The sequence below is a fragment of the Tropicimonas sp. IMCC6043 genome, assembly GCF_004146235.1.
Classification (GTDB): Bacteria; Pseudomonadota; Alphaproteobacteria; order Rhodobacterales; family Rhodobacteraceae; genus Tropicimonas.
On record NZ_SELO01000019.1, the window covers coordinates 1 to 56,446 of the forward strand.

General features: G+C 65.2%; 49 protein-coding genes, 1 tRNA gene, 3 pseudogenes and 1 riboswitch (1 of these 54 cut by a window edge). Of the genes and pseudogenes, 21 read left to right on the top strand and 32 right to left on the bottom strand.

Going from position 1 to position 56,446, the window contains the following annotated elements; genetic code table 11:
- Positions 1-249 precede the first annotated feature (249 nt).
- A complete protein-coding gene (locus tag EU800_RS16245) occupies positions 250-1,401 on the top strand; it encodes a 2-methylaconitate cis-trans isomerase PrpF family protein (RefSeq protein WP_207209926.1) in 1,152 nt (383 codons plus the stop codon).
- Positions 1,402-1,426: 25 nt separating this feature from the next.
- On the opposite strand, the gene EU800_RS16250 is transcribed toward EU800_RS16245, so the two are convergent.
- From EU800_RS16250 to EU800_RS16260, 3 genes are all read right to left on the bottom strand, one after another.
- On the bottom strand, positions 1,427-2,959 hold the full coding sequence (locus EU800_RS16250) for a tripartite tricarboxylate transporter permease (RefSeq protein WP_129634086.1): 1,533 nt from the start codon (positions 2,957-2,959) through the stop codon (positions 1,427-1,429).
- A complete protein-coding gene (locus tag EU800_RS16255) occupies positions 2,959-3,447 on the bottom strand; it encodes a tripartite tricarboxylate transporter TctB family protein (protein ID WP_129634087.1) in 489 nt (162 codons plus the stop codon). Before EU800_RS16255 ends, EU800_RS16250 begins: the two co-directional genes overlap by 1 nt.
- Positions 3,448-3,529: 82 nt before the next feature.
- Positions 3,530-4,495 (bottom strand): tripartite tricarboxylate transporter substrate binding protein, encoded by a 966-nt coding sequence (locus tag EU800_RS16260; RefSeq protein WP_242500607.1) that lies wholly within the window; start codon positions 4,493-4,495, stop codon positions 3,530-3,532.
- Between the two features lie 239 nt (positions 4,496-4,734).
- Between EU800_RS16260 and EU800_RS16265 the strand changes: the two genes are divergently transcribed.
- Positions 4,735-5,604, top strand: a complete 870-nt coding sequence (locus EU800_RS16265) for an oxaloacetate decarboxylase (protein ID WP_129634089.1) — start codon at positions 4,735-4,737, stop codon at positions 5,602-5,604.
- 462 nt (positions 5,605-6,066) lie between these two features.
- On the opposite strand, the gene EU800_RS16270 is transcribed toward EU800_RS16265, so the two are convergent.
- From EU800_RS16270 to EU800_RS16305, 8 genes are all read right to left on the bottom strand, one after another.
- A complete protein-coding gene (locus EU800_RS16270) occupies positions 6,067-7,158 on the bottom strand; it encodes an ABC transporter ATP-binding protein (protein ID WP_129634163.1) in 1,092 nt (363 codons plus the stop codon).
- Positions 7,159-7,163: 5 nt separating this feature from the next.
- Positions 7,164-9,101 carry a glycoside hydrolase family 127 protein gene (locus tag EU800_RS16275; RefSeq protein ID WP_129634090.1) on the bottom strand — a complete coding sequence of 646 codons (1,938 nt, stop codon included), beginning with the start codon at positions 9,099-9,101 and terminating at the stop codon, positions 7,164-7,166.
- 25 nt (positions 9,102-9,126) lie between these two features.
- Complete coding sequence (locus tag EU800_RS16280) at positions 9,127-10,014, bottom strand: carbohydrate ABC transporter permease (RefSeq protein WP_129634091.1); 888 nt, start codon at positions 10,012-10,014, stop codon at positions 9,127-9,129.
- Complete coding sequence (locus tag EU800_RS16285) at positions 10,011-10,946, bottom strand: carbohydrate ABC transporter permease (RefSeq protein WP_129634092.1); 936 nt, start codon at positions 10,944-10,946, stop codon at positions 10,011-10,013. The genes EU800_RS16280 and EU800_RS16285 overlap by 4 nt, the downstream gene beginning before the upstream one ends.
- Positions 10,947-11,035: 89 nt before the next feature.
- Positions 11,036-12,283 carry a sugar ABC transporter substrate-binding protein gene (locus tag EU800_RS16290; protein WP_129634093.1) on the bottom strand — a complete coding sequence of 416 codons (1,248 nt, stop codon included), beginning with the start codon at positions 12,281-12,283 and terminating at the stop codon, positions 11,036-11,038.
- Positions 12,284-12,385: 102 nt separating this feature from the next.
- Complete coding sequence (locus tag EU800_RS16295) at positions 12,386-13,462, bottom strand: LacI family DNA-binding transcriptional regulator (protein ID WP_256369774.1); 1,077 nt, start codon at positions 13,460-13,462, stop codon at positions 12,386-12,388.
- Positions 13,463-13,883: 421 nt separating this feature from the next.
- Positions 13,884-14,309, bottom strand: a complete 426-nt coding sequence (gene cueR / locus EU800_RS16300) for a Cu(I)-responsive transcriptional regulator (RefSeq protein WP_129634094.1) — start codon at positions 14,307-14,309, stop codon at positions 13,884-13,886.
- Between the two features lie 11 nt (positions 14,310-14,320).
- Positions 14,321-16,825 (bottom strand): heavy metal translocating P-type ATPase, encoded by a 2,505-nt coding sequence (locus EU800_RS16305; protein WP_129634095.1) that lies wholly within the window; start codon positions 16,823-16,825, stop codon positions 14,321-14,323.
- Between the two features lie 218 nt (positions 16,826-17,043).
- Between EU800_RS16305 and EU800_RS16310 the strand changes: the two genes are divergently transcribed.
- Complete coding sequence (locus tag EU800_RS16310; RefSeq protein ID WP_129634096.1) at positions 17,044-17,241, top strand: heavy-metal-associated domain-containing protein; 198 nt, start codon at positions 17,044-17,046, stop codon at positions 17,239-17,241.
- 105 nt (positions 17,242-17,346) lie between these two features.
- On the opposite strand, the gene EU800_RS16315 is transcribed toward EU800_RS16310, so the two are convergent.
- The 3 genes from EU800_RS16315 to EU800_RS16325 form a co-directional block, all read right to left on the bottom strand.
- Positions 17,347-17,805, bottom strand: coding sequence for a cytochrome c (locus EU800_RS16315; RefSeq protein ID WP_129634097.1), 459 nt, complete (start codon positions 17,803-17,805; stop codon positions 17,347-17,349).
- A gap of 296 nt (positions 17,806-18,101) precedes the next feature.
- Positions 18,102-18,785, bottom strand: a complete 684-nt coding sequence (locus tag EU800_RS16320; protein ID WP_129634098.1) for a CbtA family protein — start codon at positions 18,783-18,785, stop codon at positions 18,102-18,104.
- Positions 18,786-18,788: 3 nt separating this feature from the next.
- Positions 18,789-18,965 (bottom strand): CbtB domain-containing protein, encoded by a 177-nt coding sequence (locus EU800_RS16325; protein WP_129634099.1) that lies wholly within the window; start codon positions 18,963-18,965, stop codon positions 18,789-18,791.
- Between the two features lie 33 nt (positions 18,966-18,998).
- Positions 18,999-19,220, bottom strand: a riboswitch (cobalamin riboswitch).
- A 204-nt stretch (positions 19,221-19,424) separates the two neighbouring features.
- Between EU800_RS16325 and EU800_RS16330 the strand changes: the two are divergent.
- Positions 19,425-19,724: pseudogene (locus EU800_RS16330) on the top strand (hypothetical protein); the annotation flags it as partial.
- 126 nt (positions 19,725-19,850) lie between these two features.
- Here EU800_RS16330 and EU800_RS16335 read toward each other — a convergent pair.
- Positions 19,851-20,327, bottom strand: a complete 477-nt coding sequence (locus EU800_RS16335) for a DUF4440 domain-containing protein (RefSeq protein ID WP_165354698.1) — start codon at positions 20,325-20,327, stop codon at positions 19,851-19,853.
- Positions 20,328-20,536: 209 nt separating this feature from the next.
- On the opposite strand from EU800_RS16335, the gene EU800_RS16340 reads away from it, so the two are divergent.
- Together EU800_RS16340 and EU800_RS16345 are read left to right on the top strand one after the other, a co-directional pair.
- Positions 20,537-21,073, top strand: coding sequence for a CIA30 family protein (locus EU800_RS16340; protein WP_129634101.1), 537 nt, complete (start codon positions 20,537-20,539; stop codon positions 21,071-21,073).
- A 188-nt stretch (positions 21,074-21,261) separates the two neighbouring features.
- Positions 21,262-22,065: pseudogene (locus tag EU800_RS16345) on the top strand (IS5 family transposase).
- 212 nt (positions 22,066-22,277) lie between these two features.
- Here EU800_RS16345 and EU800_RS16350 read toward each other — a convergent pair.
- From EU800_RS16350 to EU800_RS16375, 6 genes and pseudogenes are all read right to left on the bottom strand, one after another.
- Positions 22,278-23,083 (bottom strand): annotated as a pseudogene (locus tag EU800_RS16350) (transposase).
- Between the two features lie 114 nt (positions 23,084-23,197).
- Positions 23,198-23,272 (bottom strand) — tRNA-Glu (locus EU800_RS16355).
- An 83-nt stretch (positions 23,273-23,355) separates the two neighbouring features.
- Positions 23,356-25,107: a single-stranded-DNA-specific exonuclease RecJ gene (recJ, locus tag EU800_RS16360; protein ID WP_129634103.1), complete on the bottom strand. Its 1,752-nt coding sequence runs from the start codon at positions 25,105-25,107 to the stop codon at positions 23,356-23,358.
- A gap of 16 nt (positions 25,108-25,123) precedes the next feature.
- Positions 25,124-26,089 (bottom strand): class II fructose-bisphosphatase, encoded by a 966-nt coding sequence (gene glpX, locus EU800_RS16365; protein WP_129634104.1) that lies wholly within the window; start codon positions 26,087-26,089, stop codon positions 25,124-25,126.
- Between the two features lie 146 nt (positions 26,090-26,235).
- Positions 26,236-27,522 (bottom strand): homoserine dehydrogenase, encoded by a 1,287-nt coding sequence (locus tag EU800_RS16370; RefSeq protein WP_129634105.1) that lies wholly within the window; start codon positions 27,520-27,522, stop codon positions 26,236-26,238.
- A 70-nt stretch (positions 27,523-27,592) separates the two neighbouring features.
- Positions 27,593-27,922 carry a hypothetical protein gene (locus tag EU800_RS16375; RefSeq protein ID WP_129634106.1) on the bottom strand — a complete coding sequence of 110 codons (330 nt, stop codon included), beginning with the start codon at positions 27,920-27,922 and terminating at the stop codon, positions 27,593-27,595.
- A 107-nt stretch (positions 27,923-28,029) separates the two neighbouring features.
- On the opposite strand from EU800_RS16375, the gene EU800_RS16380 reads away from it, so the two are divergent.
- The gene (locus EU800_RS16380; RefSeq protein ID WP_129634107.1) at positions 28,030-28,620 is read left to right on the top strand and encodes a TetR/AcrR family transcriptional regulator; all 591 of its coding nucleotides are present in this window, start codon (positions 28,030-28,032) and stop codon (positions 28,618-28,620) included.
- Positions 28,621-28,713: 93 nt separating this feature from the next.
- Here EU800_RS16380 and EU800_RS16385 read toward each other — a convergent pair whose 3' ends face one another.
- A complete protein-coding gene (locus EU800_RS16385; RefSeq protein WP_129634108.1) occupies positions 28,714-29,625 on the bottom strand; it encodes a pirin family protein in 912 nt (303 codons plus the stop codon).
- A gap of 147 nt (positions 29,626-29,772) precedes the next feature.
- Here EU800_RS16385 and EU800_RS16390 point away from each other — a divergent pair, with 147 nt between their 5' ends.
- Positions 29,773-30,330: a hypothetical protein gene (locus tag EU800_RS16390; RefSeq protein ID WP_129634109.1), complete on the top strand. Its 558-nt coding sequence runs from the start codon at positions 29,773-29,775 to the stop codon at positions 30,328-30,330.
- A gap of 12 nt (positions 30,331-30,342) precedes the next feature.
- Here the strand turns inward: EU800_RS16390 and EU800_RS16395 are convergent, their stop codons facing one another.
- The 4 genes from EU800_RS16395 to EU800_RS16410 all read right to left on the bottom strand — a co-directional run bounded on the left by EU800_RS16395 (position 30,343) and on the right by EU800_RS16410 (position 35,068).
- The gene (locus EU800_RS16395; protein ID WP_129634110.1) at positions 30,343-30,948 is read right to left on the bottom strand and encodes a TadE/TadG family type IV pilus assembly protein; all 606 of its coding nucleotides are present in this window, start codon (positions 30,946-30,948) and stop codon (positions 30,343-30,345) included.
- A gap of 13 nt (positions 30,949-30,961) precedes the next feature.
- Positions 30,962-31,510 (bottom strand): TadE/TadG family type IV pilus assembly protein, encoded by a 549-nt coding sequence (locus EU800_RS16400; RefSeq protein ID WP_129634111.1) that lies wholly within the window; start codon positions 31,508-31,510, stop codon positions 30,962-30,964.
- 172 nt (positions 31,511-31,682) lie between these two features.
- Positions 31,683-33,206 (bottom strand): pilus assembly protein TadG-related protein, encoded by a 1,524-nt coding sequence (locus tag EU800_RS16405; RefSeq protein WP_165354699.1) that lies wholly within the window; start codon positions 33,204-33,206, stop codon positions 31,683-31,685.
- A gap of 335 nt (positions 33,207-33,541) precedes the next feature.
- Entirely contained in the window at positions 33,542-35,068 is a 1,527-nt protein-coding gene (locus EU800_RS16410; RefSeq protein WP_129634113.1) for a vWA domain-containing protein, read from the bottom strand.
- A 465-nt stretch (positions 35,069-35,533) separates the two neighbouring features.
- Between EU800_RS16410 and EU800_RS16415 the strand changes: the two genes are divergently transcribed.
- Entirely contained in the window at positions 35,534-36,964 is a 1,431-nt protein-coding gene (locus EU800_RS16415; protein ID WP_129634114.1) for a Glu/Leu/Phe/Val dehydrogenase, read from the top strand.
- 128 nt (positions 36,965-37,092) lie between these two features.
- On the opposite strand, the gene EU800_RS16420 is transcribed toward EU800_RS16415, so the two are convergent.
- On the bottom strand, positions 37,093-37,386 hold the full coding sequence (locus tag EU800_RS16420) for an SH3 domain-containing protein (RefSeq protein ID WP_129634115.1): 294 nt from the start codon (positions 37,384-37,386) through the stop codon (positions 37,093-37,095).
- Positions 37,387-37,616: 230 nt separating this feature from the next.
- Between EU800_RS16420 and dnaG the strand changes: the two genes are divergently transcribed.
- From dnaG to ribD, 7 genes are all read left to right on the top strand, one after another.
- Complete coding sequence (gene dnaG / locus EU800_RS16425) at positions 37,617-39,626, top strand: DNA primase (protein WP_129634116.1); 2,010 nt, start codon at positions 37,617-37,619, stop codon at positions 39,624-39,626.
- Positions 39,627-39,756: 130 nt separating this feature from the next.
- Complete coding sequence (gene rpoD, locus EU800_RS16430) at positions 39,757-41,751, top strand: RNA polymerase sigma factor RpoD (protein ID WP_129634117.1); 1,995 nt, start codon at positions 39,757-39,759, stop codon at positions 41,749-41,751.
- Positions 41,752-41,815: 64 nt separating this feature from the next.
- Positions 41,816-42,085 carry an HlyU family transcriptional regulator gene (locus EU800_RS16435; RefSeq protein ID WP_129634118.1) on the top strand — a complete coding sequence of 90 codons (270 nt, stop codon included), beginning with the start codon at positions 41,816-41,818 and terminating at the stop codon, positions 42,083-42,085.
- 185 nt (positions 42,086-42,270) lie between these two features.
- Entirely contained in the window at positions 42,271-42,705 is a 435-nt protein-coding gene (locus EU800_RS16440; protein WP_129634119.1) for a hypothetical protein, read from the top strand.
- 84 nt (positions 42,706-42,789) lie between these two features.
- Positions 42,790-43,218, top strand: a complete 429-nt coding sequence (locus tag EU800_RS16445) for a secondary thiamine-phosphate synthase enzyme YjbQ (RefSeq protein ID WP_242500608.1) — start codon at positions 42,790-42,792, stop codon at positions 43,216-43,218.
- 154 nt (positions 43,219-43,372) lie between these two features.
- Positions 43,373-43,840, top strand: a complete 468-nt coding sequence (gene nrdR / locus EU800_RS16450; protein WP_129634120.1) for a transcriptional regulator NrdR — start codon at positions 43,373-43,375, stop codon at positions 43,838-43,840.
- The gene (gene ribD, locus EU800_RS16455) at positions 43,837-44,946 is read left to right on the top strand and encodes a bifunctional diaminohydroxyphosphoribosylaminopyrimidine deaminase/5-amino-6-(5-phosphoribosylamino)uracil reductase RibD (protein WP_129634121.1); all 1,110 of its coding nucleotides are present in this window, start codon (positions 43,837-43,839) and stop codon (positions 44,944-44,946) included. Before nrdR ends, ribD begins: the two co-directional genes overlap by 4 nt.
- Positions 44,947-44,991: 45 nt before the next feature.
- Here the strand turns inward: ribD and EU800_RS16460 are convergent, their stop codons facing one another.
- Both EU800_RS16460 and EU800_RS16465 read right to left on the bottom strand, forming a co-directional pair.
- Positions 44,992-47,025 (bottom strand): capsular polysaccharide biosynthesis protein, encoded by a 2,034-nt coding sequence (locus EU800_RS16460; protein WP_129634122.1) that lies wholly within the window; start codon positions 47,023-47,025, stop codon positions 44,992-44,994.
- Positions 47,026-47,034: 9 nt separating this feature from the next.
- A complete protein-coding gene (locus EU800_RS16465) occupies positions 47,035-47,310 on the bottom strand; it encodes a hypothetical protein (protein ID WP_129634123.1) in 276 nt (91 codons plus the stop codon).
- Between the two features lie 236 nt (positions 47,311-47,546).
- Here EU800_RS16465 and EU800_RS16470 point away from each other — a divergent pair, with 236 nt between their 5' ends.
- Positions 47,547-48,134 (top strand): riboflavin synthase, encoded by a 588-nt coding sequence (locus EU800_RS16470; protein WP_129634124.1) that lies wholly within the window; start codon positions 47,547-47,549, stop codon positions 48,132-48,134.
- A gap of 261 nt (positions 48,135-48,395) precedes the next feature.
- On the opposite strand, the gene EU800_RS16475 is transcribed toward EU800_RS16470, so the two are convergent.
- Positions 48,396-49,286 (bottom strand): LysR substrate-binding domain-containing protein, encoded by an 891-nt coding sequence (locus tag EU800_RS16475; RefSeq protein WP_129634125.1) that lies wholly within the window; start codon positions 49,284-49,286, stop codon positions 48,396-48,398.
- A gap of 134 nt (positions 49,287-49,420) precedes the next feature.
- On the opposite strand from EU800_RS16475, the gene EU800_RS16480 reads away from it, so the two are divergent.
- From EU800_RS16480 to EU800_RS16490, 3 genes are all read left to right on the top strand, one after another.
- Positions 49,421-49,705 (top strand): DUF1127 domain-containing protein, encoded by a 285-nt coding sequence (locus tag EU800_RS16480; protein ID WP_129634126.1) that lies wholly within the window; start codon positions 49,421-49,423, stop codon positions 49,703-49,705.
- 96 nt (positions 49,706-49,801) lie between these two features.
- Positions 49,802-51,103, top strand: a complete 1,302-nt coding sequence (locus EU800_RS16485) for a caspase family protein (protein WP_129634127.1) — start codon at positions 49,802-49,804, stop codon at positions 51,101-51,103.
- Between the two features lie 70 nt (positions 51,104-51,173).
- Positions 51,174-52,991, top strand: a complete 1,818-nt coding sequence (locus tag EU800_RS16490; RefSeq protein ID WP_129634128.1) for a M3 family oligoendopeptidase — start codon at positions 51,174-51,176, stop codon at positions 52,989-52,991.
- Positions 52,992-53,057: 66 nt separating this feature from the next.
- Here the strand turns inward: EU800_RS16490 and EU800_RS16495 are convergent, their stop codons facing one another.
- A complete protein-coding gene (locus EU800_RS16495; RefSeq protein ID WP_129634129.1) occupies positions 53,058-53,966 on the bottom strand; it encodes a phosphoadenosine phosphosulfate reductase in 909 nt (302 codons plus the stop codon).
- A gap of 1,434 nt (positions 53,967-55,400) precedes the next feature.
- On the opposite strand from EU800_RS16495, the gene rocF reads away from it, so the two are divergent.
- Positions 55,401-56,330 carry an arginase gene (gene rocF / locus EU800_RS16500; protein ID WP_129634130.1) on the top strand — a complete coding sequence of 310 codons (930 nt, stop codon included), beginning with the start codon at positions 55,401-55,403 and terminating at the stop codon, positions 56,328-56,330.
- 54 nt (positions 56,331-56,384) lie between these two features.
- Here the strand turns inward: rocF and EU800_RS16505 are convergent, their stop codons facing one another.
- On the bottom strand, positions 56,385-56,446 hold the end of the coding sequence (locus EU800_RS16505) for a DUF938 domain-containing protein (protein ID WP_165354700.1). Its footprint extends 634 nt past the window's final position; 62 of the gene's 696 nt are visible here — the last part of the coding sequence; its start codon lies beyond the right edge, outside the window; its stop codon occupies positions 56,385-56,387.

Genomic DNA, 56,446 nt, shown 5'->3' on the forward strand with positions numbered 1-56,446 from the left:
GATCAGCGTTTTCGACGACTACGGCGCTATCGTCGATGCCTGCTGCGCGGCATGGAACCTCTTTATAGAACAACCGGAGGTCATAACCTCGATCACCTCGCGCACATGGGCGACGGTCAACCAGTAGAGCCGCTGGTATAAGCCTTACGGCGAAGCGTTTGCTATGACGACTTGCGGTGTCGCACGCCCAAGGTCAAGTTTGTGGTGCGGAGTTCACTTGGTGAAAAACAACGGCGAAGCAGACGGATGATGGGAGGGCAGAGGCGAATACGGGCGGTCTTTTGTCGGGGCGGCACGTCGAGGGGAGTCCTGTTTCGCGGCAGTGACCTGCCGAAAGACCGCGCGGCGCGGGACCGCATCTTCCTCCATGTCCTTGGGTCGCCGGATCCCTACGGGCGGCAACTCGACGGTATGGGGGCCGGAATCTCGTCGCTGTCGAAAGTGGTGATCGTGGAGCCCTCGTCGCGCGAGGATGCCGACGTGGACTACACCTTCGTCCAGGTGGCCGTGAAGGAGCCCGTTGTCGACTATGGAACCATGTGCGGGAACATGTCCTCCGCGGTCGGTCCCTTTGCCGTCGATGAGGGCATGGTGAAAGCCGATGACGGCATCGCCACGGTCCGGGTCTTCAACACCAATACCGGCAAGCACTACACGGCACGTTTCCCGGTGAAGGGCGGGCGCGCCGTGGAGGAGGGCGACTTCGAGATCCCGGGCGTTGCGGGAACCGGCGCCCGGATCAGGCTGGATTATGCGGACCCGGGCGGCGGCGCGTCCGGCGCGCTGCTGCCGACGGGCCAGCCGCGCGACGTGCTCGAGGTTGCGGATATCGGCCGGTTCGAGGTGTCGATGGTGGACGTTTCCAACCCGGTCGTCTTCGTCCGCGCCGCAGAATTCGGCAGATCCGCGACCGAAGGGCCCGAACAACTTGAAAGGGATGCCGACCTGATGGACCGGCTTGACCGGGTCCGGCGCGCGGCCTCGGTGGCGATGGGTCTGTCATGGACGCCGGGCGAGGCGATGCTCTCCGTTCCGCGGGTCGTGATGATCGCCCCGCCATCCGATTTCACTGCGCTCGACGGGCGGCACTACGCCGCGACCGACTATCACGTCGCCACCCGCTCCGTATCGATGGGCAACATTCACCGCGCGATCATGCTGTCGGGGGCGATGTGCGTGGCCGTGGCCGGCAACATATCCGGGACCATTGTGAACGAACTGGCCGTGCCCGCGGGGACGACGCTGGTCGGCACCCCGTCGGGTCTGGTGCCGGCCGAGGCTGAGACTCGCCGGCGCGGCGACCGCTGGGAGGCCATTTCGGCCACCACCTACCGGACGCAGCGCCGGATCATGGAAGGTGCCGTTCTTGTTCCGGCTGCTCTCGTTGGGGGCGCGACCTGATTGCAGTCCGCGCCCCGCGGATTCCTCACGGACGGTGGGCATCCTCGGCCGACACCGCATCGCCTTCCATCCTCCGGGCGCGACGGCCGAGGTAGATTGGCAGGGCCACCACGAGGATCGCCAGCAGGTAGAGGACGATGCTCTTGTAGTTCCCGACCAGAATCCACCAGTCGCCGCCGGAGATCGACAAGGCCCGGCGCAGGTTGTTCTCGAAGAGCGCCCCGAGCACGAAGCCGAGGATCACCGGAGCCAGCGAGAAGTCCATCTTGCGCAGGAACCAGCCGAAGACGCCGAGACCGGTGATCATCAGCAGGTCGAAGGGGTTACCAACGATCGTGTAGATGCCGATGAAGGCCAGGATCGCGATCATCGGCGTCAGGTATTTCTGCGGGATGGTCAGCATCCGGGCAAACAGCCCCACCAGTGGCAGGTTGATGACCAAGAGAGCCACGTTGCCGATATACATCGAGGCGATCAGGCCCCAGGCGACCTCGGGCCGCTGGCTGAACATCATAGGTCCGGGTTGAATGTTGAACATCAGGAGCGCCCCGAGCAGGATCGCCGTGGTGCCGGACCCCGGGATGCCGAGCGTCAGCATCGGCACCATGGCACCGCCGGCAGCGGCGTTGTTTGCCGCCTCAGGGGCCGCCAGCCCGCGTACGTCGCCGGTGCCAAACGTCCCCTCGGTATCGCTGATCCGCTTCTCGGTGCCGTAAGCCACCGCGGAGGCAACCGAGGCGCCGGTGCCGGGCAGGATGCCGATGAAGAAGCCGATCATAGAGCTGCGAGCGATGGTCCACTTGGTCCGGGCCAGGTCGGCCCAGCGCACGAAGCTCTTGTCCACCGGGAGCGATTTCAGCTGTCCGGAGACCTGCTGCTCGACCAGCGTCAGCAGTTCCGCCATGCCGAACAGGCCCACCACGACGATCAGGAAGTCGATGCCCGCGAGGATGTCGGGAACGCCGAAAGTATAACGCGGGATGCCTGTGTTGGCGTCGATACCGATCGTCGCCAGCATCAGCCCGATCAGCGCACCGAGCAGGGTCTTGACCGTGCTCTTGCCGACCAGCGAGGCCAGGGAAGCAAAGGCGAAGACCATCAGAGCCACATAGTCGGCCGGCGAGAAGGTCACCGCAAAGGCGGCCAGAATCGGCGCAAAAAGCGACAGCAGGATCACCGCGAAGGTGCCGCCGACGAAGGAGGCGACCGCCGAGAGCGACAGCGCCCGGCCAGCATTGCCGGAGCGCGCCATCGGGTTGCCGTCGAGCGTGGTCATCACCGCGCCCGCGTCGCCCGGCACGTTTAGCAGGATCGACGAGATCCGGCCGCCGTATTCGGCGCCGTAGTAGATTCCCGCAAGCAGGATCAGTGCCGATTCCGGGCCGAAGCCGAGGCTGTAAGCAATCGGCAGCAGGATCGCCACGCCGTTGATCGGACCGAGCCCGGGCAGCGCGCCGATGAGGGTGCCGGCGAAGCAGCCGACCAGCACCAGGAAAAGGTTGAAAGGATCGAGCGCGACGCCGAAGCCGGTCGCGAGGCCGCTGAGAACGGTTTCCATCAGGAGGCTCCTTCCGCACTGGCTGGTTGCTCGGCCGGTGCCCTTTCGAACAGGGTCTCGAAGATCTCGCCCTCTGGCAGGTTCAGGTCGAGCAGGACCGCGCAAAGCAGGTATCCCCCGATCCCCGCCGCGAAGCCGAAGATGATCGCGCGCAGCACACTGGCGCCGAGCATCGCCGACAGGACCGTGCCGAAGAGGATGGTCGCCAGGATGAAGCCGAGGGGCTCGTAGAGTTCGGAATAGGCCACGAGAAGGACGACCGTGGCCGCGAGCCGGAACCAGGTCTGGCCTGCGACGTCGAGCTTGTCGGTGTCCGGTTTCCACAGGATGACCAGCAGACAGATGATCGCCACGATGGACAGGATGCGCGGCCAGCTCTCCGGGCCGAGCGGATCATACTGGAATGGCGCCTTGATGGTGGTGAATGCGATGACCGAATAGGCCAGCGTTACAAGAAGCAGCACACCGGCAAAGATGCGGTCGGCCATGTCGATCTCCCTCGACAGCGAAATCCGGGTGGACCGGCCCGCCCCGCGGCGAACGCGCGGGACGGGCCTCGTAGACGTCAGATCACTGGATCAGGCCGGCTTCCTTCGCGATCTCGCGCAGGTTCTGGACCCGCTGCTCGATCGAAGCCTGAAGTTCCGCACCGGCCATGTCGAGCGGAAGGAGACCACGCTCTTTTTGAACCGCCGCGAACTCCTCGGTCGCGTAGGCAGCCTGGAACGCATCGACCCATTTCTGGTAGTCCTCGTCGGAAACGTCGCCGCCCATGTAGAAGCCGCGCAGGATGGTCCACTCGACGTCGTAGCCCTCCTCCTTGGCGGTCGGGAACTCGGCGAAGGCTCCGTCAAGGCGTTCCGGCGACAGTACCGCCAGGATTCGCATCTGGCCGGATTCGAGATGCGGAACCATCTCGCCGACATCGCCGGTGTAGATCTCGATCGATCCGCCGAGCAGCGCCGCGATGGCATCGCCACCGCCGTCGAAGGCGACGTAGCGCATGTCCATCGGCGACGCGCCGGCCGCCTTCAGCAGAAGCGCACCCTTCATCCAGTCCTGCGATCCGACCGAACCGCCGGCCCCCAGGACGACGCTTCCGGGATCGGCCGAGAAATCGTCCATCAGCTGCGAGAGGCTCTCGTATTTGCTGTCGGCGCGGACCACGACGGCGCCGAAATCGGCCCCTGCCGTTGCCAGCCAGCGGACGTCCTTCTCGGTGAACTCGCCGTATTTGCCGGTGACGATGTTCAGCAGCGAGCCGGTGGAAAACGCGACAATCGCCGAACCGTCATCAGTGCGGGTGGTGTTGAACAGGTTGAACGCCACGGCGCCGATGCCACCGGGCATGAAGGTCACTTGTACCGGATCGGCAATATGCGGCTCTAGGCCGGTCTGGGCGATCCGGCAGGTGAGGTCGAAGCCGCCGCCGGGGTTGGCCGGCGCGACGCATTCCGGCTTGTCGATCATGACCTGGGCGAAGGCGGGGATCGCGAGACCCGCCGCGACGATGGTCGCAGCGCTGATTCGAGACAACAGCAATGGATTTCCTCCCTTGGATTTCCCGTTTCTTATCCGGCCGGATCCGACCGGGTCTCAAAGGACTAGCACAAATTTCCCGCAAGTGAATTGGTTTCCCGCGCCTGGAAGACATGTCGCGCCGCCGAGAAGGGTCATCATGCCCTTGGACTACGGATCGGTCCTCCGGTACTACTCTGAGCGATTTCGTTTTCGCGGGGCAGCGCCGGTCCCGCCCGACTGGAAGGACCGATCGCATGAACACACCGGGTACGCTTCTGCGCCACATTGTCACCGACCGCCGCGCCGTGCTGGTGCCGGGCGTGATGAACGCGCTGGCCGCACGGATCGCCGAGGACGAAGGATTCGAGGCTCTCTACGTCACAGGCGCCGGCGTTTCGAATGCCTATCTCGGCCTGCCCGATGTTGCCTTCCTCAGCCTGACCCAACTTGCCGACCATGTCGCCGCCATCCGCAACGTGACCAATCTGCCGCTGATCGTCGACGGCGATACCGGCTTCGGCAACGCGGTGAACACCTGGCACACGGTCCGCACGCTCGAACGCGCCGGTGCCAACGCCATTCAACTCGAGGACCAGGAGTTCCCGAAGCGGTGCGGTCATTTCGACGGCAAGTCGGTGATCGGGGCCGACGAGATGGCGCGCAAGATCGCTTCCGCTGCCGAAGCGCGGCACGATCCCGACTTCCTGATCATCGGCCGCACCGACGCATATGCGACCGAGGGGCTCGACGCCGCGCTCGACCGGGCGCGCCGCTACATTGCCGCGGGCGCCGACATGACCTTCGTCGAAGCGCCACGCCGGATCGAGGACATCTCGCGCATCGCGGCGGAACTCGAGGTTCCGCAAGTGGTCAATATCGTGATCGGTGGCAAGACGCCCCCGATGGAACATGCCGAGTTGGCAGAAGCGGGCGTCGGCATCGCGCTCTATGCCAATGCGGCCCTCCAAGGTGCCATGCTGGGGATGAAGACCGCTCTCTCCGCCCTGAAGGAGTCCGGCAAGTTGACGGAGGAGTCGGGAGTTGTCGTGCCCTTCGAAGAGCGTCAACGTCTTGTAGGAAAGCCGGAAGTGGACGCCATCGAGAACAAGTTCGCGGACGGCTGAGACTGGCTGGAATCCTTGCCACCCGGTAGGGACGGGCCCGTCCGGCGTTGCGACCCAAAGACTGAAAAGAAGAAGGTGTTGCGGAACTCCACAACGCATGATTGCGCGTTAACGAAATGAATAAGTTAACCGCCTCCCGGGATGGACGGCCTTCAGTTTGTTTCTGCGCTCCGCAACACCTCAGCAACTGGGGTCGTCGGCCGTTGCGTGAGCGCAAGCCGTCAACTGTGCGGCAGGATCTGCGTGCCCGTCTCACGATCAGAGACCTCGAGGCTTGATCTCTTCATTCTTTCCGCCTCTTTCGTTGAGGCCGACCCTACTTCAAGGCAGAGAAGTATGGCGAGGCTCCCGGAGGGAGTGGTCGACGACGTCGGTAGCAGGGCAAGAGAGATCGTCAATGACGCTGCCGCGGCGGGCGATGCGGCAGCGCAAGAGACCGCTGCCGGAACCAGGCGGACGCGGTTACCGGATGCGCAAACCGTCCTCTCCAAAGCATCGAATGTCATCCGGCGCCGCGGTCACGTTCAACTGGTTTCCCTGTTTGGTGTCGACGCTCCGGTCGACTTCCATCACGCAGTCCAGCCCCTCGCCGACAATTCCGTAGAGATAGGTGGTCCCGCCGAGGAACTCCGCAAACTGTGCCGTCAGGGGCATGGCAGGCTCGCCGGGTTCGGCCGGCCGGAGGTGCTCGGGACGGATGCCCACCTGTAGCCGTGTGCCCTCGGCGAGTCGGGCCGCCAACCCCGGATCCGGGAGCGGATGCCCCCCCACGCGGATTGCGCCCTCCCGGACCTCGGCCGGAAGGAAGTTCATCTTGGGCGAGCCAATGAACCCTGCAACGAACAGGTTGTCGGGGTCGTCGTAGAGCGTCGTCGGGCTGCCCACCTGCTCGATTCGTCCGCCCCGCAAGACCACGATCTTGTCGGCCAGAGTCATCGCCTCCGTCTGGTCATGTGTGACGTAGATCATCGTGTTGCCGAGACTCTGGTGCAGGCGGGCGATCTCGATCCGCATTTCCACCCGGAGTTCCGCGTCAAGGTTTGAGAGCGGTTCGTCGAAGAGGAACACGTCCGGATCGCGCACGATGGCGCGACCGATCGCAACGCGTTGCCGCTGCCCGCCCGAAAGTTGGCCGGGGCGGCGGTCGAGGTAGTCGGTGAGGCGCAACACATCGGCCGCCGCTGCGACCTTGCCGGCGATCTCCTGTTTCGGCCGTCCTGCGACCTTCAGGCCGAACCCCATGTTCTCGGCCACGCTCATATGCGGGTAGAGCGCGTAGGTCTGGAACACCATCGCGATGCCGCGGTTGGAGGGGTCGGCGTCCGTTACGTCGCGGCCGCCGATCCGGATTTCGCCCTCCGTCACCTCCTCCAGACCGGCGATCAGGCGCAGGAGCGTGGACTTTCCGCATCCGGAGGGACCGACAAAGACGACGAACTCGCCGCTCTGGATGTCAAGGTCGATGTCGTGCAGCACCTTCACGTTCCCGAACCACTTGCTGACCGCTTCCAGCGACACGCCGGACGTCCTGCGCTCGCCGAGTACGTTGTCCATCCGGGTCACTGGCCCGGCTCCCGTCGCAGCCAGACCAGCATCTCGCCGGGGTCGCGGTTGTCCCAGGCGTAATAGGGAACCGCGGAGAGCACGGCGGGTTCACGCAAGGGCGGCCCGCTGCGGTAGAGCGCATCGTCCGGCCATGTTTCCCGCTGTGCCTTGGCAGTCAGGCGGACGATGCCGCCGAGGATGTCCTCCTCGCGCGTGTCGATTGCTGCGCCATCTGCCAGCACCAGCGAGTTCAGGTCGCTTCCGTTGTCCACCCCTTCCAGACAGTAGATGAGCGGCCCCCGCGACAGCGCCACTCGCCCCTGGTCGGGTGTCACCTTGGGATGAGCAAAGATGCGCCGCGGCTCCATGCCGAGTGTCAGCTCCACCCGGTCGCCCGACCGCCAGTTTCGGGACAGCCTCAGATAGCCGTCGCGGGCTGCCGCCTCCACAGTGTCTCCATTGACAGTAAGGGATGCGCTGCCGGCCCAGCCCGGCACCCGGAGCGAGAGGGTGAACGCCACCTCCGATGCTGTCTCCACCGTGATCGAGATTGCTCCGTCCAGCGGATAGCGCGTCTCCTGCGTCAGCGTCACCTGGGTGTTCGCAACCTCGATTTCCGCCTTGCCGGCGTTGTAAAGGTGCACCGCGATCTCATCGTCGGCGACGCCGTAGAGATAGGTGCCGATAGAGGCCACCAAGCGCGAGATGTTGGGCGGGCAGCAGGGACAACGATGCCAGACCCAGCGGTGATGACCGCCCCGGCTCTCCAGCGGGTTGTCGTAGAAGAAGGTCTTGCCATCGAGCGACAGCCCGGAAAGCGCCCCGTTGTAGAGCGCCTGCTCCATGACGTCGGCATAGCGCCCGTTCGGCCCGCGCCCCAGCATCCGGCTGGCCCAGAAGACCAGCGCCACCGCCGCGCAGGTTTCGGCATAGGCCGTCTCGTTCGGCAGGTCATAGTCGAAGGTGAGCCCCTCGTTCCGCGCCGAGGGTCCGAAGCCGCCAGTCACGTAGAGGTTCTTTTCCGTCAGATGTCGCCACAGAGTGTCCAGCGGCGCATCGAGCGTTGTGTCCGAGAACTCGGTCGCGACATCGGCCATCCCTGCATAGAGATAGGCCGCCCGCACGGCGTGGCCTACAACCGCGTTCTGTTCCCGCACAGGCCGGTGGGCCTGGCAGTACTCCAGCGTGTGGAAGTGGAAGTCCTCCGGTTTTTCCCCGCGCGCGATTGCCTCCTCGTCGAAATAGCGCGGCGGCTGTCCCCGCTGGTCGACGAAGAACCGCGCCAGATCGAGATAGCGCTGTTCGCCCGTGGCCCGGCCGAGTTTCACGAGCGCCAATTCCAGTTCCGGGTGCCCGGGATAGCCGCGCTTCTGCCCTGCGGCCGGACCGAAGACCTCGGCGATGTAGTCGGCGTATCGGCACATGATTTCGAGGAATTTGCGCTTTCCGGTGACATGGAAATAGGCCACCGCGCCCTCGATCATGTGTCCGGCATTGTAGAGCTCGTGCTGGTCCCTCAGGTTGGTCCAACGCTTTTCCGGCTGAATGCGGATGAACCAGGAGTTCAGATAACCATCCTCCTGCTGGAGCCGCTCATAGGCATCGATCACGTCGTCCACCCGCGCTTCGAGCTCGGGATCGGGGGTGCGGTTCAGCGCATAGGCCGCCGCCTCGATGCTCTTGCCGAAATCGGAATCCCAGAACATCTGGGTGGTGACATTCGGGTTGTCGTCCTGGAACGGTATCACGATCCCCGGGTTCGGTCGGTCGGGGTCCACCTGGTCGAGCATGCCCGCGTCGATGCAGCGGTCGAACAGCATCCGCGCGGTGACGGTGGAGACGGTGTCAAGGCGCGGGCCGAAGAAGCCGCCGACCTCCACCTTGTCCACCGAAAGCGGGCGGAACTTGGAGCGGGTCGTGCCGGCAGCTCTGGGCGCGAGAGTTTCGTTCATAGGATGTCCTTTCGTGGCGGGCGTCTCACTTCACCGCGCCGGCTGTCAGGCCGCGGATGTAGGAGCGTTGCAGGATGAGAAAGAGGATCAGGCACGGGATCATCATTACGGTCACGCCGGCCTGCACGGCCCCCCAGTCGATGGAGCCGAACCGGCCGGAGCGGACGGCGGTCATCAGAACAGGAAGGGTAAACTTGCTCTGGTCGGTCAGAAGGACCAGCGCGGCAAGGAACTCGTTCCACGCATTGAGAAAGGCGAAGAGGCCGACCGTCACGACCCCGGGCAGCACCAGCGGCCCCATGACCTGCACCAGCATCCGCGCGCCCTTTACCCCGTCGATCCGCGCGGCCTCCTCGATCTCCTTCGGCACGGCGTCGAAGGCATTGCGCATCATGAACACAGAGAAGGGCAGTTGCAGGGTGGTGTAGATCAGGATCAGGCCGATCAGCGTGTTCTGAAGGCCCATCTTCGCCAGGAGCAGGAAGAGCGGGGTCAGGATGGACTGGAACGGCACCATGATCGTCGCGAGGACCAGCAGGAAGACGAGCCCCTTCAGCGGGAAGTTGAAGCGGGAGAAACCGTAGCCGGCCAGCGTCGAGACCACGATCGTCAGCGCCGCCGTTCCCACCGCGACGAAAAGCGAATTGCCCGAGTAGTGCAGGATCGACTGCCCGAAATTTTCCAGCCGCAGATAGCTGTCGATGCTGAACGGCCCCGATGGCCAGGGCGGCAGGGGCGGCTGGCCGGATTCGGCCTTGGTGCGGAAGCTCGCGGCGACCACCCAGAAGATCGGCGCCAGAAACAACAGCGCGACCAGCACCGCGGTGACATGAAAGACAGCCCGGTGATACCTGATCCGACCGCGGCGGCGGGCAGGGGCCCGAATGCTGGCATCCATCGTTGCCGCGTTCATCGGGTCTCTCCCCTGTCTCGTAGCAGCCGGAGCTGGATTGCGCTCAGAACCAGCAGGATCGCCAGCAGCACCACGGACAGCGCCGCGCCGTAGCCCAACCGGAACGAGACGAAGGACTCGTTGAAGATGTGGTAGACGGCGGTAACAGTCTGGTTCTGCGGCCCGCCGCTCAGGATGATGTAGAACTGGTCAAAGGCCAGCATGGAGCCGGAGACGCAGAGGATCAGCGCGAGCGCGAAGGGCCTGCGGACGAGCGGCAGGGTGATATAGCGGAACCGCTGGTGGGCTTTGGCTCCGTCGATGCGGGCAGCCTCGATGTAGTCGGCGGGAATGGATTGCAGCCCGCTCATCAGGATCACCATGTGGAAGCCTGCCATTTTCCAGACCACCATGATCGTGACCGACCAGAAGGCAGGGCCGAAGGTGGCCAGGATGTTGACGGGCTCGGAGGTAAGCCCGATTGTCTGGGCGAGCGGGGAGAAGAGGCCGGAATCCACGTTGGATAGCCACGCCCAGAGCAGGCTGGCCGAGGCGAAGCCCGTGACCACCGGCAGGAAATAGGCCGTGCGGTAGAACGCAACGCCTCTGGCCGGTCGCTCCACCATCAGCGCCAGGATGAGCGCGACGCCCAGCAGGCCGGCGGTTGCGGCGAGCGTGTATTGCACCGTGAAGCCGAGCGCGTTCCAGAAATCGGAATCCCCCAGCAGTCGGGAATAGTTGTCGAGACCGATCCACCGCGGTTTGCCCATCAGGGGCCATTTGTGAAGCGACATCCAGATCGTCATCCCGAGGGGAATCATGAAGAAGACGATGACGAGCGCCGCGGCCGGCAGCACATAGAGCAGTCCCTCCCAATCAGCGCTCCGCCGCCGGCGTCGCCGTGGTCGCGGCGTCGCGACTGCGGCCGGGGCCTTCGAGGACGTGTCGGGCATATCTGGATCTCTCACAGGTCGGGGTGGGAAGGGCTCCGGCGGTCTCCAAAGGATCACGCCGGAGTCCGTTGCGTGTGCAACAGGCGGGTTCAGCCGGCAGCGTCGATGATAGATTGCATCTCTTCCTGGCCCTCCTCCACGGCCTCATCAACAACCGCGTCGTCCTCGGCGAAGAAGGCGCGGTTCAGAGTTGTCGCCCAGGGACCGTTGCTCGAATTGATCAGGTCGTTGAACACTACGCTGTAGGGCGTTCGTCCGACCGTCATCGCCTCGGCCGAGACGAGGTTGCGCGCGTCGAGTCCTTCCAGCGCCTCAGCGGCAACGTCCGCGCGCACCGGCAGCGAGCCGTTGTTGGCAAGGATCGTCTGCCCCTCGACGGAATAGGCGAATTCGAGGAACGCCTTGATCGGCTCGAGGTTTTCGGTGTCCTGCGAGACAACGAAATTGTCGCCGCCTGCGAAAGATGAGGCGCCGCCCTCCTTGCCGGGCAGGAGCGCCACGCCATAGTCGAGATCGGGATATTGGTTGTTCAGCGCGCCGATGGCGAAAGAGCCGGAGGGCGAAATACCGATATTGCCGTTTGCGAAGGCTGCGAAGAAGTTTGCGCCGGTGTCGGTCTGTGCTCCCGCCGGAACAATGCCGGCCTGCACCATGCCGCGGTAGAAATCGATTGCCTCGCGCACTTCCGGAGAGGCAAGCGTGGCCGTCTTGCCTTCGTCGGCAAAGATGTCGCCCCCCGATGCCCAGATCAGCGGTGTGAATGTGAAGACGTTGCAGCCGCCGCAACTACCGGAAAAGTAGAAGCCGTAGGTGTCGTCACCGAGCGCGGCGATGGCCTCCGCGTCCTCCCGGATCTCGGCCCAGGTGGTCGGCCCTTGCTCCGGGTCGAGCCCGGCCGCGCGATAGAGGTCCTTGTTCCACAGCAGCACGGAAGCGTCGGCCGAGAAGGGCAGTCCGTAGATCCTGCCATCATAGGTGCCGACCGACATGTGGGCCGGGGAAAGCGCATCGCGATAGGGCAACGACTCGACCAGATCGGTGATGTCCTTGAGTTGTCCTGCAGCAGCGAAGGCCGGGGTGTAGATCAGGTCCAGCGAGAGCGCGTCCGGGGCCGACCCACCCGCTGCCGCGATGGCGTATTTCTGAACGAGTTCGTTCACGGGAACGATCTGAAGTTGTGCTTCGTGCTCGCCCTTGGCGTTGAAGGCTTCCACCAATTTCGGCATGAACTCGGAGCCATCCGAGCGAACCCACAGGGTGAAGGAGTCGGCTTGGGCGACGCCGCCGAGCCCCGTGGCCGCCAGGATCAGCGCGCCGGAAAGTATCTTGGTCTTCATGGTCTTCCTCCCGATGTTTTTCACCCGTGCAGGGGTGAATAAGGTTTGCATTTCCGATGGGTCGCCCGTCGCTTCACTGCGCGGGCACGAAGGTGGAATAATTCAGAGTGGTCGGTGCCCCGGCGGGGCGCTCGACTCCCGCACAACGAGCCGGCAGGGCGTGCGGGTTATGCCCGGTTCAACTGGCTTGCCGTCGATCAGATCGAGCATGGCCTGTCCCGCAGTCTGGCCGAGATCGAACAAGCCCATGTCCACTGTCGTGAGCGGCGGGCGTGTGGCCTTGGCGAAAATCTCCCAGTTGTCGAAGCCCACCACCGAGATGTCGTCCGGCACCCGCAGGCCAAGCAGGGTCAAGCCGTCAATCACACCTCGCGCGATCTGGTCATTGCCGCAGAAGATGCCATCGGGACGTTCCGCCGGGCCGTCCGGATCGAACATCGTCTGGGCGGTGCGATAGCCGAAATCCTCCGACCACTCTCCGAAAAGGGCCTCTCCGAACGGCGCAAGCTCATGTTCCTCAAGAATTTCCCGCCATCCCTGCGCGCGCAGGGCCGTCGCGGCGAACTGTCTCGGGCCGGTAATATGGGCGATCCGCTGCCGTCCGACCGCAACGAGATGCGCGACGGCGGCACGTGCACCGCCGATGTCGTCGGGCACGAAACCCACCGCGCCAGGAGGACAGGCGGAATTGACGTAGATCACCGGGACGCGCTGGTGCGGAATATCGATCGGAAGGCCGCGGTCGATGCGCTTTCCGGCCACGATCAGCCCGTCCACGCATTTCTCCTCCATCGCCTGGAGGTCAAGCCGCGTTCGCTCGGCATCCTTTTCGCCGGCGCAGAGGAAGACCGATACGCCACGATCGACCATACCCGAGCTCAAACCCGCCGCGATCGGCAGGGTGAAGCGCCCGTACGAGTCGTTGGTCAGAAGGCCGAGCGTGAACGACCGCCGGCTGACCAGACCACGTGCCATCGAGTTCGGCCGGTATCCCAACTGGTCCGCCGCCGCTCTGACCTTCTCGCGGGTCGCCTCGGTCATCCGGCCGGTATCGTTCAGCGCTCGGGACGCCGTGGTTACACTCACTCCCGCCATCTCCGCGACGTCGCGGATCGTGACCCGAGCAAGCCCTCGCCCGGCTGGCGCAGCCTTCGACTGTTCTGGTCCTTCGCCCGGCACGGACGCACCCTCCGCAGTATTTGAGCAAACGTTATACCTCTATGGGATAACGTTTGCGCAAAAAGGTGACACAGCGCTTGGCATCTGTCAACGAGTGTCTCCGCGATCATCGGCGGCGGCAGGCGATGGACGGGCGGGATTGCGTGAAATGTCTGCTGGAACTACTTCGCAGGGCCTTGTCGGATACCGAGAATGGTCCGATGGAGCCGTTGGGCATCGACCGGGTGGATCGGCTCGCTCTTATGTTGGGGCCGATCTCACGCGGGGCCAACGGGACACAGGGCGCCAATGTTTGGGCGAGGCCCGGACCAATGCACGGAAGTCACCGGATCCTGTCGAGCAACGATTCGCGGGCGACAGGTGCTCGCGCGCTCTCAACCTCTCGCCCCGATCCTGTGGCCTGCATTGCGGGGCGCTCTCTTCACCGATGGACCGATTTTTCAACCGGCCCATCCACGGAAGCACTCGCTGCGAGGTCGTCGAGGATGGGGCAGTCGGGCCGGTTGTCGCCGGCGCATTCGTGGACGAGGTGCGAGAGGGTCCGGCGCATGGCCAGAAGTTCCTCGACCTTGGCATCGATCCGCGTGAGGTGATCGCTGGCGATCTTCTTGACGTCGGCGCTGGCACGTCCGTCGTCCTCGTAGAGTTTCAGCAAGGTCCGGCAATCGTCAATGGTGAAACCCAGCGACCGTGCGCGGCCGAGGAAGGCGAGCTTGTGCAGGTCGCTTTCGCGGAAGCTGCGATAACCGTTGCCGCTCCGGAGCGGCGATACCAGCCCGATATCCTCGTAGTAGCGGATGGTTTTCGGCGGCAGACCAGACCGGCGGGCGACGTCTCCGATATTCATAGCGAGACTCCTTATTCAGCGGGAGCAGGTGAGAGAGGCTGCCCTATCGGCGCGCGAGGGGCCTCATCGTCCCGCAGTACGGGTTCGACAAAGCGCAGCCTCAGGGCATTGGACAGCACGAAGACCGACGACAGCGCCATGGCGCCGGCCGCCAGCACCGGCGACAGCAGAATGCCGAAGGCAGGGTAGAGGACCCCGGCGGCGACCGGGATCAGCGCGGTGTTGTACCCGAAGGCCCAGCCGAGGTTCTGACGGATGTTGCGCATCGTGCGGGCCGAGATGTCGAAGGCATTGACCACGCCGCGCAGGTCACCGGTCATCAGCACCACGTCGGCACTCTCGATGGCGACATCGGTGCCGGTGCCGATGGCGATGCCGATATCGGCATGGGCGAGCGCGGGTGCGTCGTTGATGCCGTCGCCGACGAAGGCGAGCTTGCGGCCACCGTCGCGCAGCGCGTCGAGCGCCGCCACCTTGCCGTCCGGCAGGACCTCGGCGACCACGTGGTCGATGCCCAGCTCGCGGGCGATCGCATCTGCCGTTGCCTTTGCGTCGCCGGTGATCATCGCGACCTGCAACCCAAGGGCGTGCAGCGCGTCGATGGCCATGCGGGAGGTGGGTTTCACGGGGTCCGACACTGCGAACACGGCTGCGATCTCGCCATCGACGGCGGCGAAAAGCGGAGTCTTGCCCGCGGCGGCATAGGCCGCTCCGGTGGCGGCAAGCTCTCCCAGGGCAATCCCCTCGCGCTCCATCAGTCGCCGGGCGCCGACCAGCACGTCCTTCCCGTCGACTTTTCCGCGGACACCGAATCCGGTGATCGAGGCAAAATCCTCGGCCTCCGACAGGCCCGCGCCGTTGCCGGCAGCTTCCAGGATTGCCTTGGCCACGGGATGCTCGGAGCTGGCCTCGACGGCGGCAACGGATCGCAGCGTGGCGTCACGGTCCCGGCCCGGAGCCAGTTCGATGTCGGTCAGTGCCGGTTTGCCTAGGGTGATCGTGCCGGTCTTGTCGAGCGCCACGACGCCGACATCCTGAAGCCCTTGCAACGCATCCCCCTTGCGGAAGAGCACACCAAGCTCGGCGGCCCGGCCCGTGCCGACCATGATCGAGGTGGGCGTCGCCAGACCCATGGCACAGGGACAGGCGATGATCAGCACTGCCACCCCGGCAACCAGTGCGTAGGTCAGCGCCGGATCGGGACCGAAGAGGAGCCAGACCAACACGGTGAGCGCCGCCAACGTCATGACGGCCGGGACGAACCACATGGTGATCCGGTCGACCAGCCCCTGAATCGGCAGCTTGGCGCCCTGTGCCTCCTCGACCATGCGGATGATCTGCGCCAACATCGTGTCAGCGCCGACCTTCGTCGCGCGGAAGGAAATCGTGCCGGTGCCGTTGACCGTTCCGCCGACGACGGTATCTCCCGCCTCCTTGCCAACGGGGATCGGCTCGCCCGTAAGCATGCTCTCGTCGACATAGCTCGCGCCCGAGACTACCTCGCCATCCACCGCGATCCGCTCGCCCGGACGCACGCGGATCACGTCGCCGACCACGATCTGCTCGATCGGAAGTTCGATGGTCTCTCCGCCGCGTTCAACCATTGCCGATTTCGCCTGCAACCCGATCAGCTTGCGGATTGCCTGGCCCGTGCGCCCCTTCGCGCGAGCCTCCAGCCAGCGGCCGAGCAGGATCAGCACGACGATCACCGCCGCGGCCTCGAAATAGACCGCGCGGGTCTCGGCCGGCAGCACCGACGGCAGGAAGGTCGCGATCACCGAGTAGCCATAGGCCGCCGAGGTGCCGATCGCCACGAGGCTGTTCATGTCCGGCGCGCCGCGGAATAGCGCCGGGTAGCCCTTCAGGTAGAAGCGCCGGCCCGGACCAAAGATCACAAGGCTCGTCAGCACGAACTGGATCACCCAACTCGCCTGATGGCCGATGGTGTTGCCGATGAGCGCATGGAGTCCCGGAAAGGCGTGCCCGCCCATTTCCAGCAGGAACACCGGCAGGGTCAGCGCGCCCGCGATGAATGTCAGGCGCCTGAGTTCCGCCGCTTCCGCCTCCTTGCGCGCTCCGGCCTCCGGTGCTGCGCTGGCGGCCTCCGGCAGGGAGGCCGGGTAACCGGCCTCGGTGGCTGTCCGTACCAGCAGGTCCGGCGTTACCTGGCCCTCGAGATACCGCACGCGCGCCGTCTCGCTCGCGAGATTGACCGACGCCTCGAGCACGCCCGGCACCTTGGCCAGCGCACGCTCGACCCGGCCCACGCATGAAGCGCAGGACATGTTCTCGACCCGTAGTGTCAGTTCGCCGGTGCGCGCCGGATAGCCGGCCTTCTCGAGCGCCTCCGTGACGGCCGCAATGTCGGCCTGCTCCGCGAAATCGACGCGGGCGCTCTCGCTGGCAAGGTTGACAGCGGCCTTTTCGACTCCTGGCAACGCACCCAGCGTCCGTTCGACACGACCGACACAGGAGGCGCAGGACATGCCCTCCACGGAAAGATTCAATGTGCTCATTCCAGCCTCCAGCGACTCAGGATATCTCTAGCTGGTTCCCCACATAAGGGTTCCCCTGACTGGAAGGTCAAGGAGGGTCACGGAAAAACCTTGGACCCGGCTCTTGCTCCGGCGGTGCAATAGTCGCAGGCAGGCGTCTCAAGCCGGGGTGCGGCGTAGAAAGGTCTTGACCTTCCCGCGCTGGAATCGCCGATCGGGTGAAAAAAAAGGAGACGACCATGACTCGATTCACAGTACCGGACATGAGCTGCGGCCACTGCACGGCCGCCATCGAAAAGGCCATCAAGGAAATCGACGCGCAGGCGAAAGTCGACTGCAACCTCGAGGATCGCTCGGTTTCGATCTCGAGCGAGTTGTCGGCGCAGGCTCTGCAATCGGCGATCCAAGAAGCCGGATATAGCTCCGAGGCGGCCTAAGAGGCATAAAGGGCCGGTGGCGTGAAGCCGCCGGAACGACGGCAGGCGTCCTGCGAAAGCCGGACGCCTGTGTTGAGGCGACGGACTCCAATTGTAGGGCAGAGTTCACTCGGCCTCGGTCCGGGTCGCCTGTATTTCGCGGATACGATCGGGCCATGTGGACTTGATGAAGGCAATGATGTCCCAGATTTCCGCGTCGCTCAGGCTATCTCCAAAGCCCGGCATGCCGCTCTCGAACTCGATACCCTGCTGCGCCAGTGTCTCGGCACCGCCGAGCCTCGTATAGGTGAAGAGCAGCCCGTCGCCGTGATGCCAGGTGTGGCCGGTATGGTCGTGCGGCGGGGCGGGCGCCGGACCGTCCGAGCCGCCCGATTGCCAGTCGGCCTGCCCTTCGAGCCGGGTGCCATGACAGTCGGCGCAATGCTCCTGATAGAGCGCAGCGCCGGCGGCGATGTCGACATCTTCGGGCTGGCGAAGCGGCGCCGATCCGCCTGTCAGGAGGATTGCGAAAATCGCGCCGATTGCGATTGCGCCGGCTCCGATAAGTGTTGGGACCGGTCTCATCCTGGCACCTTGATGCGGATATTCATGCTCGATGCTGCCCCTCGGACATTTGACAGTTTTGCTCGCGGGTCATGGACACACGGACATCATGCGCCCGCTGCGACGGAGTGGTGGTTCCATGGTCGCTCCCCATAATCTCGGTTGGACGGTCCGTCCGACGCCAATGCCTTGCTCACGATGTCCGCGTCCTTTCCCGGCCCCAATCTGGATGCCACCTTCCAGTGCGGAAAGGTCAACGGCGCATCGATAACGAGTGAGTGACTCCGGTCGTGCCCGCGCATGAAGGACTTTCTCGATCAGCCGGTGTTGTCAGCGGTGTCTGTCCTCAACCAAGCGAGGATGGCGCCGAGGATAACCCATCCGGCGAGCCCGGCGCCGAGCGCCCGGCTGGCGAACAGCGCTGCAAGCTCCTGCGGCACCGGCCCGTCGAAATGCTCGGGTCGCGGCGCACCGATCACATGCGGAGCGAGAAGCAGAATCGCGGCGGCCGCGATGTGCCAGTGTCGCCGGCCAAAAGCCAGAAGCCAGAGGGCAACGGCGGTGGCAGCAACGGTTGCATACCACCAGATCTGCCGCTGCGAGAGGTCCACATGCGCGGACCCCGGCACTTCGGGTGGCAGCGAGAAGGCCGGTGCCAGCTGTGCCGCCACGAAGCCACATATCCCCCAGACGGCGCCGGAACGCAGCGAGATCGGCTGTTCGTCTGCTGTTGCCAGCGACATCGCCGCGGTCAGCAGCAGTCCGTACCCAGCATAGATCAGCATCGAAAAGAGCAGGCTCAGACCGTCGCGCAGGGGAGCGATCCCGCTCCATGGCTGCTGTGCCGACACGGCCTCCGCTCCGAGATGCACGAGTTCGCCGGCCTCGTAGAGTTCCGCGTGAAGCAGCACCGGCTGCACGAATGCTAGCTGCAGCAGGCCCGTGAGCAGGCCCGCTGCAGCCCCTGCGACGATGCCGCTGGTCAGACTTTTCAGGATCATCGATTAGTGGCAGACAAAGCCGTTGGCGTGGCGCACGTCGTGGGCGGCGGCATGCAGGGCGGATGCCTGGACATTCCCGGCTATGGTAACGAGCCCGAGGCCGAGAATGCCGCAGACCAGCACCGCTGCGTGGCGGCTCGAAATACCGAAGCTGGCCTTCTGTCGAAGGGTCGCGATCATGATGTAGCTCCTTTCGCTGTCACACCCGACAGCATCGAGTTTCAACAATCCGGCAGGTCTCCTGGCTCGCGGGTTGTCATGTGGGCCTGCCTTCCCTGCACGGGGCAAGTGGCGTCGCTGGCCCGCACTCGCCGCTGACAGTCGCGGGGGCGGCTTCGGTCGGGATGGCCCGGGTTGGGTACCTTCCCTCCGAATTCCCTCTTCGTCTCCCGACACTTTGTGCCTCACGGGAGAACCGGATCGTTCGACTCTACCTTTGCGCGAGCCGTTCAGGCAAGTCGAATATGTGCGAGATAGCGGGGCACGGTTCCCGAGGTCTGGCGGCCTTCTCGGACATCGCTCCGCCCGTGCTGCACGCAGTCCAGACCCAGACCGCATCGTCATTATCTCTGCCGCGGGCTCGACGGGCGAATTGCGGATGGCGATGATAAGGAGATTCGGAATGCCGCAGGACGACTGGCGCGGGACTATTCCCTGGCAGAGGCCACAGCTCCGGCGGTCGGCCGGGCCGGCTTCCTTTTGATTGTGCTCCTCGCCGACGTCGCAACAGCGTCCGGCCTGATCGCAAGCATCTCTGCCGTGTCACGGATGTTGGCGCTTGCCTTAGACGCGATCGTGTTGGCGGTCTTTGGCGCAACGAAACGGCAGAGCAATCCAATGATCGTGACCATTGCCGCCGTCGCCATTGCTGCCGTGTTCGCGTTCAAATGCCTGTATCTCTCCCGCTGGCTGGCGCCACTGACTGACACCGAGCACTGACGCGGCCCGCAGACATAAGATGACAATTCGCATCGCGACTTTGGCCGGCCGCGCCCTGTTCGGCATCACCGCTCGAGGTCGTTGGCTGAAAGCGACGCCTCGAGTCGAATACCTCGTGTCAGCCCTTCATTCGCCGTTCCCGTTGAAACAGTCGCGGTAGATCTTGAAGGAGCCGTCATCCTGACGCTTCAGGATGGTCAGGAACTTGCCCTCCATTTTCTTCTCGGCCCCGCCGATGACAGATGTGACGTCATAGTCGCCCCGCGCGAAGGCCCAGTCACCTGCGATCTCGATGTCGATCGGGTTGATGTACATGGATTTCCGAGGCGGGCGCTTGGCCCAGGCATCAGCGATGTTTGCAGCGACAACGTCGATGCCCCGCGCCGGAACACCAGGTGGCATCTGAACGCCGGCCGGGTCCCACAGCGACAGCCAGGTCTCGGTATCACCCGACACCGCAGCGCTGGCATAGGTGGTCAAGAGGCTCTGGATGCCCGCCTTGTCCGAGGCGTCATCGGCCCTCAGGCCGGTACTCCCGCCGATGCCGAGAAGCAGAACACACAAACCGGCAGCGACGGGCTTTGTGGCAACCGGGTATCTCATGGCTTTCCCCCATTGGTTGCCCTCGTTTCCGCGGCGGCAGCCTACCACCTTGCCCTGCATCTGGCGTTGATCTGGAACATTGCGCGCGACGACCCCGGCAGACGCCGACCTGGCACGGATACACATGGGGATCAGGCGATGCACGAGGAGGGATTGAGTCCCAACCGAGGCGGCCTAAATGACCGGGAACGGTAGAAGGGACGAGCGAAATGAATGATGCCCCGGACGTGATCGACGATCTGAGTTTGGCCCCTCCGATGGCGGCGACCGGCAATGGCTGGGCGCTCGTTTCCGACCGTGTCATGGGCGGTGTCTCGTCGGGAAGGATGACCCGCGAGATCGTTGACGGCCGCGACGCTATCCGCATGCGCGGCAGTGTCCGTCTCGAGAACAATGGCGGGTTCCTGCAGATTGCCCTGGATCTCGGAAAGGACGGCGCAGAGGTCGATGCGCGCCAATGGGCAGGCATCCGTCTCGATGCGTTCGGAAACGGGCGGACCTACAACCTGCACCTGCGCAGTTCGGACATTCGGCACCCGTGGGAGTCCTACCGTCAGAGCTTCCGCGCCCCGCCTGACTGGACGACGGTGTTCCTGCCTTTCGACGGCTTCACGCCGCACCGGACCGATCAGCCACTGAATCCGGCCCGTCTCCGCCGGCTTGGGATCGTCGCTATCGGCCGGGCGTTCGAGGCCGACATCGCGGTTGCCGACATCCGTTTCTATTCCTCGAGCGCGGCACACTGACCCAACGGGAGAGCGTCGCGCGATCCTGTCTCGTCTGGCCCCTTGAATTTTTTAGTCCCGGGTATGCCTCGCTGAACCGGCCATCCGGCAGATGTTGCTAGGTCGTGTTGACAAAAGGGATTCACACTCGGCAGTAGGCGTGATTCAAGCTGGTATCTGCGATGGAGACCAGCTTGGCACGAAACCTGATGTCGGAATGAGGCGGGTCAGAAAACGGTCCGGGGGACCGTTTTCCCGGCGAATGAGTGGGCGTTCTTTGAGCGGTTCATCTTGTCTGTCCGCGCCCCGAATGGGCGCAAACCCACAGACCACCGGCTTGTTCTTGATGGTGTTTTCTGGATTGCTCGGACAGGGGCACCATGGCGGGACTTGCCCGAAGAGTTCGGAAAGTGGTCAAGTGTCTATCGGCAGTTCCGCCGCTGGACGCTCGCCGGTCTCTGGGATCAGATCCTGGAGGCGCTGACCGAGAGCCGGATCGTCCCTGACGCCCTGCAAATGGTCGATAGCACCGTGGTTCGCGCCCATCATCAGGCAGCGGGCGCTAAAGGGGGACTCCGCGACAGGGTTTTGGCCGCTCAAAGGGTGGCTTCACGACCAAGATCCACCTCCGGGTGAATGCCGCCGGTCTGCCGATGCCGACTGACATCACACCCGGCCAGACATCGGATTATCTCGGCTTCGATCTCGTCATGGACGACAACCTCCCCGAACCGTCCGTCCTGCTGGCCGACAAAGGCTATGATGCTGACAGCATTCGCGACGAGATGCGGGAACGGGCCATTCAACCAGTGATCCCCATGCGGAAGTCGCGAAAGAAGCGTGTTGGCGTTGATCGCCCACTGTATCGCTTGCGGAACTTGGTGGAGAGATGCTTCAACAAGCTCAAGAATGCACGCCGAGTCGCGACCCGCTACGACAAAACGGCTGAAAGCTTCCTCGGCTTCATCGACATCACATCAATCCGCCTCTGGCTCCGCCATTTGTCAACATGACCTAAGGTTCTCGTACATCGCGAGAAGAATGCGCTCGGCAACTTACGGATAGTTTGCAAAAGGGGAAATCCCAAGCTCGCCCTTCTCGATTCCGTTCTGCGCCTCGTAGATTACCTAGTACTCCAATCGTCATCAGCACTCTCAGCACGGAAAGCATCTCCGGATCGGCTTCGGTCGGGTCGTCGGGCACTATTGCACACATCGGCTGAAGGTCAGGGTTGCCTTTTCCCCTGACGGAGGTATCCCGCAGCCTCTGTGAAGGGCATGCCGAGCGCGGTGTAGCGGTTCAGGGCGGCGATTTGGATCTGGATCTCGGGAACTTGGCGGTCGAAGTCCCGCGCCATCAACCGCTGGCCCAGAAGTTTTACGCAAAGTATCTTCCTTTCGACGCGGTTCTGGCAGTGGTATCAGTTCCATCGTCGCCACAGAGCCCAACCGAGGTATTTCGCCGCGCGCAGCGCCTCGTTTCGGGCCATGGCTCCGGCGGTGACGGTCTGCCATGGTTTGGCGTTCTCGCGGTGCGGGAGTGAGAAGGAAAGGAAATGCTCCGGAGGACCATTTCCCCGACGAACGGCATGGGCGCCGCGGTCGGAGATGGCATCGTGGAATTTGCGGGCGTGCCATTCGCCTTCGCCCTCGACCTTGATGCCGGTGCTGTCGATCAGCAGGTGCAGCGGCCCTTTGGATTTCCGGTAGGGGATGTTGACAGCCAGGGTCTCCTGACGGCGAGAAGCGTGCTGAAGTCGTGCGCCGTCCAATCGAGGCCGACCAGCCGCAACAGGCTTGCGACGAACCCGGTCGTTTGCCGCAGCGCCATGCCGAACCGCAGCTTCATCGAAAGGCAGGTCTGGATGGCGGCGTCACTGAAGGTCCGTAGGCGCGCGCGCCTGCCCGTGGGTTCGGCCTCCGAATTCATCTCTGAGTCGAACCAGATCGTCAGCGAGCTACGGCGCTTGAGCGCTTCATTGCAAGTCCGCCAGTTCCTGGTTTTGTAGGCCGGAGGTGTCAGTCTGCTCATGCAGACCTTCTACTTTGCTGGATTCTCGGGATGAACCCCTGACAGGAAATGTGCAACAGAGCCAGCGGGGGGGAATCCATAAAATACCTTAAAAATCTGTATTTTGTGGATTTATGGCAGTCCGTAGGGGAATCGAACCCCTCTTTCCAGGTTGAAAACCTGGCGTCCTAACCGATAGACGAACGGACCCTGCGCTGGTGCGGCGGTATGTAGAAAAGCCTGCCGGGCCGTGCAAGGGGTTTTTCGGCTTGGCGGACAGAAAGATCCGGGCTTCAATTCTCGGTAGCGCGGGCGGCGTCCTCGAGGCGAAGCTGGGCGCTGCGGCGGCCGTTCCATTCATTGATTTCAAGCCGCCCGGCGAGGTGGAACCGGGCGCCGCCATGTTGTTCGAGTGCCGGTCCGAGCGGCGTGTCAAAGGCGGAAAAGCAGATCGCGTCGAGCGCCGGGCCGGTGCTGTCGCCGACGCTCAGCTTGAGATGTGTCTCACCGACGCGTCGGGCAAAGCGGATCGCCATGTCGGGCAAAGCGAAGCGGGGTGCGGGTGCCGCAGCGCCGAACGGTCCGGCGCCCTCCAGCGTCTCGATCAGTTCAAGCGTCGCCGCGCCCGGCATCAGCAAACCGTCGAGCTTGAGGTCACGGGGGCCGCCATCGCCCGCGCCCTGCCGAGCGAGCAGTTCGGCGAGCCGGGCCATGGCCGGTTCCACGTGGTCTTCAGCGACAGTGAGCCCCGCCGCCATCTTGTGTCCGCCACCCTTCAGGAGCAACCCTTCCTGCGCCACGCGCTGGATCGAGGCGCCGAGATCGATACCGGAGATCGAGCGTCCCGACCCTTTGCCCTCGCCGCCCTCGAGCCCGATCACGACGGCCGGACGATTGGTCGCCTCCTTCAGGCGCGAGGCGACGATGCCGACAACGCCCGGATGCCAGCCCGCGCCCGCGGCCCAGACCAGCGGGCCGTCGAGGCCGCGAGCTTCGGCCTGGGCCATCGCTGCATCGGTTACCCGCGCCTCGATTTCACGGCGCTCGTGGTTGAGCCGGTCGAGTTCCTCGGCCATATCCTGCGCTTCGGCGGGATCGGAGGTGGCCAGCAGCCGCGCGCCGAGGTCGGACTTGCCGATCCGTCCGCCTGCATTGATCCGCGGGCCGAGCAGGTAACCGAGGTGATAGGCCCGCGGCGCTTCGTTCAGCCCCGCAACGTCGGCCAATGCTCTGAGCCCGATGCGGTCGCGGCGTGCCATGACCTTGAGCCCGGTGCGCACCAACGCCCGGTTGACGCCGAGGAGCGGCGCGACGTCAGCGACCGTCGCCAGCGCCACAAGGTCGAGAAGCGCCATCAGGTCAGGGCCTTGTCCACCGTTGTCCCGCATCTGGCGGTTGACCTCGACCAGCGACAGGAAGACCACGCTGGCGGCGCAGAGATGGGAGAGTTCGCCGGTCTCGTCCTGCCTGTTGGGATTCACCACCGCGAGGGCAGGGGGGAGGGTTTCGCCGCCGAGATGGTGGTCGAGCACGACGACATCGGCACCCTCGGCTGCCGCCAGCGCATCGTGCGAGAGGGTGCCGCAATCGACGCAGATCACCAGATCGTGCGCCTCGGCGAGTTGGCGCATCGCCGGCGGGTTCGGTCCGTACCCCTCGTCGATTCGGTCCGGGACATAGAGCGTCGCGGCTCGGCCCAAGGCGCGCAGCCAGGTCAGCAGGAGCGCCGCCGAAGCTCCACCGTCGACGTCGTAATCCGCGAAGACCGCGATCCGCTCGTGCTGTTCGACCGCGCGTCGCAGGCGGGTGGCGGCCTTACCCATGTCCAGAAGTGTCAACGGGTCGGGTAGCAACTCCCTCAGTGTCGGTTCGAGAAAGCCCCTGGCCTCCTCGGGGGGCACGCCGCGGCGCACGAGGATATGGCAGAGCGGCGGCGGCAGGCCGGTCGCCTGCGCCATGGCTTCGGCCAGCCGTTCCTGTTCGATCCCGGGGCCGACCCAGGACCGCGCGGTGAGCGAATGCGTCACCCCGAGGAAGGCCGTCATGCCGCGTCCGATCCCGTCAGACCGGGTTGGAATAGGTGATGCGGCGAACCGAACCGGTCTTGGACCGCATCAGGATCGTCTCGCAGGTGAAGCGATGCGGCTCGCGCTTGACGCCCGGCAGAAGATTGCCGTCGGTCACGCCGGTGGCGGCAAAGATCACGTCGCGGGTCACCATTTCGTCCCGGGTGTAGATCCGGTCGAGATCGTCGATCCCGGCCTTGCGCGCGCGCGCGGTCTCGTCTTCGTTGCGGAACAGCAGCTGGCCATACATCTGACCGCCCATGCATTTGAGTGCCGAGGCCGCCAGCACACCCTCCGGTGCGCCGCCCTTGCCCATATACATGTCGATCCCCGTCAGGTGCGGTTCGGCGCAATGCATCACGCCGGCCACATCGCCATCGGTTATGAGCCTGATGGCGGCGCCGGTGGAACGCACTTCGTCAATCAGGTCGACGTGGCGCTCGCGCTCGAGGATGCAGACGTTGATGTCGTCGGGATCGCACCCTTTCGCCTTGGCCAGCGCGATGACCCGCTCGGCCGGGGACATCTTCAGCGTCACCACGTCCAGCGGGTAGCCGGGGCCGATGGCGAGCTTGTCCATGTAGACATCGGGCGCATGCAGCATCGATCCGCGCGGGCCCATTGCCACCACGGTCAGCGCGTTCGGCATGTCCTTGGCGGTGAGCGTCGTGCCCTCGAGAGGGTCGAGCGCAATGTCCACCTCGGGGCCCACACCCTCGCCGACCTCCTCGCCGATGAAGAGCATCGGCGCCTCGTCGCGCTCGCCCTCGCCGATGACCACGACGCCGCGGATTTCCAGCTTGTTGAGCTGCTCGCGCATGGCGTTCACCGCGGCCTGGTCGGCGGCTTTCTCGTCGCCGTGGCCGATCAGGTGCGCCGAGGCCATCGCGGCGGCCTCCGACACGCGGGCGAGGGCGAGAGAGAGCATGCGATCGTGGAACTCGGGAGGCTGATGGGGCATGGGGTGGGTCTTCCTGCATCGGGATGTCGGTGAGTATTCATACACGGGGTAGCGGTGCGGCCGGCGGACGCGCAAGCGTTGATAGCGCCGAAGCGTCAAAATGGCCGCAAGCGGTTTGGCCTTGGATTCGCGCCCCTGGCGGAGCCTCAGACTGCCTCGATCCGGATCGCCACCGGGTCGCCTTGCACAACGCCGGTCGCGTCGAAGCCCTGAAGCGCGGTATCGAGCGAATCCCGGCTCGTCTTGTGTGTCACGAAGACCACCGGCGCGTTGTTGCTCTCGTGGCGCATCTGGCGCATCCGGTTGATCGAGATGCCGGCCTCGCCGAGCACCGTCGCGACCTTGGCCATCGCGCCCGGCTTGTCGGTCAGCAGCATGCGCAGATAGTAGGGTGCCGGTGCCGAGGCGCGTGCAGGCCGCGCCCGCTCCAGCCCACGGGCGGGCTGGCCGAATGTGGTGATGCGGCTGCCGCGGCCGATCTCGACGATATCGCTCATCACCGCGCTCGCTGTCGGGCCCTCGCCGGCGCCGGCGCCACGTAGCACGATCTGGCCCACCGCGTCGCCTTCGAGCACCACCATGTTGGTGCCCCCCTGAAGCTGCCCGAGCGGGCTGTCGGCCGGAACCAGGCAGGGCGACATGCGTTGCTCGAGCCCGCGGCCGGTCATCTGAGCCACGCCAAGGAGCTTGATCCGGTAGCCCAGATCAGCGGCGCTACGGATGTCGGCGATCGAGAGCTTCTGGATCCCCTCGAGTTCGACTGACGGAAAATCCACACGCGTGCCATAGGCGATGGCGGCGAGCAGCGCGAGCTTGTGACCCGCGTCGATCCCGCCGACATCGAGATTCGGGTCGGCCTCAAGATAGCCGAGCGCTTCGGCCTCGGCGAAGATCTCGTCATAGGGCAGGCCGGCATCTTCCATCCGCGTCAGGATGTAGTTGCAGGTGCCGTTCATCACCCCCATGACTCGCGTCACCTCGTTGCCCGCCATGCCCTCGGTCAGAGCCTTGACGACCGGAATACCACCGGCGACGGCGGCCTCGAAGCGGATGACCCGGCCGGCCTCCTCGGCTGCCTCCGCCAGTTCCTGGCCGTGCAGCGCCAGCATCGCCTTGTTGGCAGTCACCACGTCCTTGCCCGCTGCAATGGCGGCCTCGGTGGCGTCCTTTGCGGGGCCCTCGGCACCGCCCATCAGCTCGACGAAAACATCCACATCCGGCCGCCGGGCCAGGGCCACCGGATCGTCTTCCCAGGCATAGCCGGACAGCGCCACGCCACGATCCTTGTCGCGTGAGCGCGCGCTCACGGCAACGATCTCGATCGCCCGACCGGTCCGCGCGGCCAGCAGGTTGGCCCTCTGGCGGACGATCTTCACGACGCCGACACCGACCGTTCCGAGACCCGCGATGCCAAGGCGAAGGGGTTGAGACATATACGTTCCTCCAGCGTGGACGATCCATCGGCGAACGCCGCGCCGGGCGTCTCGCGCTGACTTAGCGCGTTCAGCCTTCGGGCGCAACGCGGGCCGACTCGGCCCGAAGTGCCGCCGCACGGTCAAGCAGCGCCGCAGCCTCCTCGGGCGGCACGACCGGCGCCGCGGCGGCCTCTGCCCGCGCCGCCATCGCCGCGCTGCGCGCCGCCATCTCGGCCTGCGTCACCGCGTCGATCACCAGGGTATCCGCCGGCTCCAGGACGATCCTGTTGTCCGAAAGGCGCGGTCGCTCTGCCTGCTTCGCCTGCTCGGTCACCGCCGCGTCGAGCTCCGGGAAACGGGCGCAGCCCGCGAGGCCCGTGCCGAGCAGGATAAGGGCAGCGATGAGAAGAATGCGCATGCGGGAACTCCGTCGAGTCGCGGCAGAGCCTATCCAAGCGTCCGGTGCTTCGGCAAGGCACCGATCGCCCCTTGAATTGAACGTTCGTTCAATGGAAGGATCGGGACATGGCGCGAAAGACAGGCTCCCACGCCGAAATCACCGGCCCGAAGATCCGAGAGGCAGCGCTGCACCTCTTCGCCCGGCATGGCTATGCGGCGGTTTCGATGCGGCAGATTGCAGCCGAGGTCGGCGTTCAGGCCGGCGCACTCTATGCCTACACGCCCGACAAGCAGGCGCTTCTGTTCCACCTGATGGAAGCTCATATGCAGCACCTACTGGAGAGCTGGGCCGCCGAGCCCAGGCCCGACTCTCCGCTGGCGCGGCTGGAAGGCTTCACGCGGTTCCATATCCGCTATCACCTCGACCGGCCGGACGAGGTCTTCATCTCCTACATGGAGCTGCGCAACCTCGAGCCGGAGAATTTCGCCGCGCTGGAATCGCTGCGCCGGCGTTACGAGGATGCGCTTCAGCAGATTCTTGCGGAGGGCTGCGCGGCGGGGCTTTTCGCCATCGCCGATCCAAGGATCGCCACGATGGGGCTCATCGCCATGCTGACCGGCGTCAGCACCTGGTTCCGCGACACCGGCCGCCTGAGCCGGGCGGATGTCGAGGAGGTCTATTGGGACATGACCCGGCGGGCGGTGGGGGCGGGCTGATCCGCCGCTTCATCTGTTCGGAAACACTCTCGGGGGAAGGCAACCGGAACGGGTGCCCGGGGGCAGACAGCCCCCCGGGCACCCGACTATCGGTCAATGCGCCGGCTGGATGAAGGTGCCGTTGCGCAGTTCGGCGAAGGCCTGCATGAGCTCCTCGCGGGTGTTCATCACGATCGGCCCGTGCCAAGCCACCGGCTCCCGGATCGGTGCGCCCGCAACCAGCAGGAAGCGCACGCCTTCGGGGCCGGCCTGAACGACGACCTCGTCGCCCGCGCCGAAACGGATGATCGTCCGGTTGCCCGAAAGGTCGCGGATATTGACTTCCTGGCCCATCACCTCCTTTTCGAGCAGCACGCCGGTCGGCGGCGCGGAATCGACAAAGGCACCCGCGCCTTCGAAGACATAGGCGAAGGCCTGCCGGCGGGTGTCGATCGGAAACCGCTTCTTGCGGCCCGCGGGGACGAAGATGTCGAGATAGAGCGGGTCGGCGGCGATGCCGTCAACCGGCCCGCGCTTGCCCCAGAACTCACCCGTGACGACCTTCACCTTCGTGCCGTCATCTTCCTCGATAAGCGGGATCTCCGAGCCGCTCACGTCCTGATAGCGCGGCGCCGTCATCTTCAGGTCGCGCGGCAGGTTGGCCCAGAGCTGGAATCCGTGCATCCGCCCGGTGGCGTTGCCCTCCGGCATCTCCTGGTGCAGGATGCCCGACCCAGCGGTCATCCACTGCACGTCACCGGCGCCGAGCGTTCCCTCGTTGCCGAGGCTGTCGCCATGAGTGACGGCGCCCTCCAGCACATAGGTGATCGTCTCGATGCCGCGATGCGGGTGCCAGGGGAACCCGGCGAGGTAGTCCTCGGGCCGCTCGTTGCGGAAATCGTCGAACAGCAGGAACGGATCCATCAGCTCCGGGTCCTGAAAGCCGAAGGCGCGGTGCAGCTTGACGCCCGCGCCCTCCATCGTCGGCGTGGCGCGGGCCATGTGGTTGACAGGTCTGAGAGACATCGTGTTCTCCTTTCGCGGTGAAAGGTAGTGGCCCGGCGACCCTGCGACAATGCGCAGAATTGAGGGACTTCCGCAAAGACATTGTGCAGGAATGCGCGTTGAACCTTTCCTCTCGCGCCCGCACCGGTAAAGGGCTACTCAGCGCGCATGACCCAGAATCTCCTGAACTGTCTTCCGACACCCGAGATCACACCGGGCGAGACTCTGGCCACGATAACGCCCTCGGCCGCCCGCCGGATCACCGGAGTTGCCGCGCTCGCCGCGCTTGGCGCCGTGCTGATCTACGTCGCGCTGGTCAGCCCGCCGGCCGCGCTTTTCTGGCAGGGTTTCCTGCTGCTGCTCGGCGTCGGGACGCTCTATCTCGCCGACATGCTGCGTCGGGCCACGGCGCAGCGGCTCGTGCTCACGCCGGAGGCGCTCCGCGAGAGTGGTGGCCGGCTGGTCGCGCGCGTCGAGGATATCGTGGCTGTCGAACGCGGGGCCTTCGCGATCAAGCCGTCGAACGGCTTCCTGCTCCGGCTCCGGGTGGCGCAGGCGGGCGGAAGCCGCTGGGCGCCGGGGCTCTGGTGGCGGCTCGGGCGACGCGTCGGCGTGGGTGGGATCACCTCGGCCGCGGAGGGCAAGGCCATGGCCGAGATCCTCTCCACCCTGATCCTCATGCGGCAGGGGCAGGTATCGGACGGATCGACGCCGCCGCAGGCGTGAGCGGCGGCGCGCTCAGTTGTTATAGCAATGCTGCTCGGAGTTGCCGGAGATGAATTTCATCTGTCCCGGCATCCGCGGCGAGGTGAAGATCGCGTTCTCGAAGACCTGATGCCCGAGGCCGACCTCAAAGGCCGGGTTGTAGGACATGAAAGTCTCGGCGACGATCAACTCGTCACCCTTCGGAAAGAGTGGCACGGTGTCCTTGCGCTGCATCAGCGCGGCCTTGTCGAGCACCACGCGCCCGTCGGTCGATTTCGACCAGCAGACGTCGAGATTGCGCGTGTCCTCGTCGTCACAGTTCGCGGTGCATTCGATGATCGAGATCCGCAGCTGTGTCGGATGGTTGCCATAGGTCAGGTAGTCATAGACGTCGTCGAGCCCGTCGAAATAGGTCTGGGTGATCCCTTCTGTCTCGCGGCTGATCATGTCGGCGATCGTGTAGGTGGCTTTCAGGTTGACGTTCTGCATCCGGAACGCGTCGAACCAGACGAAGGACCCGACATAGACCATGCAGAGCAGCGGCAGGATGATCGCGGTCTCGACCGAGAGCGATCCCTCCTCGCGCCGTGCGAAGAGACGCGCGATGTGGCCGGGGCGGAAGACTGGAGGCATGCGCATGTCCGGTTCTCCCCTAGCTCGGCTCGTTGACGAAGGCCGAGAGCGAGACCAACGCATAATGGTCCGCGTCGTGTCGCGGCAGTTTCAGACCCAGTCCGGTGAGCGGTGCCAGCGGCTTCTGCAACGCGCAGACGCGCACCATCATCAGTTCGTGCTGGATGCCCACCTCGAAATTCACCACCGGCTGGATCTCGGTCGACTTGTCGACGCAGGTTGGTCCCTCGGGCAGCGGCTGCCAGGTCGATTTGGACACCGGGCTCAGCTCGATGAGCATGTTTTCCTTGCAATCGGGAAGGATCAGCGCCTGCTCGCAGATGAAGTCCTTCAGGTCGTCATGCGTTGGGTTGTTCCATTCGCCGATGCGCAACGAGCGGACGGCGATGTCGGTGGCGCGGTCCAGCATGACCTGGCGGACCATCAGCAGGCCGATCTCGAAGGCCGACAGGAAAAGCACCATGAAGATCGGAAACAGGATCACGAACTCGATGGTCGCGTTCCCCTCCTCGCCGCGATAGAGGCGGCGAAGACGGTGGCCTCCTGCCGCATGACTTTCTTGCCTCATTGTCGTGCCCTTAACTCCATGGGCTTGATGACCCAGATCCAACTCGTTCCAACCGACGGTCTTGACTCCGTCTCTTACCCACTCATTGAGCGTGTCCGGTTTGGCGTAAATGGGGCGGCGAGGCGTCGTCCCCGGGGTTTGTCGGCCACCCCGGGACCCCGCCGCGGCCCTTCTACTGCGTCAGGCGCAGCTGGTTGATCTGCAACGCGATCGAGGCGAAAGCGTTGGAGATGTCGAGGCTCCTCACGTCGTAGTAGTAGGTCGGAAGCGACGCGCAGTCTTCCAGCGCCATGTCCGCCGCCGGGTCGTCGGTGTCCATGCCGATCGTGAAGATCAGGATGCCTGCCTGTTTCGCCGCATCACAGATTGCCGAGGTGCGCGGGTTCTTCACGTTGCCGTCCCAGGCGGTGGCCGTCTTCGAGCCGATCTCCTCGACCATCTGGTCGTAATAGGTCCAGTAGCTGCCGCCAAAGATCCGGGACGGAAACTCGTAGGCATAGCGGATCACCGACATGTCGGCCCAGACTTCGGGCCAGGTCAGCCGGTCGGCATCGTTGCCACCGACGGGATCCCGTCTCCAGGCCTTGTGGTAATGACTGTAGTAGTCGTAGCTCGTGCCCGGACGGTCGTGGTAATAGGAATAGTAGTCGCGGCCGTAGTAGCGATAGAGGTAGAGCGGCGAGTTGCCTTCACGGTAGCCGGGTCTGACCTCGCGCTGCACCGTGTTGGCGCCGTCCGACATCACCACGAGGACCTTCTTGGTGTTGTCGCGGTCATAGGCAAATGGCTGGCCTTCGAGCGACTTGTCGACCTCGCCGGCATCGATCAGCGCCGACAGGACCGGCTGCGAGACCGGGTCAAGCATGGTCACGCCCCATTTCGTGCCGACATCGATCGAGGTCCAGCCGCCATGCTGCATGGCGTTGATCCGGCTCTTGAGATAGTCGGGATCGGTCGACCAGGCGGCGATGTCGCGGTCTCCGGACGTGTCGCAGACGGCGTCGGACACATACCACTGCGAGTTCTGGGCGTCGAAATGCATCGTCCGGAGCAGCGGTTCGGTGGGCGGAAGGGACACGGAAGAGAACTGGCTCTCGGTGAAGGTGACACAGCGCGTTCTGTCCTGTTCGGACGTGGTGCTGTACTGGTTGAACATCGTCTCGCCCAGCGAGACCTGCTCGGAGAAGGGAACGATCGAGATTGCGGTCGTGCCATCCTGGTCGGCCTCGTCGCGCGCCACCGCGTCGATGAACTCGTTGGCCGCATCCTTGAGAAGCTGAAGCCGCGTCGGCGTGCCCTCGCGCATGGAGCCCGAGTTGTCGAGCACCAGGGCGATCTCGATATCCGCCAGCGACTCGTTCGCGGCGCCCGAGGCGGGAACGGTCAGGCTCTTGATCCCCACCATGTCGATGAACATCGTGTCGATCCTTGCCTCGGATCTGGCCGAGACGGTCCTGTAGTTGATCCCCTGCTCGACATTGACCGAGACGAGGTTGTCAGCCAGCCCCGCCTTGGCGAAGTAGTCCTCAACGACATCCTTGGGGTCGAGCACCTGCTCGAGGTTAGCCGCGGCGAGCACGGCGCGGTCGAGCGTGTGCTGAAGCTTGGCGCGGGTATACTCGAACCGCACCGTGTCGAGCGACAGCCCGATGGCGAGCAACATGCAGAGCAGGATATAGAGAGTAAAGATGATCATTCCGCCGCTTTCGTCGCGGCGAAATCTCCGGAAGGCGGACAGATTCGTCCTGCCCCGACGCTTGCGCGTGTACATAACCGTAGGACCTTTTAACACATAACAAGGTAACTGAGGCCCACTGGGCCGCCATGCCCCAAATAGGACAGTACGACGCTGACCATTCTGAGGCTGGACTTGGACGGCAACCTGAGGAAACTATGACGGCAAAGCGGCGGATGCAGACAATCCGCGCTGGTTGCGAGGTCGCCTGCGGCAGTGTCGCGGTGCCAAATAAATGGCGCCGGGACGCGTCTTCGCATCCCGGCGCTCGGCTGTGTTCTCGCGACCAGACCGTTTTAGTTCGTGAGACGCAGCTGGTTGATGGTGCGGGCAATCGAGGTGAAGGCCTGGTCGAGGTCGTTGCTCTCGACGTCGTAGAAATACCCTTCCCCCGAGGCACAGTCGTCAAGCGTCGCGTCGCCCTGACCATAGGTGTCCATGCCGATGGTGAAGACGATCACGCCGGCTTGCTTGGCCGCCGAGCAGATCATCGAGGTGCGGACGTTCTTGTCGGTATTGTAGAAGCGCTTCACGATCCGGTCGTATTCGGTGCCGGACGATTGGCCGGTGGCCCGCCGGAAAAGCGTCTCGGTGTAATACTTGACGCTCATCGCGTTCCAGACCTCGGGCCAGGTCATCTGCACCGCGTCGCTCTGGCCGGTGGGCGTCACATCCCAGTCACCGGTGGAGAAGCGGTAGTATTTCTCTGCGCTTACACGGTCGGCGTCATAGTAGGATAAGCCTGAGTAATCGATCGGACCACTCGACAGGCTTCCGTCGTAGAAGAGTGTCGAGGCGCCGTCGCGAAAGGGCGGCAGGATGTCGTACTGGTTGGTGTTCTCGCCGTCCGACATGATGATGAGGTATTTCTTGCGGTCCACAAGCTCATTGTCGGAATGGTAATCGAAGGGCTGGCCCCGGAACTTTTCGTCGACCTTGCCGGAATCGACCAGCGCAGAGAGCACCGGGCGGGCCGTGGGGTCAAGCAGGGCGGCGCCCCATTTGGCGCCGAGCTCGATCGAGGTCCAGCCGGCTCCCTGCATTGCGTCGATCCGGGCCTTGAGAAAATCGATATCGTCGGACCAGGGCGTGATCGCACGGTTGGCTGTTGTCTGGCAGACAAGGTCGCCCGAAGAAGGCGGCTTTCGCTTGCCGGAGGGGTCGAAATGCGCGGTTCGGGCGATCTGCAGGGTCGTTGACAACGCGGTCGACCCGAAATCGGCGTCCTCGTAGGTCACGCAATGCGAGTATCCGTGTTCCGAGCTTGCATTGTAGAGACCGAGAAGGTCCGCGCCTGCGGTCACCTGGGTGGCAAATGGAATGATGGAGATCGCGACCTTGCCCTCGGAATTCTCGCCCGTCAGCACCTGTTCGACGAAATTCTTCGCCGCCGGTTTCAGGAGGTTCATCCGATAGTTGCTGTTCTGTGCCATGGAGCCGGAATTGTCGAGCACCAGGGCGATCTCGAGCTCGGACACCGATTCCCGGGCCGTGCCGCCTGCCGGAACGACGAGGCTGCGGATCCCGACCATGTCCATGAACATGGTCGGCAGGGTAAATCTGGACGTGGCGGTAACCTCGCGCGCGTCCAACCCCTGTTTCACGGAAATCTCGACCTTCGCCGGATCGATCCCCGCGCGCCGGAGGTAATCCTCCACCACGGCCCTCGGGTCGAGGGTCTGATCCAGATCGGCCGCGGCGAGGACCGCGGCGTCGGTGACGTTCTGCAGCTTGATCCGGCTGAACTCCGTGCGGACCACGTCAAGTGCGGCGCCGACGGCGAGCAACATGCAGATCAGGATAAAGAGCGTGAAGACGATCATGCCGCCGGCCTCGTCCTGCCTGAAATTACGCAGGGACGAGGCCGGTTTACGGGGAGTCCGCGATGCACGGACGACTGAAATAACTTGCTTCAACAAAAGTGGCACCCCAAACACCCCGGTTCGACGGGCGCCCCCACCCAGAATTCTTTTTGCCACAATTTTGTCGCAAGTCCGTGCCAATTGTGCCGTATCGATCTGGGAAATCGAAAAAAATTCACGAAAACAGTCGGTTGGGTTTTTGTGCCTGGCGGATGAGAGTTTCGGCGAAGTGAATAATGCCTGAAATGCCCCGGCGATTGTTTTGTAATCGGCCCGAGAGGCAAGCGAATCGGGCGATTCGGATGGCTGCACTGCGGCAGAAATATGGCGTGCCCTTCGGCGCGTTCCGCCCTAGGCTCGATCCGCCGGCGCCGCTTCGGTGAGGCGCCCCCTGGCCCGATGGCATCGTTTCCGAGGGAGGACGAGATGAACCCCATTGCTGAACCGAGTTTCCGCGAGTCCGTCGACCTGATGTTCAAGCGCGCGGTCTCCGTGATGGATCTGCCACCGGGGTTGGAGGAAAAGATCCGCGTCTGCAACTCGACCTACACGGTCCGGTTCGGGGTCCGGCTTCGCGGCCAGATCCACACTTTCACCGGGTACCGTTCGGTCCATTCGGAACATATGGAGCCGGTGAAGGGCGGCATCCGCTATGCGCTCGGCGTGAACCAGGACGAGGTCGAGGCACTTGCGGCCCTGATGACCTACAAATGCGCGCTGGTCGAGGCGCCGTTCGGCGGTTCCAAGGGCGGGCTCCGCATCGACCCGCGCCAATACGAAGAGCACGAGCTCGAACGGATCACGCGTCGCTTCGCCTATGAACTCGTCAAGCGCGACCTGATCAACCCGAGCCAGAACGTGCCCGCTCCCGACATGGGCACCGGCGAGCGCGAGATGGCCTGGATCGCCGATCAGTACCGGCGGATGTTCACCACCGATATCAACGCCCATGCCTGCGTCACCGGCAAGCCGATCTATGCCGGCGGCATCGAGGGGCGCGTCGAGGCGACCGGGCGTGGCGTTCAGTATGCATTGCAGGAATTCTTCCGTCATCCCGAGGACCTCGCCGTCGCCGGGCTCTCGGGGCAGCTCGAAGGCAAACGCATCGTCGTGCAGGGCCTCGGCAATGTGGGATACCACGCGGCGCTCTTCCTGAGCACCGAGGATGGCGCGCTGATCACCGGCATCGTCGAGCGCGACGGAGCGCTGGTCGATGACCGGGGGATCGACGTGCAAGCGGTACGGAGCTGGATCGAGACCCACGGCGGGGTCGCGGGATACCCGCACGCCACCTATGTCGCGGAAGGCGCCGCGGTTTTGGAGAAGGAATGTGACATCCTGATTCCGGCCGCGCTTGAAGGCGTGATCACGTTGCAAAACGCGGACCGGATCCGGGCCAATCTCATCATCGAGGCCGCCAACGGTCCCATCACTGCCGGTGCCGACGACGTGCTGCGCAACAAGGGCGTGGTGATCATCCCCGACCTCTACGCCAATGCCGGTGGTGTGACCGTCTCCTATTTCGAGTGGGTGAAGAACCTGTCACAGATTCGCCTCGGCCGCATGCAGCGCCGCCAGGAGGAGGCGCGGCATGCGCTGCTGGTGCAGGAACTGGAGCGGCTCGACCGCTATCTCGGCGACGCCTGGTCAATGACGCCGAGCTTCAAGGAGCGCTACCTCAAGGGGGCCGACGAACTCGAACTGGTCCGGTCCGGCCTCGACGACACGATGCGCACCGCCTACCAGAAGATGCGCGAGGTCTGGCACGGAAGGAGCAACGTGCCGGACCTGCGGGTCGCGGGATATATCGTGGCGGTCGAGCGGGTGGCGATGAGCTATCGCGACAAGGGTCTCTGACCAGCGTCCCAACATGCAGGCCACCCCGCGTGGATGGCCTGCGTCATTCCTGTGAGTCGGTTCTCGCGGCTGCCTTTTCCGGCGGACCGTGCCTTCTCCGGAGATCTTTTCAGGATAGGCAGACGTCGCTACCGAGACGGTTGATCCTTGAGGTAGTGCCCCGAGACATACCCCTTGAGTTGGCGTACGTCGCGGAGCGAAACCTTGCACCAGGGAGTGCCGCCGACCCGGTCGCAGCCATGGTTGCGGACCATCGTGCCATTGGGTAGCCCGACGACGACCCGATAGCCGGTACCCGGCCCGGAGCGCAGCTTGAGCATGTCGTCCTGATCGACGCCGGTCACTTCGGCGAGCGGGGCCGCACCGGCCGCACCGGCCGCGAGAAGAAGGGCGGCCAGCGCCGCCTTTGGGAATATCCGCATGATCTGCTCTCGTTTTTTGCCTCGCCTGAAGTGTCCTGCAGGCGGCCGCCTCTTGCAAGTGCAGTATGGCCGGGAGCGCATCTGTTCTTGCCACCTGTCGCACTTGCGTAGCGCCATGTCGCGCCGCGGAGAGGCTGGTCACGGCGCATCGTCGGATTGTCCACAGAAATGCGTCCCACCTGCGCGTGCTCCGTCTGGACTTGCCGCGGCGCGGGAGCGATAGTCCGGCAATGTCCCTGCCAGATGGATTCCTCGACGAGCTTCGCAGCCGCACCTCGCTTGCGCAGGTTGTCGGCCGCAAGGTGGTTTGGGATCAGCGGAAATCGAACCAGGCAAAGGGCGATCACTGGGCGCCGTGCCCGTTCCACCAAGAAAAGACCGCCTCCTTCCACGTCGATGACCGCAAGGGCTTCTTCCATTGCTTCGGCTGCCACGAGAGCGGCGACACGATCAGCTTCGTGCAGAAGACGGAAAACGTCTCCTTCATCGAGGCGATCGAGATCCTCGCCGGCGAGGCCGGGATGGAGATGCCGGCGCGCGACCCGCGCGCGAGGGAGAAAGCCGATCGAAAGAGCCAACTCGCCGAGGTGATGGAGGCGGCGACGAAGTTCTTCCGTCTCCAGCTCAAGACCGCAGCGGGCGGCCAGGCGCGCGCCTACCTCTCGGAGAAGCGCGGCCTGAGCGCGGCGGCGCTCGACCGCTGGGAGATCGGCTTTGCGCCGCCGGGCTGGCAGAATCTCTGGGACCACCTGCGCGGCAAGGGCATCGCGCCCGAGCTGATCCTCAGCGCGGGGCTCGCCAAGCCCTCGGACAAGGGCCGGGAGCCCTATGACACATTCCGCAACCGGATCATGTTTCCGATCCGCGACGGCCGCGGCCGCGCCATCGCATTTGGCGGCCGGGCGATGGACCCTTCCGATAGTGCGAAATATCTCAACTCGCCGGAGACCGATCTCTTCGACAAGGGGCGGAACCTCTACAATTTCGGCCCTGCGCGGGAGGCCGCGGGCAAGGGGCAGCCGCTCCTCGTCGCCGAAGGTTACATGGACGTGATCGCGCTGTCGGAGGCGGGGTTTGGGGCAACGGTCGCCGGGCTTGGAACCGCGATCACCGAAGCCCAGCTACAGCTGATGTGGCGGGTGGACGACGAACCGGTGATCGCGCTCGACGGCGACACTGCCGGGCTGCGCGCGGCGATGCGGCTCATCGACCTCGCGTTGCCGCTGATCGAGGCCGGCAAGTCGCTGCGTTTCTGCCTGCTGCCCGAGGGTCAGGACCCCGACGACCTCCTGAAGGCGCGCGGACCCGAGGCGATGCAGGCGCTCATCGATGCCGCGGTGCCGATGGTCTCGCTGCTCTGGCGGCGCGAGACCGAGAGCAAGGTGCTCGACAGCCCGGAACGCCGGGCCAAGCTCGACACCGCGCTGCGTGCAGCGATCAAGCGGATCCGAGACCCGGGACTTCGCGGCCACTATGCCGAGGAGATCCGGCGGCTTCGGGCGGAACTCTTCGGCCTCTCTTACGGGCCGGTTGGGCAGGCCGGAATGGGCGCGGAACGGAATGCCCGCCCGCCCTGGAAAAAGGGCGGCTGGCGCGCCGCACCGGTCGCGGCGCCTGTTTCCGGCACGCTCAGCTCGCGGCTCGCCGGCGCGGACGAGGGCGTGGCGCTGGAACTGCGCGAGGCGGTAATCCTCGCCACGCTGATCGGCACCCCGACGCTGCTCGAGGAATTCTGCCACGTTCTCGAGGAGATGCCTTTCGAGGGGCCGGGCCATGCCGAGCTTGCTGCCGTCCTGTTGACCTGTGACCCGGAGGACACGGCCCCCGAAGTCGAGGCCCGCATCGCCGCGGCGCTTGGCCCGCAGGCCCTTGAAAGGGTGCGGTCGGAACGCCACGTAACGCTCGCCCCGTCGGTGCGGCGTGCCGGCGATCTCGACCTTGCGCGGCTCTGCCTGGAAGAGGAGATCGTCAAGCTGGCCGCGCTCCGGGGCACGAGGCGCGAGATCGACGAGGCCATGGAAGGCTTTGGCGAGACCTCCGCGGAGTGGATCGACCATCGGCTCGCGCTTTCGGTCGAGGCGCGTCAGATGGCCGGGCGCAGCAGCGACGGAGACCGCGCCGACTTTGTCATTGCCGAGAACGGCGCCCGGATGGACCGGGGCGAACGCTCGGAACTGGACCGGCTGCTGAAATCGATCGGCTTCCTGGCGGAAGACAAGGACGGTGGCGGCGAGACATGAGAGGGGCGGCGGGCTTTCAATTCCGCGCCCGGATAGGTATGCGAGTGGAATTGCGCGCCCCGTGCGCTAGTGATTCGGTCTGATTCGAGGACGCGCCGAATCATACCGCCCGCGAGACAGGAGTTCCTATATGGCCGCCAAGGACACCGAAGACCGCAAGCAGGACGACAACGAGCAGGACGTTTCGCTCGATATGAGTCAGACCGCGGTCAAGAAGATGATCGCAGATGCCCGCGAGCGGGGTTACATCACATACGATCAGCTCAATCAGGTGCTGCCGCCGGACCAGGTCTCCTCCGAACAGATCGAGGACGTGATGTCGATGCTCTCCGAAATGGGCATCAACATCATCGAGGGCGAGGAAGCCGAGGACGACGAGAACGGCGACGGCAAGAAGAACGGATCGACCGAGGTGGTCGAGGCTTCGACGTCGCGTGAGGTCGCCGTCTCCACCACCGAGACCGAGAAGCTCGACCGCACTGACGACCCGGTCCGAATGTATCTGCGCGAGATGGGCTCGGTGGAGCTGCTCTCGCGCGAGGGCGAGATCGCCATCGCCAAGCGCATCGAGGCCGGCCGCAACACGATGATCGCCGGGCTCTGCGAAAGCCCGCTGACCTTCCAGGCGATCACGATCTGGCGCGAGGAACTTCTTTCCGAGGAGATTCTGCTGCGCGACGTGATCGACCTTGAGACCACGTTCGGCAGCGGCATGGACGACGAGGAAGCGGAGCCCGTGGTCGAGAATCTCGGCGTCGATTCCCAGGCCGAGTCGAAGACGGAGCAGCCCGAATACGACGCCGACGGCAACCCGATCAAGCGCGAGGACGACGACGAGGAAGAAGAGCAGGCCAACATGTCGCTCGCCGCGATGGAGGCCGCGCTGAAGCCGAAGGTGCTCGACATCCTCGACCGCATCGCCCGCGATTTCACCGACCTCGAGGAGATGCAGGACGCGCGGATGTCGGCGACGCTGAACGAGGACGGCTCGTTCTCGACCGTCGCGGAGGCGACCTATCAGAAGCTGCGCTCCGAGATCGTCGTGCTGGTGAACGAACTGCACCTGCACAACAACCGGATTGAGGCGCTGATCGACCAGCTCTACGGCATCAACCGCCGCATTATGTCGATCGACAGCAACATGGTGAAACTCGCCGATCAGGCGCGGATCAACCGTCGCGAGTTCATCGACGCCTACAAGGGCTACGAACTCGACCCGGGCTGGATGGACCGTATGGCGGCCCAGCCGGGCCGCGGCTGGGCGGCGCTCTTCGAGCGCTCCTCGGACAAGATCGAGGAGCTTCGGGCCGAGATGGCGCAAGTGGGCCAGTATGTCGGCGTCGACATCCCCGAGTTCCGCCGAATCGTCCAGCAGGTTCAGAAGGGCGAGAAAGAAGCCCGCCAGGCCAAGAAGGAAATGGTCGAGGCGAATCTCCGGCTCGTCATCTCGATCGCCAAGAAATACACCAATCGCGGCTTGCAGTTCCTCGACCTGATCCAAGAAGGCAATATCGGCCTGATGAAGGCCGTCGATAAGTTCGAGTACCGCCGCGGCTACAAGTTCTCGACCTACGCCACGTGGTGGATCCGGCAGGCGATCACTCGTTCGATTGCCGACCAGGCCCGCACGATCCGTATCCCGGTCCACATGATCGAGACGATCAACAAGCTGGTTCGAACCGGTCGCCAGATGCTGCACGAGATTGGCAGGGAGCCGACGCCGGAGGAACTGGCCGAGAAGCTGCAGATGCCGCTCGAGAAGGTTCGCAAGGTGATGAAGATTGCCAAGGAACCGATCTCCCTCGAAACGCCGATCGGCGACGAGGAGGACAGCCAACTCGGCGATTTCATCGAGGACAAGAACGCGGTTCTTCCTCTCGATTCTGCGATTCAGGAGAACTTGAAGGAGACGACGACCCGGGTTCTCGCCTCGCTGACGCCGCGCGAGGAGCGTGTGCTTCGGATGCGCTTCGGCATCGGCATGAACACCGACCACACGCTTGAAGAGGTCGGCCAGCAGTTCAGCGTGACCCGCGAGCGGATCCGGCAGATCGAGGCCAAGGCGCTTCGCAAGCTCAAGCATCCGAGCCGGAGCCGGAAGCTCAGGAGCTTCCTGGATCAGTAGCCCGTTCGGGTCCGAGCCGGCGGCGCGGCGACGGGCCGCTTGACGCAAACAGGGAGGCGCAGTGATGTCGCTGTTTTCGAAACTGTTCGGTGGCGGATCGGGTGGCCAGCCCGAGCCCGAAACCTATTCGGGCTTCCGCATCTTTCCCGACCCGATCAAGGAGGCCGGCGGTTTTCGTGTCGCCGCCCGGATTGAAAAGGACGTCGACGGGGAGACGCTGAACCACCAGTTGATCCGCGCCGATGTCTGTTCGTCCGAGGACCAGGCGCGGGAGATCTCGCTCGCGAAGGCACAGGCGCTGATCGACGAACGGGGGGATGCCCTGTTCGGCTGAACGGGCTTGGTCAGGGGAAGTTCGGGCAACCGGGTCTCTTCCCTTTTGAACGCGTTTCGGAGGACTTCGGCAGCGGTATGCGAGAGCGCCTTCCAGGCCTCGCGATGTCCGCAACCGCCCTTGCGACGGAGAACCTGTCCTGTAGTCTGTCACCATGCTCCAATGGGGCAGGAACGGAGGCGAAGATGGGACGCATGGCCATGATATCGGCGCTTGTCGGAGCGCTCGCGGCGGGGGCGGCTCCGGCCGTGTCGCAGGGCGCCGTGCGATACGCGGCGCCGGACGGATTGGTGGTCATCGGTTCGTCACAGGAATTCGAGATCCTCACGATTGCCGGGCGCGGAAAGGCGGACTATTTCTGTGCCGCTGGTCGCTTTGCCCGCGACCGGCTCGGCGCCCGCAACACCGACCGGGTAATCGTCATCAGCGGCCGTACGCCAAGCCAGATCCAACCGAACCGCGACGCCGTGGTCTTCGCGGTGACCGGACCGGACGGGCCGCGCCCTCCGGTCGCCCGCATCGCAGGTCCGCGGCGCGGCCAGAGTGCAAGCGTGGGCCATGCCAACGCGCTCTGCAGCCTTGCCCATATGGGGCACGGTAGTTCGAATGATGACGACTAGGGCGCCGGCGATGGCGGTTTCCTTCGTGCGGTCGACGGGCTCCGTTCCCGCTGTCCCGCGGCGTCCCCGAAGGATCTGCGGCAGATGATGCGCCACCACATCCTGGACGTCGACACCGAGGGGGCCGGCCTTTACGAGATCACGTCTCGCGTGGCTCGCTGGTTGCGCGAGGTCGGCGCGGCGGACGGGCTCCTGACGCTGCTGATCCGCCACACATCGGCCTCGCTGCTGATCCAGGAGAACGCGGACCCCGAGGTGCAGAGCGACCTGCGGGCCTATTTCGAGCGGCTGGTGCCGCCCTCGAACCATCCCTCGATGTCTTATCTGGAACATGTCTACGAGGGCCCCGACGACATGCCCGGTCATATCAAGGCGGCGCTGCTGCCGGTAAGCCTGTCGATCCCGGTTGAAGCGGGCGCAATGATGCTTGGTACATGGCAGGGCCTTTACGTCTTCGAACACCGCACGCGGGCGCATCGACGTCAGGTGGTGATGCATTTCCTGGGCGCATGAGAGGGTGCGAACGCCGTGTTTCCGCCCGTTCCGGTCCGATTTTCTCCAGATAGGGTATGTGGACAAATCCCCTACCCAAGCTTTCGCGGCTCCCCTATAGTCTTAGCAATGCGTCGGGGGTGACCCCCAAGGGGAAGTCTGAAAGGGGACAGGGATGCGGTGCCCGTTCTGCGGCAATGTCGATACCCAGGTGAAGGACTCGCGGCCTGCGGAGGATCACGTCGCCATCCGGCGGCGGCGCTTCTGCCCGGCCTGCGGCGGGCGCTTCACCACGTATGAGCGGGTCCAACTGCGCGACCTCGTGGTGATCAAGTCGAACGGACGTCGCGAGGATTTCGACCGCGACAAGCTCGAACGCTCGGTGCGGATCGCGCTGCAGAAACGCCCGGTGGACCCCGAGCGGGTGGACCAGATGATTTCCGGCATCGTGCGCCGGCTGGAGAGCATGGGCGAGACCGATATATCGTCCAAGGTGATCGGCGAGATCGTCATGGAGACGCTCGCGCGGATCGATACGGTGGCCTATGTCCGCTTCGCCAGCGTCTACAAGAACTTCCAGGCTGCGGGTGATTTCGACAAGTTCGTCAGCGAGTTGCGCCCCGGGGACGGACAAGGAGAGTGACCGCTGAAGCGGCGGACGCCCGGTTCCTCGATCTGGCGATCGCGCTCGGGCGGCGCGGGCTGGGCCGGGTCTGGCCCAATCCGGCTGTGGGCTGTGTCATCGTTCAGGGCGCGCGCGTCGTGGGGCGCGGATGGACCCGGCCCGGCGGCCGGCCTCATGCCGAGACCGTTGCGCTGGCGCAGGCCGGCGCGGCCGCGCGCGGCGCCACGGCCTATGTCTCACTGGAACCTTGCGCCCATCACGGCAAGACGCCGCCCTGCGCCGAGGCACTTTTGGCGGCGGGTGTTGTTCGAGTCGTTTCCGCACTCGAGGACCCGGACCCGCGCGTGGCCGGCAGAGGCCATGCACTTCTTGCGGCCGGCGGTGTCGCGGTGACGAACGGCCTGCGGGCGGAGGCCGCCCGGCGGGCGAACGAGGGGTTCCTGCGGCGGGTGACGGAAGGCCGGCCGCATCTGACGCTGAAACTGGCCGTTTCGGTCGACGGCCGCATCGCCACGGCCACTGGAGAGAGCCAGTGGATCACCGGCCCCGAGGCGCGCCGCGCGGTACACGGGATGCGCGCGTCACATGACGCGGTTCTGGTCGGCGCCGGCACGGCGCGGGACGACGACCCTTCGCTCACAATCCGCGGCCTTGGCGTGACGCATCAGCCGGTGCGCATCGTCGCCTCGCGGCGACTAGACCTCCCGACAGAGGGCCGCCTTTTTAACGGGATGGAGGACGCGCCGGTCTGGCTCTGCCACGGCCCGGCCGCAGACGGGGAAAGGCAGGCGGCCTGGGCAGTGCAGGGGGCGCGGTTCCTCGAAGTGCCTGTGCATCACGGGCGGCAACTCGATCCGGCGGAGATGTTGCAGGCACTCGGCGCGGCAGGGCTGACGCGGGTTCTGTGCGAGGGCGGCGGCACGCTGGCGGCCTCGCTTCTGAATGCCGGGCTGGTGGATGAACTCGTGACGTTTACGGCTGGCCTCGGGCTCGGCGCCGAGGGCCGGCCGGGGCTCGGCGCCATGGGGGTCGACGCGCTGGCCGCGGCGCCGCGGTTCCGGCTGGAGCGGCTGCGCGCCGTGGGGCCGGATGCGATGGCGGTCTGGCGGCCGGAGCGGCGCTGAGCGGCGGAAGGCAAGCCTGGACGGACCACGTGACGCTCAGCGCCATTAGGTCCTATGGCTGGCGAACAGGCCCTGAATCTTGGAGAACAGCGGGTTGGCCCGGGGCGAGATGCCGGCGGCGAGCCGTTCCACCGCGACCTCGACCGGGCAGGGCAGGCCGGTTACCGGGTCGAGATAACGCGGATAGTCGATGAGCGCAGCGTGGATCAGGCCGGCGAGGCTCGGGCGGGCGCGCCGCCGCTCGGGGACCGGCCCGAGATCCGTGGTCAGGCCCCAGCCGGCATAGAATGGCGCGCCGAGGCAGGTGACGGAACGCCCGCGCAGCAGCGCCTCGAACCCGAGCAGGGAGGTCAGGGTCCAGACCTCGTCGACAGCGGCGATGAGGGCCGCGGGGTCGGTGCGTCGGAGCGTCAGGTCGGCAAGATCGCTGTCCTCCGGAAGGGCGCCGGCGCGCAGACCCGCGTCGACATCCGGATGCGGCTTGTAGATCAGCACCGCGTCCGGATTGGCAGCGCGCACGGCCTCCAACAGAGCGCTGTTGCTGCGGATCTCGCCGCAGCCGAGCCGGATCGACTCGTCGTCCTCGACCTGGCCGGGCACGAGGATGCGGCGGCCCTTGGGAAGATCGGGCAAGGTGCCTGTGCCAGTTGTGTATTTCGTGAGCGCGGCCCGAGTGAGCGCGACCTGAAGGCGCTCGGCGCGGCGGATTGCACCGTCGGGCAGGTCGGTCGAGGCGGCGATCAATCGTTCGAGTCGGCTTTCCCGGCTTGGATCGTAGTAGATGCCGAGATCGTCGCGGACGAGCGAGATCGGCGGTACCAGTTTTGTGCCGAGCCCCCGGGAGTGCAGGAACCCGTCTTCCACGCGAAGCAGCGGCACGTTGGCGGCGGCCGCGCCTAATTCGACCTGGGGGTCGATCCGGCCGGCCCAGCCGAGGATCGGGCACCCTTCCTTCATCGCCGTGAGCACGGTCCCACCGGGCGGCAGGCCGAAGGTAAGCTTGCCCTCGCTGCCATAGAAGCGCCGCAGGTGGCCGCGCTTCCAGAGCCGCATGCCGGTCGCCACATAGCCGTGGCGGTCCTCGCGGAAGGCGCGGAGGCGGGCGTCGAAACCGTCGAGCACGTCCTCCAACTCGCAGAGCCGGTCGCGCCAGGGATCATACCAGGTCGGATGGAGGATCATCGCGGCGGCGAAGAGCTGGCTTCGGGTCAGCCGGCGCTGGCGGCGGGCGGGCGGAGCCTCGTCCTCGGTCAGGCCCCAGCCGGCATAGAAGGGTTGGCCGAAAACGCGCGGCCTGTGGCCGGCGAGGATCGCCTCGAAGCCGAATTGCGAGGAGACGGTGTAGACAGCGACGGCGCCCTCGAGAAGGCGCCAGGGCGAATGGGGTGCGGTGAGCAACGCGACTTGTTCGCTGGCCTCGCCCGGGCCGAAATGTCCGCGGCGGTGCCCAGCGCAGGTCTCGGGAAGGGAGCAGATGAGGATGCGCGCGCCCGGATGTTCGATTTGTGCAAGCGCGAGCATCTCCCGGAAGCGCTCCGGCTTAGCGCCAGCCCCTCGAATCGAGGCATCGCCGACGGTCTGGTCGACGACTAGGACATACCCCGGCTCGGGCGGGTCAAGATCGGTGTCGAACGTATTGTATTTGCTGATCTCGGACTTCCGCATGCGGGCCATCGCCGCGCGCGCGCGTTCGAGCAGGGCGGTGTCGTCGAGCGGCGCATTGGCGAGGGTCTCCTCCAGCTCGGAAGGCTGGCCGGAATCGTAGTGCACGCCCAGCCGGTCAAGCAGCAATCCTGTGGGCGCTTCGCCATCCCGCCCGGTGCGCAGCGAGCGCAGCAAGGCATCTTCGACTCGCAGGATGCGGGCGCCGGTCCGTCGCGCGACGGCTTCGCCACGCCATGCCGTGGGGCCATGGCCCCAGACGCCGATCCAGTCGTCCCGGCCGGGGCGGCCGGTGGTCACCTGCCAGCCGGCAAGCGCGAGGATGCGCCGGATGCGTCGCGTCGCGAAGCCGCCATCGTAAACGAAAAGCCGCCGGGGAGCGGATTCCGCGGAGGAATGTGGCTGCTCTGCGGTCACGCGCCGGCCCTAATTGGCCAGCGTCGCGTAGTCCGTCAGCGGGCTGAGATTACCGGTGACGGCCGAGAGAGTCTTCTGCCAGGACACGAAAGGTGCATCGGTCACGCAGAGCGTGTCGTCGTCGCGGCCTAGCCTGTCGCCCAGCCGGATCGTGTCGGAGCCGACCGGACCAGAAAAGATCTCGTTCTTGTGGAGGCCGGATCGCGGCAGGCCACAACCACCCACGGCCGGCGCCTCGAGGGGCAGGGCCACGACGCTGGCCCGGCCGGTCATGTTCACGTTCACTGCTCTGACTCCTTGGCGCTTTTTGCCTCAGCTTTTGTCGCCAACCCTACAGGACGCTTAGAAAATGGGAAGTCTGGCTCCGGGCCGCGCGGGGAGTGTTGCCGCCTGGCCGCGTGCCCGACTCCTCTGCCGTCCCTTGTGGCCGCGGTCCACCGGGCGCTCGTCGGGGCAATGCACCTCTTGCCCGGCGCGCGCTGGAGAGGTAGCTCCCGGAGCAGACAACAGGAGGCTCATCCATGTTCACCGGCATCGTGACCGACCTTGGCGAGATCAGGCATCTGGAGCGTCGCGGCGACCTCAGGGCTCGGATCGGCACCTCCTATGACATGACGCGCGTGGATGTCGGCGCGTCGATCGCCTGCGACGGGGTCTGCCTGACGGTGGTGGGCAAAGGGGCGGATTGGTTCGAGGTGGACATCTCGGCCGAGACGGTCTCGAAGACCAATATCGGCGGCTGGACCGAAGGCGGGCGGATCAATCTCGAACGGGCGCTGAAAGTTGGCGACGAGCTCGGCGGCCATATCGTCTCCGGTCATGTCGACGGGGTGGCCGAGATCCTCGCCATGGTGCCGGAGGGCGACAGCACCCGCTTTACCTTCCGCGCGCCGAAGGATCTTGCGCGGTTCATCGCGCCGAAAGGGTCGGTGGCGCTGAATGGGACCTCGCTGACGGTGAACGAGGTCGAGGGCTGCGATTTCGGCATCAACATCATCCCGCACACCAAGGAGGTGACGACCTGGGGCGCGGCGGAGGTGGGCGACGTCGTCAACTTGGAGATCGACACGTTGGCGCGCTACGTGGCGCGGCTGGCGGAGACGATTTGAGTGAGAAACCGGCGGCCGTTGGCCTCGGGGTGACCTTGGTGTTTGGCTCCATGGCGCGGGGCAAAGGCCGTTAGGCCGCCGCGCCATCGCTGGGACGCCCCCAAGGCGCGGCGATATATCGGCTCAAACGCATAGCTCTGATCCGCATAGCTCTGATCGCATTCGGTTTCGTCGTCATTTGGTGCCACGAACAACCGTCGGATCGCCGCGCCGCCGCCCGATGATGGTGTGGCTCCGCACCTGGCCCAGTGAACGACTATTCTAAGCCCCGCATTTCGCGAAACTCGCCCGAAGGTGGTCCGCCGCCGCAAGGATCGGCGCCTCCGCATCCCTCGCGACGATCATGCCAAGGGAATAGCTCGGAAGCGGTGGCAGCTTATAGGCCGGTGGTGCCTCGACGATGCGGCCGCCAAGAGCCGCGGCCGGGATCGGCGCCACCGCGAGGTCGGCCAGTACCGCGGCGCGCTGGCCGGCGAGATGGGCGCTTTGCAACGCGATCCGCCAGCGCCGTCCCGCCCGGTCGAGCGCGGCGAGGCCGGCATTGCGCCATGCGCAGCCCTCGTTCCAGACCGAGACCGGCAGCGGATCCTGCCCTGCGGCCACACCGCAGGCGCAGCTCGCCCAGACCAGCGGCTCGCGGAGCACCTCTTCAGCCGGCGTCTCCGCTGCGCCTTGCGAGGAATCCGTGACCAGCGCGATATCAAGGGCGCCTTTTTGGATGGATCTTCGGATGTTGTGGGAGTCGTTCACCACGACGTCGACCACCACGCACGGGTGACTCTCGGCGAAGCGGCGCAGCATCGGTGGCAGGAACCGTTCGATGACGTCGTCCGGCGCGCCGAGCCGCACCGTCCCACGCAATTCCGGCGCGATGAAGTGCGCCATCGCCTTGCGGTTGAACGCGAGCATGCGGCGCGCATGGGCGAGCAGGAACTCGCCGTCCGCCGTGAGAGAGACCGAGCGGCTGTCGCGCAGAAAGACGGGGCGGCCGACAATCTCCTCAAGGCGGCGCACCTGCATGGACACGGCCGAGGGCGTGCGATGCACGATGCCGGCAGCCGCGGAGAAGGAACCGCTCTCTGCGATGGCGTCGAGCGTGCGCAGAAGGTCGAGGTCGACCAGCGGGATCTGGGGTGTTGCGTGAAGGGTCATGGCGGGCCTCCAAGCTGAGCGTCAAAATTCTTGAAAGCTCAGATCAAATCATTGCGTTTGATTGAAGCATATTCTTTTCCCATTGTCACCCCAAGGCCGAACGCGCGGCCCGGACAAATTCGAAAGGACCCGACATGACCCTGACCACAGACTGGAAGATCGAGATCGTCCGGGCTCGCAAGTTCCCCGCACCGGGCCGGATTCTGAGCACGATTGGCCGGGTGCTGCGCTTCCCGCTGGTGGCCTTGCGCCGCCGCCGCCGCTACGCGCGCCTGCTCGAACTCGATGACCGCCTGCTCGACGATGTCGGCCTGCGGCGCGCCGAGGTCGAGCGGGCCTCGCAGTTGCCATTCTGGCGCGATGCGGAATCGGAACTCAGCTATGGAAGCACGCATCGGGGACGGCCCCGGCGCCGCTGAATGCACCGCGACCGAGGGGCGGAACGGAATGCGGGTTGATCCTGGCCGGTCTCCGGTGGCTAGACTGGGCCCAGCCCGTCTTTCGAGGAGACCAGGATGCTCCGCTGTCTCGCCGCGATCCTCACCTTGCTGACCCTCGCCCACCCGGCCTTCGCCGATCGCGTCGCGCTGGTGCTCGGAAACGGTGCGTATCAGGCGACCTCTCCGCTCGCCAACGCGCCGAATGATGCTGCCGACATGGCCGACCGCCTGCGGAGCCTCGGGTTCCGGGTCTTCGAGGGCATCGACCTCGGGCGCGACCAGACGCTGCAACTGGTCGATGCCTTCGCCCGGGACCTCACCCCGGAGGACACCGCGCTCTTCTACTTCGCCGGTCACGGCGTACAGATCGGGCGGCAGAACTACCTGATTCCGGTCGATGCGCAGGCCGGCGACGAGGAAGCGCTGGTCGCGGCGTCGGTCCGGCTCGACGCGGTGCTCCGGGCGATGGAGCTGCGCGCCGGCGCGCGGGTGGTAATCCTCGACGCCTGCCGCAACAACCCGTTCCTCGAGGGAAGCTCCTCGCGCTCCGGCGGGCGGGGCGAGCGCGGGCTCTCCAAGGTCGAGGCGGGGGTGGGGAGCTACATCGCCTTTTCCACCCAGCCGGGCAATGTCGCGCTCGATGGGCAGGGGCGCAACTCGCCCTTCACGGCCGCGCTTCTGGACTATATCGGCACGCCCGATGCCGATATCCACGCAGTGATGCGCAAGGTCCGCGCCTCGGTGGTCGACGCCTCGGGCGGAACCCAGATCCCGTGGGAGAATTCCTCGCTGCTCGACGAGCTTTTTCTCACCTCTGCTCCCACCCCTGCGCCGCAGGCGCCGCCGCCACAGCACCCACAATCCAAGGTTGTCCTTCCCGACGACATGCCTATGCGTCCGGCCGTCCCGAACACGCCGCGCCCGCGCATTGCGGGCGAATCCTGTCTCTCGCTGAAGGGCGGCGCGCGGCTCTGCGCCTCCTCGGTGCTGGAACCGCAATCGGGAAACCGCTACGGGCCGGAGAACCTGCTCGACGACACCGGCGCGACGGCCTGGGTCGAGGGCCAGAGCAATCACGGCGAGGGCGCCTATCTCGCCATCGACCTGCCGGAGGCGACCGATATCGCCGCCGTCGAGCTGATCAACGGCTACCCGAAATCGGACGCGACCTTCATCCGCAACGGTCGGGTGCGGCTCCTGAATGTCTATGCCTCAAACGACGAGGTCCGGACGCTCCGGCTCGAGGACCACGCCGGCTGGCAGAGCTTCCCGCTCGACGGCTTCACCGGAGTCACCTGGATCCTGCTGGAAATCGGCGACGTCTATCGCGGCCAGAAATGGCCTGACACGGCGATCGCGGAATTGCGCATCCGCTGACGCGCTTTGAGGTTGATCCGGGCGGGATTCACCCTTTTATTGCGCCGGGCAGAACCGCAAGGAGGATCCCATGACAGCCAGCTCCCCCGTCTTCGACGCCGACATCTCCGGCGCGAGCCCATTCGGGGCGCTTCCGGAATGGGATCTGACCGATCTTTATACCGCCGCTGACGCGCCTGAACTCAAGCGCGATATGGATTGGCTGGAGGCCGCCTGCCTGAGCTTTGCCGAGGATTTCGAGGGCAAACTGGCGGCACTCGATGCGAAGGGCCTGCTCGATTGCGTGTTGCGATACGAAAAGATCGACATCGTCGCGGGGCGCATCATGTCCTTCGCAGGCCTGCGCTACTACCAGAACACGTCTGATGGCGAACGCGCGCAGTTCCTTGGAAACTGCCAGGAGAAGATCACCAATTTCACCACACCGCTGGTCTTCTATACTCTTGAACTGAACCGGCTCGAGGACGCACATCTCGAGCGGCTGCTCGAGGAGAACGAAGATCTGGCGCGCTTCAGGCCGGTCTTCGACCGGCTCCGCGCGATGCGGCCCTATCAGCTTTCCGACGAGCTGGAGAAATTCCTCCACGATCAGTCGACCGTCGGCGCTTCCGCCTGGAACCGGCTCTTCGACGAGACCATGGCGGGGCTGGAATTCGATGTCGACGGCGAACGCCTCAACCTCGAATCGACGCTGAACTTCCTTACCGAACAGGACCGCGCCAAGCGGGAGGCCGCGGCACGGGAGCTGGCGCGGGTCTTCGGAGCCAACGTCAAGCTCTTCGCCCGCGTCCACAACACGCTGGCCAAGGAGAAGGAGATTGAGGATCGCTGGCGCGGCATGCCGACGCCGCAGACCGGGCGGCACCTGGCGAACCATGTCGAGCCGGAAGTGGTCGAGGCGCTGCGTAATGCGGTCGTCGAGGCCTATCCGAGACTCTCCCACCGCTATTACGACCTCAAGCGCAAATGGCTGGGGCTCAATGCGCTCGAGATCTGGGATCGCAACGCGCCGCTGCCGATGGAAGACAGCCGGACCGTGTCCTGGGAGGAAGCGAAATCGACTGTGATAGACGCCTATGCCGGCTTCTCGCCGAGGATGGCCGAGATTGCCGCGCCCTTCTTCGACAAGGGGTGGATCGATGCCGGCGTAAAGCCGGGCAAGGCGCCGGGCGCCTTCGCACATCCGACGGTGGTCGAGGTGCATCCCTATGTGATGCTCAACTATCTCGGCAAGCCGCGGGACGTGATGACGCTCGCGCATGAGCTGGGTCACGGCGTCCACCAGGTGCTGGCGGCGGGGCAGGGCGAGTTGCTGGCGGCGACGCCGCTGACGCTGGCCGAGACGGCGAGCGTCTTTGGCGAGATGCTGACCTTCCGCAAGCTGCTCGACAATGCGGCCGACGAGATGCAGCGCAAGGTGCTGCTCGCCGGTAAGGTCGAGGACATGATCAACACCGTGGTCCGGCAGATCGCTTTCTATGATTTCGAATGCAAGCTGCACGAGGCGCGCCGTCTCAGCGAACTGACGCCGGACGAGATCAACGCGCTCTGGATGTCGGTGCAGGGCGAGAGCCTGGGCCCGGCCTTCTCCTTCATGGACGGCTACGAGACCTTCTGGTCCTACATCCCGCACTTCGTCCATTCGCCCTTCTACGTCTATGCCTATGCTTTCGGCGACGGGCTCGTGAACGCGCTTTACGCGGTCTACGAGGAGGGCGACCCGGGCTTCCAGGAGAAGTATTTCGAGATGCTGAAGGCGGGCGGGTCGAAGCACCACAAAGAGCTGCTTGCCCCCTTCGGGCTCGATGCCTCCGACCCGAAATTCTGGGACAAGGGGCTTGGCATGATTTCCGGCCTGATCGACCAGCTGGAGGCGATGGAAGACTGACGGCGCAGCGACCGGGCTTGACCGGTCCGGTCCGGCGTTTCTAGAAGGCGTCAGCGCCCGTCGACGTCACCCTGTGGCGCGGCCCTGCCCGTCGGGCGCGATCTGCGCACGCACGCCGTTGGCCCAGAGCCGATAGAGGCCGGCGCGGTTTTCGGTACGCAGGAGGGTCAGGATCCGTTGCAGGTAGGGGCGATAGCTCCGACGGCGGCGGTAGAGGCGGAAGAACGTCGCGGCGTCGAGCCGTCCGTGACCAGCGGCGGAGAGCAGGAGGGCGAGCACGCCCATCCGCTCGAGATCACGCTCCGGCGCCGGCCCAAGGCGGCGGCAGCGCAGCAGGCTTTCCTCGGGGAGGTTGAAAAGGGCGGCGTGGATCGCATCGGCCGGAATTTCGGGATCGAAGATCAGGAAGACCCGGCTGGCCGCCTCGAGCATTTCGGGAGCGTAGCCGTAGCGGCTGGTGAAGTCGGCCCGCCGCAGCGCGGGATAGCGGTGATCCCACCCGGCCCGGGCGGGATCGAGTGTCGCGAGCGGGCGCGCGAGCACGACGATGGCCCCGGGAGCCGCCACCGAGAAGGCCGCCGCCGCGTAGCCGCAGGGCCCGGCGCCGTAGAAGACGACCCGTCCGAACCCGTCGAAGAAGCCGCTGTCGACCAGTTCGTCGATATAGGCAAAGACCGCCTCGGTGCGGAAGAAGCTGTCGCCTTCGCAATAGAGGCAGAGCTGCGACCAGCCTTCGCGCCCGGCGACCCGAAGCGCCTCCGGCAGGCCGACGCCATTTTCGCGCATCTCCGCGGCGGTTTCGAAGCTCACCAGGAGTGTGTCGGCTTCTTCGTCGGTGAAGACGACACCGTGCCGCGCGTCGAGGACCCGGTGCATGCCGTGGATCTCGCCATGCGCGTCGAGCCGGATCCGCCAGTCGGCGACCGTCTCCGCTGCAGTGCGCCGGTCGTCCGTTCGCGTCGGGGGGGAGGTCATCTCCATTTTCGTCGCTCTCTACGCTTCACTCTCAAATTCACCGTGTCGCTCGATGCCACGGCGAACGAGGATCGGGCTGCAATACATTCTGGCCAAAGCCGAAATCAACTCTATGTCCACGGGGAGCATATCACGTCGCCTGTCGATTGGCGGGGAAAATTTTGCGGACCCGCCACGGTCCGCCGCGGGAACACACCGGAAACGCAGGAAATACCGTTCGCGAGCCGCGGCACGGCGCCGCGCGGTCCCGGCAGGACGGCTGTACCAGGCAGTCCGCTGCCCGATTCGCGAGGATCGATGACCGGAAGGATCGGATCGAAAGTTGTGGGAAGCGTTGCGGACAGTGACAAAGGAACAAGGCCGCATTTTTCGGCTGAAGACTCCGCACTCTCTGGGGAACCGCCGGCCTTGGACATTGATCCAGCCATTCTCGGTCATACTGCGGCTTGCTGACGCGTCGCAGCGTCCGGGACGAGAGAGGAGGAAGGCCATGTCGGTCATGTTCGATACCTTGCAGTCGGCAAACGTCGCTGGCCCGGGGTGCTCGGCTGGGTGCCGGGTGAATCTTGCCACGGGCAGCGCGTCATCCCTCTGATCCTGCCTGTCAAACCGACCGGGGATTCGACCCAAATCGTGAATTTCGAAGGCAACTTGTGGCAGCACGTCGATCCGATGATAGCGGATGGTTGGGCCGATCTCGCGCTGCGGCGCGGCGGAACTTGATCGGCAAGATACTGATTACCGTGAATCTTCACTTGGGAATGACGATTTCGCTGGCAATCGGCCTCGGTTCGGTGTTGAGGTTCGCGGAACGATCGCCGGGCCGCGACGACATGCAGTGCATGTCATTCATGGCGCCCGGAATCGGTGTTTGTGTTTCTGGGGTGGTACTCGGGATCGGCAAGCGCGCACGGATATCCGCGCTGACACCTGCCTCATCGCGACATCCTCGGGACACCGGGACGCGCTGGCCTTGCCTGCCGGCCCCGGTGCCACGGCCTTTCCGGAAACCTGCGCCGATGCGATGACCATTGGCCGTCCCGATGGGTGTGCCGGTGACGAGACGGCGCCGGGTGAGATGCCCGGTCTGATATTCGGGGGGCGGCCGCCCTTTTCGGCGATATCCTGTCGGAATTCAGGAAACGCCAGCCCGGCCGCCGCCGCGAAGCCAGGTCCAGGGAGGGGACACCCGGCCGGGGAGGCGATCTCGAGATCGCCGGCCCGGCCGGACGCTTTTCGGACCTCTCGTCCAGAAACTGTCCCTTTCGGGATCACGTGATTTCGACATGCCGCGCATCCAATCTCCGGAAACATTGCCACCGAAGGCACGCTCGGTTGCCACCTTTCCCGGGCTCCAATAGGATCTCGCCAGTTCCAACACCCCCGTAGCCACGCGCGGCCGCGCCCCGCGAGGACGGGCAGACAGGGTTTCACATGCACAGGATCGTTCTGCTGGGCGCCCCGGTGGAGGAAGGCAGCGGGCGGCGCGGCTGCCGGATGGGGCCCGATGCCTATCGCACCGCCGGCATCGTCGAGGAACTGGAGGCGCTCGGTCATGAGGTCGAGGACCGCGGCAACGTCCTGCCTGCCGCGGCCTCCGACGCGGTGTCCGACACCAGCCGGCTCAAGGAACTGCAGACCGTCGCGGGCTGGACACGGTCGCTTTTCGTGGCCAGCCGGGAGTTGGCGCGCGGTCCGGCCTTTCCGATCTACCTCGGCGGCGACCACGCGCTCTCGCTCGGCACGGTGGCGGGACATGCTGCGGCGGCGACCGAGCAGGGCAGGCCGCTCTTCGTGCTCTGGCTCGACGCGCATGCCGATTTCAACACGTTCGAAACCACCGAGAGCGGCAATCTGCACGGAACGCCGCTCGCCTTCGCCTGCGGGCTTCCCGGGTTCGAGCCGCTTCTCGGGGAGCCAATTCCGGCGGTGGTCGATCCGGCCAATGTCTGCCTGCTCGGGCTTCGCTCAGTGGATCCGCGCGAGCGCGGGCTGGTTCGGGAGGCCGGCGTGGAGGCGCATGACATGCGCGCGATCGACGAGCGCGGCATCTCGGCCCTGCTCGCGCCCTTCCTCGACCGCGTCGCGGCAGCGGAAGGGCTCCTACATGTGAGCCTCGATGTCGATTTCCTCGATCCGGGCATTGCGCCGGCCGTAGGAACGACCGTTCCGGGCGGGGCGACGTTCCGCGAGGCGCACCTGGTGATGGAGCTCTTGCACGACGCAGGTTCGGTCAGCTCGCTCGATCTGGTGGAGCTGAACCCGTTTCTTGACGAGCGTGGCCGCACGGCGCGGCTAATGGTGGACCTGACAGCGAGTCTGTTCGGCCGGAAGGTGCTCGACCGGCCGACGCGGAGCTTCTGAGCGGCACCCGGCAGGGTGAAGCGTTTGCAGCGTCGTTGCACATGGCGCGCGGGCTCAACCCTGACGCGCGAGGACTAGAATGTGGTTGTTCGCGGGCATCGCGTGGCGCGCTTCGG

What these genes read in the sequence shown, in the direction of transcription:
- EU800_RS16285 (WP_129634092.1), bottom strand. Translation starts at nt 10,946, where the DNA reads ATGCCCGACACGTCCTCGAAGGCCCCGGCCGCAGTCGCGACGCCGCGA.
- EU800_RS16485 (WP_129634127.1), top strand. Translation starts at nt 49,802, where the DNA reads ATGCTCCGCTGTCTCGCCGCGATCCTCACCTTGCTGACCCTCGCCCAC.
- rocF (WP_129634130.1), top strand. Translation starts at nt 55,401, where the DNA reads ATGCACAGGATCGTTCTGCTGGGCGCCCCGGTGGAGGAAGGCAGCGGG.
- nrdR (WP_129634120.1), top strand. Translation starts at nt 43,373, where the DNA reads ATGCGGTGCCCGTTCTGCGGCAATGTCGATACCCAGGTGAAGGACTCG.
- EU800_RS16340 (WP_129634101.1), top strand. Translation starts at nt 20,537, where the DNA reads ATGAATGATGCCCCGGACGTGATCGACGATCTGAGTTTGGCCCCTCCG.
- dnaG (WP_129634116.1), top strand. Translation starts at nt 37,617, where the DNA reads ATGTCCCTGCCAGATGGATTCCTCGACGAGCTTCGCAGCCGCACCTCG.
- EU800_RS16400 (WP_129634111.1), bottom strand. Translation starts at nt 31,510, where the DNA reads ATGAGGCAAGAAAGTCATGCGGCAGGAGGCCACCGTCTTCGCCGCCTC.
- EU800_RS16265 (WP_129634089.1), top strand. Translation starts at nt 4,735, where the DNA reads ATGAACACACCGGGTACGCTTCTGCGCCACATTGTCACCGACCGCCGC.
- EU800_RS16435 (WP_129634118.1), top strand. Translation starts at nt 41,816, where the DNA reads ATGTCGCTGTTTTCGAAACTGTTCGGTGGCGGATCGGGTGGCCAGCCC.
- glpX (WP_129634104.1), bottom strand. Translation starts at nt 26,089, where the DNA reads ATGCCCCATCAGCCTCCCGAGTTCCACGATCGCATGCTCTCTCTCGCC.
- EU800_RS16245 (WP_207209926.1), top strand. Translation starts at nt 250, where the DNA reads ATGGGAGGGCAGAGGCGAATACGGGCGGTCTTTTGTCGGGGCGGCACG.
- cueR (WP_129634094.1), bottom strand. Translation starts at nt 14,309, where the DNA reads ATGAATATCGGAGACGTCGCCCGCCGGTCTGGTCTGCCGCCGAAAACC.
- EU800_RS16385 (WP_129634108.1), bottom strand. Translation starts at nt 29,625, where the DNA reads ATGTCTCTCAGACCTGTCAACCACATGGCCCGCGCCACGCCGACGATG.
- EU800_RS16490 (WP_129634128.1), top strand. Translation starts at nt 51,174, where the DNA reads ATGACAGCCAGCTCCCCCGTCTTCGACGCCGACATCTCCGGCGCGAGC.
- EU800_RS16475 (WP_129634125.1), bottom strand. Translation starts at nt 49,286, where the DNA reads ATGACCCTTCACGCAACACCCCAGATCCCGCTGGTCGACCTCGACCTT.
- EU800_RS16415 (WP_129634114.1), top strand. Translation starts at nt 35,534, where the DNA reads ATGAACCCCATTGCTGAACCGAGTTTCCGCGAGTCCGTCGACCTGATG.
- EU800_RS16250 (WP_129634086.1), bottom strand. Translation starts at nt 2,959, where the DNA reads ATGGAAACCGTTCTCAGCGGCCTCGCGACCGGCTTCGGCGTCGCGCTC.
- rpoD (WP_129634117.1), top strand. Translation starts at nt 39,757, where the DNA reads ATGGCCGCCAAGGACACCGAAGACCGCAAGCAGGACGACAACGAGCAG.
- EU800_RS16290 (WP_129634093.1), bottom strand. Translation starts at nt 12,283, where the DNA reads ATGAAGACCAAGATACTTTCCGGCGCGCTGATCCTGGCGGCCACGGGG.
- EU800_RS16270 (WP_129634163.1), bottom strand. Translation starts at nt 7,158, where the DNA reads ATGGACAACGTACTCGGCGAGCGCAGGACGTCCGGCGTGTCGCTGGAA.
- recJ (WP_129634103.1), bottom strand. Translation starts at nt 25,107, where the DNA reads ATGACGGCCTTCCTCGGGGTGACGCATTCGCTCACCGCGCGGTCCTGG.
- EU800_RS16445 (WP_242500608.1), top strand. Translation starts at nt 42,790, where the DNA reads ATGATGCGCCACCACATCCTGGACGTCGACACCGAGGGGGCCGGCCTT.
- EU800_RS16275 (WP_129634090.1), bottom strand. Translation starts at nt 9,101, where the DNA reads ATGAACGAAACTCTCGCGCCCAGAGCTGCCGGCACGACCCGCTCCAAG.
- EU800_RS16420 (WP_129634115.1), bottom strand. Translation starts at nt 37,386, where the DNA reads ATGCGGATATTCCCAAAGGCGGCGCTGGCCGCCCTTCTTCTCGCGGCC.
- EU800_RS16255 (WP_129634087.1), bottom strand. Translation starts at nt 3,447, where the DNA reads ATGGCCGACCGCATCTTTGCCGGTGTGCTGCTTCTTGTAACGCTGGCC.
- EU800_RS16315 (WP_129634097.1), bottom strand. Translation starts at nt 17,805, where the DNA reads ATGAGACCGGTCCCAACACTTATCGGAGCCGGCGCAATCGCAATCGGC.
- EU800_RS16375 (WP_129634106.1), bottom strand. Translation starts at nt 27,922, where the DNA reads ATGCGCATTCTTCTCATCGCTGCCCTTATCCTGCTCGGCACGGGCCTC.
- EU800_RS16325 (WP_129634099.1), bottom strand. Translation starts at nt 18,965, where the DNA reads ATGATCGCGACCCTTCGACAGAAGGCCAGCTTCGGTATTTCGAGCCGC.
- EU800_RS16470 (WP_129634124.1), top strand. Translation starts at nt 47,547, where the DNA reads ATGTTCACCGGCATCGTGACCGACCTTGGCGAGATCAGGCATCTGGAG.
- EU800_RS16395 (WP_129634110.1), bottom strand. Translation starts at nt 30,948, where the DNA reads ATGCGCATGCCTCCAGTCTTCCGCCCCGGCCACATCGCGCGTCTCTTC.
- EU800_RS16390 (WP_129634109.1), top strand. Translation starts at nt 29,773, where the DNA reads ATGACCCAGAATCTCCTGAACTGTCTTCCGACACCCGAGATCACACCG.
- EU800_RS16280 (WP_129634091.1), bottom strand. Translation starts at nt 10,014, where the DNA reads ATGAACGCGGCAACGATGGATGCCAGCATTCGGGCCCCTGCCCGCCGC.
- EU800_RS16405 (WP_165354699.1), bottom strand. Translation starts at nt 33,206, where the DNA reads ATGATCATCTTTACTCTCTATATCCTGCTCTGCATGTTGCTCGCCATC.
- EU800_RS16305 (WP_129634095.1), bottom strand. Translation starts at nt 16,825, where the DNA reads ATGAGCACATTGAATCTTTCCGTGGAGGGCATGTCCTGCGCCTCCTGT.
- EU800_RS16320 (WP_129634098.1), bottom strand. Translation starts at nt 18,785, where the DNA reads ATGATCCTGAAAAGTCTGACCAGCGGCATCGTCGCAGGGGCTGCAGCG.
- EU800_RS16380 (WP_129634107.1), top strand. Translation starts at nt 28,030, where the DNA reads ATGGCGCGAAAGACAGGCTCCCACGCCGAAATCACCGGCCCGAAGATC.
- EU800_RS16310 (WP_129634096.1), top strand. Translation starts at nt 17,044, where the DNA reads ATGACTCGATTCACAGTACCGGACATGAGCTGCGGCCACTGCACGGCC.
- EU800_RS16370 (WP_129634105.1), bottom strand. Translation starts at nt 27,522, where the DNA reads ATGTCTCAACCCCTTCGCCTTGGCATCGCGGGTCTCGGAACGGTCGGT.
- EU800_RS16335 (WP_165354698.1), bottom strand. Translation starts at nt 20,327, where the DNA reads ATGAGATACCCGGTTGCCACAAAGCCCGTCGCTGCCGGTTTGTGTGTT.
- EU800_RS16480 (WP_129634126.1), top strand. Translation starts at nt 49,421, where the DNA reads ATGACCCTGACCACAGACTGGAAGATCGAGATCGTCCGGGCTCGCAAG.
- EU800_RS16410 (WP_129634113.1), bottom strand. Translation starts at nt 35,068, where the DNA reads ATGATCGTCTTCACGCTCTTTATCCTGATCTGCATGTTGCTCGCCGTC.
- EU800_RS16440 (WP_129634119.1), top strand. Translation starts at nt 42,271, where the DNA reads ATGGGACGCATGGCCATGATATCGGCGCTTGTCGGAGCGCTCGCGGCG.
- EU800_RS16495 (WP_129634129.1), bottom strand. Translation starts at nt 53,966, where the DNA reads ATGACCTCCCCCCCGACGCGAACGGACGACCGGCGCACTGCAGCGGAG.